Here is a 52,610-nt window from a genome sequence, read left to right on the forward strand (position 1 = left end):
CCCGCTCGCCGCCCGACAGACCACCCCGTCCACCACCAGGTCCCGGTCGTGATCGGTGAACCCCATCACCGCCCCGTCGGCCCGCTCCAGCCGCCAGACATGACACAGCGTCGTCGCCCCGCTCTCGATGCGGACGGCCATTTCTTCCGGTATGTTTCGCATGGTTCAGACCCGAACCTCGATCAGAGGCACGGCCGCCATCCGCCCGGCCTCAAAGCTCTCCAACGTCGTCTCGATCCTGTCCGAGTCGAACCGCACCGGCGTGTCGAACTGGAAGCCCGCCGTCACCACCACGCCCGCCCCGGGCGCGTTGGCCATCGTCACCACCCCCGTCCCCGCATCGACCATGAAATCCGCGACCTCGACGCCCCCGACCGCTGCGCGCACCGACCCCGCGACCGGCTTGGCGATCGGCCGCTCCACATCGCCGTATCGCTTCACCAGATCGAACGCCGTCCGCGTCCCGTCCCCGACGCCCAGCACCTGATCCCCGGCCGAAACCGTCCCCCCCGGCGCACATGACTTGAAATCCGCGAAGTCCTTGAACCGGAACCCGTACAGCCGCCCTCGCCGCGCCTCGAAGAAGGCGACCAGCTCGGCCATGTCGTCCAGAGACCTCAGGTTCGCCCCGATCAGATACCGTCTGCGCCCCAGCGACCACGGCGTCGAACGCCGCTCGAACCCCGACGCCAGTGTCGTGATCTCCGTCCTCCGCTCCACCCCGCCGGTCGAGCCGAACGCCAGCCGCGCGGGCAGGCGCACCTCATGAAAAGCCATTGCCGTCTCCATTGTGGCCGCCTCCGTCTTCGGCCAAGGTTCGACGACGGCGCACCTGCCGCGTCCCTGGACCGAGACATGAGAAGCGATGTTCTGAGCTTGGATCCCGCGACGGCGATGCGAACGCCCCATGCGCGGTGAGATTCTTCAGTACGATCCCGAAACCGGCGCCGGCCTGGTCAGCGGCGACGACCTCGCCCGCTATGATTTTTCATCCCGGTCGCAGGATCTGGCGGTCGGGCGTCGCGTCGATTTCGTCGTCGCACCCGACGGCGCAGCGACGGACCTGATCGTTCTTCAGGACGCCCGCCACCAGCCCGTCGTCATCGCGCCCGAGCCGGACCTGGGCCTGTGGGGCTATTTCCGGCGTTGCGTGACGACGAAATACGTCGATGGAAACGGGCGCGCCCGGCGCAAGGAATACTGGTCTTTCGCCCTGTTCCACGCCCTGATCCTGTTCCTGCTTTTTACACCCATCCTCGTTCTCGTGATCATCGATGCGGAGACGGGACGAGACATGCAGGCGTTCGGCATGACCGGCATCGCGCTGGCGGGCCTCGTCATGGCGGGGCTGATCCTCCCCGGCGTCACCGTTCTGATTCGCCGCTTCCACGATGTCGGCCTCAGCGGCTGGCTCGTGCTGATCGGCTGCATCCCCTACGTCGGCGGGCTGTTCCTCTTTGTCGTCAGCCTTTTGCCCTCGCAACCGGCCGTGAACATCTACGGCGCGCCGCCCACAGGCACGGGCCAAATCGCAATTTGAGAGAAATTCTCAGGAACCGTTCGCCAAGCTTGACCTTTCAGTCTTGTCCGGCGCACGTCGTCCGGCGAAGTTCGCAAACTGCCGCTCGGCGGCGACAACCCAGGAGACCTCCGTGCGCGGTGAAATTCTCAGCTACGACGCTACCATCGGCGCCGGTCTGATCAGCGGCGACGACGGCGCCCGTTACGACTTCACCTCGGCCGCGCTTCAGTCGCCGGCCGTGCCCACGTCCGGCGTTCGCGTCGACTTCGTGCCCGAGGGCGGCGTCGCCACCCAGATCCTGATCCTCGCCGGCGCGGCGACCACCACCGGCGTCGCTGGCGGTTACGCCACTTCGGCCGCCTCCGCCGCTGTCGGCGCGCCCGGCTCGGGCTTCGACTTCAAGTCCGCCATGCTGTCGTTCGACGGCCGCCTGCGCCGCTCGCATTTCTGGATCGGCTTCCTGATCATCTTCGGCGCCAATCTCGTGCTGAACTTCATTCCCTTTATCGGCGCGGTGATCTCGCTGGCCTTGATCTGGTCGAACCTGGCCATCTCGGTGAAGCGCCTGCACGACATGGGCAAGACCGGCTGGCTGGTCGCCATCCCCTACGGCGTGTCCTTCGCCCTGGGCATCGTCGCCGTCGTCATGATGGTCGCCGGCATCGCCGCCAGCGGCATGGACGAGAGCTATTACGAGAACAATCCGATGGCCGCCCTGTCCATGATGGGTCCGGCGATCGGCATCTTCGGCATCATCATGCTCGTCAACCTGGCCTTCCTGCTGTGGGTTGGCATCACGGACAGCCAGAAGGGCGAGAACCGCTTCGGCCCAAACCCCAAGGGCGAATAGGCCTCATCGCCTGAACGACTTCCGCGCCGCCCCGTCCTCGACGGGGCGGCGTTTCTACATCCGCCGCGCGCCCAGACTGACGGCCCGCGCCAGCATCTGGGCGATCTGCGCCTCGGATCGCAACAGGGCCGGCGCGCCCCCGTCCACCGCCACATTGATGGTGACCCCCCCGCCGGAAACCGGCCCGATCTCGCCGCCCGTCGCGGGTCGAAACACCTCCGGCCCGCGCTCTCCGACCAGATAGGCGCCCCCGCCCAGCACCGGCCCGCCGTCCGCCCGCGCCCCGCCGAACCCGGACATCGCCGCCTGGATCGCGCCGCTCAAGCCGCCCTGCGATCCCGCCGCTGCATTCACCGCGTTCAGCACCGCCCGCGCCAGTTCGGCCAGCGACACCTCCCCGTCCGCCGCCGCCCGCGCCAGCGACCGCGTCAGGCTGTCGCCCGCGCGCCCGAACGCCTCTTCGATGGCGTTGGCCGCATCCTCTGCAGGTCCCTTTAGCGCCTCCAGCGCCGCCCCGACCTCCGCTGCTCTCAACGCGACCTGGTCGATCCCGTCCCGCCCGAACTCATCCGCCATCCGGCCAACCCTCCATCAATCGCGCCAGTCCCTCGCGCCCCAGGGGGGCCGTTCCGCGCGGCGCCTGCGTCAGCATCCGCCACTCCTTCAGCGACAGCCGCCAGAACGCCTCCGGCGCCAAGCCCATCGCGGCCGCCAGCCTCAACATCTCGCCCCACGGCGTCACGCCGCAGCCGCCGCAAACGCCCGCGCCACCGCGACAGCCGCCTCGCGCGGATCGACGCCGGCCACATCCGCCGCCTCACCACCGCCGCGCAACACCGCCGCCAGCACCACCATCAGATCCCTCGCCGACAGCGTCTTCATCCGCTCAGCCACGGCCGCCAGTCCATCGACGCCCAGCCCCGTCTCGATCTCCGCCAGCGCCCCCAGCGTCAGACATACCCGACGCCGCTCGCCGCCCAGCATCACAGCCGCCTCGCCCCGCGCCCCGTTCATATCGCGCTGAACCCGATGACTCCCGCGCTGGCCAGACTCAGCGCGAATGTCGCCTCGCCCTCGTGCTCCCCGGCGTATTCCAGCGCCGCCACCAGGAACGGCCCCTCCAGCACGCCGAAGTCCGGCACGATCAGCCGCCACCGCTTCGCCGCCTGATCGAAGAAGGCCTCGCGCACCAGCGCATCCGACGCCGCGTCTCGGAAAATGCCCTGCCCCGACACCGCCGCCGACTTCACGCCCGCGCCCGCCAGCAGCTCGCGCCACCGCCCGGCGCTGTCGCCGTCCGTCGCATCCACCGTCTTCGCGTTCAGCGAGATGGTACGCGCCCTCAACCCCGCCACCGTCGTGAACACGCCCGGCGCACCCTCGATCTTCAGCAGCATGTCCTTGCCCGCCTGTGCGGTCATCAGCCTTCTCCCACTTCCTCGGTTACCGCCCTCAGCCGCACCACCGCATAGGTCCGCCGCCCGTCACCCGCCCGAAATACATCCGCGAACGTCGCCCTCAACGTCGCCGTCCGCACCCCGTCGGCCTCCAGCACCGCCTCGTGCAGACACGCCCGCACCGCCGCCGCCACCGCCTTTGCCTCCTCCGATCCCGCAAACCGCGACACAGCCGTCAGGGTCAGCCTCTGCTCGACCCCGCCCCCGTCCGCCGCCACTGGCCGGCTCTCACACCGCCCGATCACCAGGTGCGGAAACGCTGCCTCATCAGGCGCCTGATCCCAGACACGTCCGCCCAGCAGCGCCTCAACCGCCGCATCGCCCTTCAACGCCGCCACCACGGCCTTCTGCAGCGCGCTCTCGTGATCCCTCATCGCACCCGCTCCAGGTCCAGCTTGACCCGCCCCGGCCGCGATTCCTCCATCCCCGCGATCCGCCAGTCCGCCCCGCCGAACCGCAGCACCCGCCCGACCGCCAGCCGAGGATCCGCCCGCGCCTCCGCGCCCATCGTCTCGACCGCCCGCCTCTGATCGCCCTCGTCGCGTTCGGTACGCCTGCGCGCCCCGCACTTCAGCCAGGCCGACCCGACCGCCTCGAACGTCACGCTGCGCCCGCCATACGGCGTCTCGGCCTCCACCGGCTGAAACAGCCCCGCGAGAACTCTCACAACCGCACCACGCGATAGGGCGCCACCCAGCCCTCGACCGGCTCAACCGCCACCGGCTCCCCCCGCTCATAGGCCCGCAGCACCAGCATCAGGATCGCCAGCCGCAACGGCGCCGGCGAGGTGGACGTCAGGCCCAGCCCCACATCCCCCTCGACCTTCGCCTGGGCCGCCTCGATCAAGGTCTGGATCAACCCATCCTCGGCCTCATGCTCGACCCTCAGAAACAGCTTCGCCTCCGCCACCGTCACCGGCTGCGCCATGGCAATCTCCATTGTCAGATTCAGTATTCTCCCTCCCCGCTCCGGGGAGGGTGGTCGAGCCGCAGGCGAGACCGGGTGGGAAGGGCCAGGCAATCCAAGTCCGGTCGCCCTGCCGCCCCCACCCGGCCGCTACGCGGCCTGCCCTCCCCCGCAGGGGGAGGGAGAAACGAGCGCCATCACATCAGCTCGCGGCGAACTTCATCACCTTGATCGCATCGAAGTTCTGCACCCCGCCGCCGACCCGCTTGGTCGTGTAGAACAGCACATAGGGCTTGGCCGAATACGGATCGCGCAACACCCGCACCCCTGCCCGATCCACGATCAGATAGCCCCGCTGAAAGTCCCCGAACGCGATCGACAGGCTGTTGGCCGCCATATCCGGCATCGTCTCGATCTCGGTGACCGGATAGCCCAGCAGCGACGCCGTCTCGCCCAGCCGCGTCGCCGGCTGCCAGATGTAGTTGCCGTCCGCGTCCTTGAACTTGCGCACGGCCGACACCGTCTTGCGGTTCATCACGAACCGCCCGTTCGGCCGGTACTGTGCCTTGGGCGCATAGACCAGGTCGATCAGTCGATCCGCCGGACTGGTCGTCGCAAAACCGCCCGCCGCCCCCGACGCGACATAACCGATCTGACCCCAGGCCTGGCCCGCGTCCGCCACGGTCGGATAGGTCAAAAAGCCCTTGGGCTTGTTCACCCCGTCGCCGCCCACGAAAGCCTGGGTCTCCTGCGCCGCAAAGGCGTCCTCGACCTCTGCCGCCAGCCATTCGTCCAGATCGACCATGGCGTCGTCCAGCAACGCCTGCGTCGCCGCCGGATTGGCGTAGAGATCGGCCGACGGGAACTCCAGCAACGCCAGGGTCGCCGGGTCCGTCTCCGGCCGCGCCGCCGTCTCCGCCACCCAGCCGCAAGCCACGCCCGCCGTCGACACCGGCTTTCTGAACACGCCGGCCGCCACCGTGCGCACCGTGGCGATTTCGCGCATCGGCGAGGCCGCCATCAGACGTCGCTCGATGGCCCGCTCGGTCTCGTACGGCACGACATAGCCGCCCGAGGTCGCGCCGCCCGACAGGCCGGCCTTGACCTCCAGACCGCCCGACTGACCCGTCTTCAGATAGCCGTCCCACGCCGCCTTCGCCTCGGGCGCCCCCGAGACTGAGTTGCCCGGCTCGGCGGGCTCGCCCCCAATCACCGGACGCCTGTTCTGGCTCATCACCCGATCCAGCCGCGCCTGCGCCGCCGCCACCGCCTGGTCGATGCGCGCCACCTTCTCCTCCAACAGCACATCGGCCGCCGCCTTCTTCTCGATCTCGTTCAGCCGGACGTCGTTCGCCCCTTTGAACGCCTCGAACGCCGCCATCATCTCATACACGACAGCGCGCGCCTCGGGAGCGCCCGAAGCCTGTTTGGTCTCTTTCATGATATCTCCGGTTGAAGAACCGCCCGTTGCGGTTAGGGTCGGCGAATGAGTGCTCCAGCAAAGCTCCCACGCACCCGATTGGGTCGCCTCGCTCCCTTCTCCACTTGGAAGGACGGGGCATTCTGGTTGATGATCTTGGGACTCGGGGGGGCGTCGATCAGCGAAAAGATGGGATGGATTGACGACGGTGGGCGGTCGCTGCTTTTCTTCTCGGCGTTGGCCATTGCGTGCCTGATTTGGGTTCTCTCACCCTATCTGCCGGAGTTGACCGTACCGCCAAGGCTTGCGCCCCTCGACCGCCTTCAAGTTCACAACGACGCCTGATGTCCCACCTCACGCCGCTCGAAAGCGCCGTCATGGACGCCATGGTCTGGCAGATGGGCGACAGCGTCCCCGATCTGGCGGCCCAGGCGGCGTCCAGCTCGCCGGGCCTGCGTCGCAACACAGGCGCCGGCCTCTATTCCCGAATCGTCGTCGATGCGGACCGCATCGCGGCCAACCCGGACGCCACCGGCCTGTTCGGCACGGTCCATGTCATGGTCGGCGATCTGCCCGATCCCATCGGTTTCCAGATCGAGCTGCGCCAGGGCCGGCTGATGGCCCTGCATGGCCAGAGCTATGGCCAGGACACCCGCGCCATCGACTTCTCCAGCACACCCTTCGGCGAGGTCTTCACCGTCGACGCCCGCGGCCAATCCATCCTCTACCGTCCCGCATGGCGCGCCCCCGATCCCGTTGTCCCCAGGCCGAGACCCGCCGCCCGGCAGACCGCCCAAATCCAAACCCCGGCCCAGACCAAGGCCGTCGTGGGAGCGGGGTCTGCAGGCCTGGCGCCGCCGACGCCGCCCCCGACAGGCCTGCAGACCCCGCTCCCACGACCGCCGCCACGCCCAGCCTGACCGAAATCCTCGCCAGCATTTCCAACCCCACCGCCTCTCGCGCAGGCAAGCTGGCCCTGGTCTATCTCGGCGCCTATGCGCTGGCGGTGGTGTTCGTCCTGTTCGCCGAACTCGTCCTGCATCTCGGCTGGGTCTTCGCCGCCATCGTCGCCGGCTGGGCGCTGCGCTACATCCACAGCGCCAAGGGCCGCGCCAGGATGGCCGACCTCGCCGACCGCCTGGACCGCAACGGCGCCTTCGAGGCCCTCAAGCCAAACTGAACCGCGCGCCCGGCAGCATCGGAAACGTCACCAGCGACACCTCCCACAGCTCGACCGCGCTCAGCACCCTCAGTCGCCCCTGACGCCGCGCCCGCGCCGTGCGGTATCCGATCGACAGTCCGTCCATCGCTCCCGCCCGGCTCAGCGCTCCGGCGAACCGCGCCTCGGCCGACCAGTCCTCGATCCGTCCCCGGACAAGCAACCCCCGCGCATCCTCCACGATCTGCTCCCAGACCCCGACCGGCGCCCGCGCATCATGCTGGTTCAGCATCCGCACCCCCTCGGCGCCCGTCTTCGCCAGACTGTCCGCAAACGCCCCCGCCTGCACCACATCCCCGTTCAGATCCGCCACGCCCCACAGGGAGGCGTAGCCTTGGATGAGTAGCGCACCGGACCTCTCCCTCCCCCTGCGGGGGAGGGTGGTCGAGCCGTCAGGCGAGACCGGGTGGGGGCGACCAGGCGACGCTCCACCGATCTGTTTCGTTTCCAGCAATGCGGCCTTGCCGGGCCGCCCCCACCCGGTCGCGGAGTTCATCCTTGGGCCGGCCATAGGCCGGACCCGGGGGCGACCACCCTCCCCGGATCGGGGAGGGAGAAAACTGCGCGCGCCACTCACGATCCGCCCTCCAACCGCCGCTCGATCCGCTCCACGGCCGCCGCCGTCGCCTCGCCCTGGACCTCCAGCCTCGCCAGCCGTTCGGCGACCAGCCTCTGTTCCCCGACCCGCTGCTCCAGCGTGGCGATCCGCGCCGCCGCCCCGCCGGCCCAGACCAGGCCGCCGATGGTTTGCACGACCACAGCGACCAGCAACGCCGTCGGCACGCGTCGGATTTGATGTACGGTCATCCCTCCAACCCCGCCATCCGCCTGCGCTCCTCGTCCGTCAGGAAGCTCACCGCTTCCAGCCGCGCCCACAGGGCGTCCCGCTCGGGCTGCAGCGCCGATACCGCATCCAGATCCGCCCGCACCTCGCAACCGACGAACCGCTCGCCCAGCCAGCACGTCATCGCCCCCGCCGCCTTCCTGACCAGCGGGATCACCGTCTGTCGCCAGAAGGCCACGTTGGCCTCGCGATAGTTGGCGTAGGTCGCGTCGCCGGGGATGCCCAGCAGCTGCGGCGGAACCCCGAACGCCAGGGCGATCTCGCGCGCCGCCGCATGTTTGCCGGCGGTGAAATCCATCTCCGCCGGCGTCAGGCTCAGCGGCTTCCAGTCCATCCCGCCCTCCAGCAGAATCGGCCGTCCGGCGTTCGTCGCCCCGGCGTAGACGTTCGAAAGTTGGTCCTTCAGCGCCTCGAACTGCCCGTCCGTCAGCCGCTCGCCGTTCCTCGCCCCATAGACCAGCGCCCCCGACGGCCGCGCCGCATTGTCCAGCAGCGCCTTGTTCCAAGCCCCGGCCGCATTGTGCGCATCCACCCCCTGCGCCGCCGCCTCCATCGGCGACAGCCCGTACCAGTCGTCCAGCGGATGCCACAGCTTCAGGTGCATCACCGGCGCCCAGCCGTCCGCCGCCCGCCCGATCCGAACCGAGCGTCCGTCCACGGAATAGTCCCACGCCTCGGGCCAGCCCGACCGGCCGGGGACCACCTTCACCCGGTCCGACCGCAGCGCCCACAGCTCGTCCGGCGCCCCGTCCCCGTCCGCATCGCCGGTCGCCTCGACATAGGCGTTGCCCGACACCTGCAACGCCCCATAGACCGCCTCCATCAACTCGGCCCCCGACTGTTCGGGATTGGGCCGCCGGATCAGTTTGGCCAGCGGATGCGCCTCGTCGCGCACCCCGTCCACGAACACCGCGAACGGCGCCGCAGCCGCCGCCTCGGCGATCATGCGGATGCAGCGATAGGCCACCGCATTCTTCTGATACCCCTCACGCGCCAGGCTGGCGTAGTCGTTGGGCGTCCACCGCGGCCGCCCCACGCCCGACAGGGCGATCACTCCGCCCGCCCGGCTCTCCTTCGCCTCAGGCGCACCCCCGCGCCCCGCCTGGCCGAACGGCCACCGGATCGAAACCATCGTGTCAGTTTCCTTATTTTCATCATCCTCGGGCTTGTCCCGAGGATCCAGACTCCCGGTCTTCGCCGGTCAGGCTCGGTGTTTCTGGATCCTAGGCACGAGGCCTAGGATGACGGCGTTGAAAGCAACGTTCGTCGTTCTGGCGGCGTCATCAGCCGCAACACCGGCCGCTCGACCCACAGATGTACGACCACCCCCGCCGCCAGACTGGCGAGCACCGTCAGCACCACCACCACATCCCCAGGCGCCACGACCATCCCGCTCTCGAACAACCGCCCCAGCGCCCGGATCACCAGCACATGGACCAGATAGATCGAATAGGACGCATCCCCCATGAAGGCCGCCGCCCGCTCCAGCCGCCCCGGCGCAACATCCACCCGCTCCATCCTTGCCACGCCGAACACCAGCAAGGCGCTGGGCGCCCCCCAGATCAGCACCCGCCGCAACCCGTTCCACGGATCGTTCAACGCCCTCACATCGTCGATCCCGCCATAGCCGACGACCAGGCTCACCCCGAACCCGACAAGCGCCAGCCCGACCGCCCATACGCCCAACCGACGCGGCGCTAACCGCCACACCGACGCGATCCCCACGCCCAGCAGAAACTCCAGAATGATCGGCGCGCCCCAGAACCTCAGCACCGGCGCCGCAACGACCAACCCGGCCGCCACCATCGCCGCATAGGCCCCGACCAGCCCCCAGCCGACGCGCCGTCCGCCGGCCATCGCCAATCCGAACCCGGCGTAGAACAGCATCTCGAAACACAGGGTCCACCCCGGCCCCAGCGCCGGAAACGTCATCTCCAGTCCGCTGAACGGCCAGAACAGAAACGTCGCCGTCGCCACGTCCGGGCTCAGCGTCCCGCCCCGCGCCATCCCGATCAGGATCGGCAGCGACAGCAGCCAATAGATCGGCGCCACCCTGCGAAACCGTCGCCACAGGAACGCCCCAGCCGCACCGACGCCCGCCTGCCCCCGCGTCGTCGTGGCGATGATGAAGCCGCTGATGACGAAGAACACATCGACGCCTACGGCGCCGAAATTCTCCAGCGTCCCGCCGACCAGCGCCGTCTCCAGCCCCAGCCGCGTCCCCGCCAGATCCAGCGCATGGGCGACGACTACCGCCGTCGCCGCCGCGAACCGCAGCGCCTGCACCCCGTAGAACCGCTCCCCCATCCGCCACGGTTAACATCGCGCGCGTAGAACAAACAACCTCAGATCATCACCCGCGCCCGCACGGCCTCGGCGATCCTGGCCTGACCCGCCGCATTGGGATGGACGGCGTCGAACATCAGCCCGCTGGCGAAACCTCCGCCGAACAGAGCCGCACCGTCGATGGGCGCCGCCAGCCCCCGCGTCGCCGCCACTTCGAAAACCGCATCCCGGATCGCGCTCTGGGCGGCATAGCCCGCCTTGCCCTGCGCCGGATCGGACGGACATCCGGTCATCAGCAACACGTCCCCCGTCGTCAGGCACCGATCCACCAGCAGCCCCAGCCCGGCCTTGTAGGTCGCAACCGCCGTCCCCGCATTCCAGTCGTTGATCGTCAGGCACACGACCGACAGATCGGGCGCCGCCGCCGGGATCGACCCATAGGCCCGGTACGGCTGGTCCGTCGTGATCCAGTCCGCCACCTTCGCCCCGCCCCATCCGGCATTGATCACCCGCGCCCGCCGCACGTCCGACCGCCACGCGACCCCGCCGGCGATGAACACCGCCCCGCCCGAGGCCCAGCGCACCGTCACCGGCCCGCTCGTCTCGGGAAAGGCGACGGTCGTCACCTCCATCGACGCCGGCTTGGTCGTGTTCACGCTCGCGCGCACCACCCCGTCCGTCTCGACCGTCATCACTCCCAGCGCCGTATTGGTCACGGCCCACAGGTCGAACCGATCCACCGGCCCGTCGGGCTGAAAGCTCCAGACGCCGCCGGACGCCGCCGCGCCAGAGAACAGCTTGCCGCCCATCCCCGTCAGCGTGTTGACGCCCCACCCGGCCATCAGCCGCCTCAGCGCCGGGATCGGCCGGGGCGTCGTCGTCACCGCCAGCAGCGGCTCGTCCCCCAGCCGCAACCCGAACCTCAGGTTCGACAGCACCATCTCCGGCTTGCGCCAGGCGCAGAACTCGTCCGCCCAGGCCGCGTGGAACTGCGGCCCCCTCAGACTGTCGGGATCCTCGGCCGAAAACGCATAGGCCGCCGATTGATTTTTCCACACCAGCCGACGCCGTCCCGCCTCCCAGCGCGGCCGGTCGCCCGGTTCCGCCGACGCCTTGATCCCCGACGCCCCCTCCACCATCACTTCGCGCACATCGTGCAGAGCGGGGCCGACTAGGGCCAGGGTGATGCCGGGCAGCTCGCGCGCCATGATGTCGATCCAGACCGACCCGGCGAAAGTCTTGCCCGACCCTCGCCCGCCTAGCAGCAGCCAGGTTTTCAGATCATCGTCAGTCGGCGAAGCCTGATGCTTGGCCACCTGACAGTGATTGCGATGCAGCCTTAGCCCGCGCTCTTTCAGCAGCCTCGGCGTTCTTCTCTTCCAGAATCCGATCAAGCCGCGCGTGCTCGACGACCAGCTCCTGTCGGATTCGCTCGTCCTCTGCGGGGTCGTAGGTTCGTCCACCCATCTCGTCCTCTTCGTTGTCGCTCAGGCACAACAGCCGCATCGCCTCGACCGCCTTGGCCGATCGCGCGATCACGCCGATCTGGCGCGCGACCTTTTCGGCTGCGGCCGCGTCCTCGATCTCTGTCTTGCAAACCTTTTGCGCGGCCTCTTCCATCTTGGCCTTCAGCATCAGGAACAGGGGCTCCATCCACCCGGCGCAGGACGCAGCCGTTGCGCCAGCGCCGCCGCAGCCGCCCTCTCCGTCATCCCGATTTCCCGTCATGCCCAAACCATAGCGCAGCAGCGTCCTCAGGCCGGAAGATCGCCCACACAATTCGCCAACGATTTGTTTTCTAAAGACTTCGACCAGCGTCATTGCGCTGGCTAGCGGGGGCTACCCTAGCAGCCTCAGCCCCGTTCCAGCATCCATTCGGGCGCCTCGAAGTCCAGCGCATCCTCCGGCTGGGCCAGCGACAGCTCTGAAATCGTCTGCCCCCGCACCGACACCCCGGCCGTATGCACCGTCTCGCGACTGCCCGAGATCAGATGATGCCACCCCGCCAGCGGTCGCCCCTCGTGCAGCCGGCGATAGGCGCACGACAGGGGCATCCACCCCAGCGCCTCGATGTTTCCAGGCGTCAGCTTGATGCAGTCCGGCACCTGCGCCTTGCGGTTCGCATAGTCCGAGCACGAACAGGCCTGGGAATCGAACAGCTTGCAGTGAACCCGCGTCGGAACGACATCGCCTGTATCCTCGTCCTCGAACCGGATCACGCAGCACAGCCCGCACCCATCGCACAGCCCCTCCCACTCGGAAGGCGACATCTCGGCCAGGGTCTTGGTTTCCCAGTAGGACTGCATGGCGCGCCTCATACGCGCCGCCTCGCCGCTTGTCACAGCCTCAATGCCCCACCGTCTTGGAGAACAGATTGATCACCACCACCCCGCCGACGATCATCGCAAGCCCCGCGATGGCCGGCAGGTCCAGCCGCTGGCGGAACGCCACCGTCCCGATCACCGAGATCAGCACGACGCCCAGCCCGCTCCAGATCGCATAGGCGATCCCCACCGGCATCTGTTTCAGCGCGATCGACAACAGATAGAAGGCCAGGCCGTAGCAGACCGCCATCCCCGCCGTGGGCCAGGCCCTGGTGAACTGCTGCGAGGCCTGCAGCAGGGTCGTCCCCGCCACCTCCAGCGCGATGGCGCCCAGCAACGCCATCCAGGTCACCGGGCTCATGCGTCGTTCGCCGTGATCGGATGGCCGGGCGTCAGCAGCGACAACATCGCCTGCCGCTGTTCAGGCGACACCCGGTGCGTCCCGAAAATGTCCGACATCCACAAACCGTCAGCGATCAGCATCAGCATCAGGGCGTCGTCCGCCCCGACAGGATCGCTGGGATCGTCCGCCTTCACCTTGTCGATCCAGCCGTTCCAGCGCTGCGACAGCGCAGGATCGATGGCGCAGGCGGCCATCACCACCCGGCCGATACTGACGTCCTGCGGCGTGAACGGCTCGTTGACGGTGGCCCTCAGATAGGCCCGCGCATTGCGGCCATACGGCTCGGGATCGCGCGCCGCCTCGGCCAGAATGCTCTGCACGTGCATCTCGCCCAGATGGTCGATCATCCCCTCCAGCAGGGCGATCTTGGTCGGGAAATGGTGCAGCAGGGCGCCCTTGCTGACCGTCGTCCGCGCCGCCACCGCATCCAGCGTAAAGCCCGACGCGCCCAGATCAGCAGCGACTTCCAGCGCCTTCTCGATGATTTCGGCGCGGGTGTCGTCGGGTGCGCGGCGGCGTGTGATCGTATCCATGACCGCTACATACCAACCGGACGGTAACTGTCAATCGACAGGACTGATCAGGCCCCGCGCGGCGCCCGCCGTCGGCTCCAGGCCACCCAGGCGATGCCGACGACCGACACGAACACGCCGCCGAAGAACGCCCCCAGCGCCGAAAGGACGACAGCGAACATTCCTGTCATGAAGCCCTGCCCCACCGCGATCACGGTCTGCGGTCCGGCGCCGCCCTCGTAATCCGCCGACACCCTGTAGGTCCCGGCCCGGTCGATGCGGAACACCTGGATCGACTGCCCCTGTCGTCCACCGAAGGTATAGGTCGAACTCCCGCTCGGCGTACGCGTCGCCACCGGCGTTCCGTCCGCCGCCTGGACCTTGACCGCCAGACCGGGCACCTCATCCACGGCATAGACCCGCCCATCGACGACGCTGCGGACCTCCAGAAACACGGTGTGGTTTCCCGGCGTCAGCGCCAGCTCGCGCGCGCCCGGCACGACGATCTGCTCTAGCCCGTCGTCAAGCGCCGGCAGTTTCGTCGCCAGCAGCACGACCATGGTCACGATCCCGCAGATCGCCGGCAGCACAGCCAGCAGATAGAATATCCGCCCCGGCTTGCGCTCCGTCCTGCGCTCTGGCGCGCCCCCGCGCCCGTTCGACGTCATATCCATCCCTGGCATCCCCGACTTCAAACCCTGCACGAACTACACCGTGTCGCCGGGAAACCGTCAACGCCGATGGCGGTTCGGCCTCCCCTCCTCTATATGGCCGCCCATGGCAGCCAGACCCCCCCTCGTCGCACTCAAGGACGTCCGTCTTCAGGACGGCCAGCGCCCCCTCTTCGACGGCGTCGACCTCGCGGTCGAACCGCGCAGCCGCGCCGCCCTCGTCGGCCGCAACGGCGCCGGCAAGTCCACCCTGATGAAGGTCGTCATGGGGATGATCGAGCCCGACAGCGGCGACCGTTCGGTCCAGTCCGCCGTCCGCTTCGCCTATGTGCCGCAGGAACCCGTCATCACCGGCGAGACCCTGCTGGACTATGCCTCCTCCGGCGAGGCCGAGAGCTGGACCGCCGAGAGCTGGCTGGCCACCTTCGGCCTGAATCCCGAGAAATCCACGCAGGGCCTGTCCGGCGGCGAGACCCGCCGCGCCGCCCTGGCCAAGGCCTTCGCCGAAGAGCCCGACCTGCTGCTGCTGGACGAGCCGACCAACCACCTCGACATCCTGGCCATCGAACTGCTGGAGAATGAGCTCATCCAGGCCCGGTTCGCCCTGCTGGTCGTCAGCCACGACCGCGCCTTCCTGAACCGCGTCACCAACACCGTCCACTGGCTGGAAGGCCGCCGCGTCCGCACCCTGAGCAAGGGCTTCGTCGAGTTCGACGAATGGTCGTCCAAAGTCATGGAGGAGGAGGCCGAATCCCTGCGTCGCCTGACCAAGACCATCGAGCGCGAGACCGCCACCTTCTACTCCTCCATCACCGCCCGCCGCAGCCGCAACGAGGGCCGCGCCCGCTCGCTGAACGCCCTTCGCGCCGAACGCGCCGAGAAGATGAAGGACGCGCCGCGCGAGCTTTATCTGGGCGTCGATTCCGGCGGCACGTCGGGCAAGCTGGTCGCCGAGATCAAGGGCGTGTCCAAGGGTTTCAACGGCCGCACCCTGTTCAAGGACCTGACCACCCGCATCATCCGCGGCGACCGCCTGGGCATCGTCGGTCCCAACGGCGCGGGCAAGACCACCCTGGTCAAGACCCTGCTGGGCGAACTGCCGCCGGACGAGGGCACGGTCCGCATGGGCTCCAACCTGGAATCCGTCTATCTGGATCAGTCGCGCGAGGGGCTGAAGTCGGACATGACCCTGTGGGACGCCCTGACGCCGGGCGGCGGGGACTCCATCCTGGTGCGCGGCGTGTCCAAACACGTCGCCGCCTACGCCAAGGACTTCCTGTTCTCCGAGGCCCAGCTGCGCCAGCCGATCTCGACCCTGTCGGGCGGCGAGCGCAACCGCCTGCTTCTGGCCCGCGCCCTGGCGAAACCGGCCAACCTGCTGATCCTCGACGAACCGACCAACGACCTGGACATGGACACGTTGGACAAGCTGGAAGAGCTGCTGGAGGGTTACGACGGCACCCTGATCCTGGTCTCCCACGACCGCGACTTCATCGACCGTCTGTCCACCTCGACCTTGGCGCTGAACGGGCGCGGCGACATCGTCGAGACCCCCGGCGGCTGGACCGACTTCATCCGCCAGAACCCCGGCTTCCTCCAGCCCGGCTCCAACCCCCGCCCCCAGGACAAGGCCGCCGCCCAGCGCGCCGCCGAGGCCGCGCCGGCCGCCGTCGCCCCCAAGAAGGTCGGCAAGCTGACCTTCAAGGACGCGCATCGCCTTAAGGAGCTGGAAGCCCTCATCGACACGCTTCCGGCGACCATCGCCAAACACGATGCGACCCTGGCCGACCCCGGCCTCTACGCCCGCGACCCCAAGACCTTCGACGCCACGATGAAGGCCGCCGACAAGGCCCGCGCCGACCTGGAAAGCGCCGAACTGGAATGGCTGGAGCTCGAAGAGAAGAAGGCGGCGCTGGCGGGGTGATCCCATGCAAGCGCTCGCCGTCTGGACCTATGCCGCCGAGACGTCAGACGCGGTTCTGGTCCTGCCCGACGGTTGCCGCGACCTGATCGTACATCGTCCCCGGACAGGGGCCGCGATCCTGTCGGTCTCGGCGCTGGATCACGGCCCGCGCCATGCCGTCATCGAGGCCGGATCACACCTCCAGGGCCTGCGGCTTCCGCCCGGCGCCGTCATCGACGCGCCCGTTCTTCAAGCGCTTTGGCGCGAGGATGACCTTCTCGAAGATCTGACCTCGGCCCTTGGCGAAGCCGTCTCGCTGTCGCCGGATGTCACAGAGGCCCTGGGCCTGATCGGCGACCGACTGGCGACAGCCGACGACACCGCGCGCGCCCTGGGCGTCAGCCTTCGCAGCCTGCAACGCCTGTTGATTCAGACGGGCGCGCCGTTCGTCTATTGGCGCGGTCTGGCCCGCGCCCGACGATGCGCCCGGCTGATGATCGCGCAAGCCGACCGGCCTTTGGCGGATGTCGCCCTGACCTCGGGTTATGCCGATCAGGCCCATATGACCCGCGAGGCGCGGCGATGGCTGGGCGTCACGCCCGCCGGTCTACGCTGCGATCACCGCCGCGCCGCCATCGCCGCCCAGATCGGCTATTTCTAGTCGCCGCCTCTGACCGGCGTGCAAATCTCGACCAGATAACCGTTCAGGTCCGTGACATAGGCCAGGGTCTGACCCCATGGCTGATCGACCGGCGCCGTGACCAAGGCCGCTCCCGCCGCCACGGCGCGATCCACCGCCGTCGGCACGTCGTCGGTCTCGAACGCCAGTTCGAACACCGGCCGGGCCGGATCCGGCGCCCCGACCGTCTTGCCAAGGCTGGCCATCAGGGTCGTAGCGGAAAAGGCCAGCACCGTGTCGCCCGTCTCCATCTCGGCGTAATCGCCCGACGGATGCGTCATGCGCGGCTTGAGCCCAAAGGCGCGTTCGTGAAAATCGACCGCCTCCGCGACATTGGGGACATAGAGGATGACATATTTCAGTTTCATGCTGGTCTCCAAAGACGGAATGTCTGGCCCCACTAGCCGCCCGCACCCGCGCACTTATTGAACAAAAACGACACCGACGATGCGTCTTCCTTCCTGCACCGGCGTTTCCGATATTCGGCCCGCATCCGTTCGAAAGACCCCGTCCGCCTCATGACCCTGCGCACCCACCTCGTCGAGTTCGCCCCGCCCCAGCAGGCGGCGGTGCGGCGGATCAACGCCGTTCTGGCCCGTGCGCCGCGCCTGCGCACCGACGGCTGGCGGATCGATGCAGGTCAGCGGCTGTCGCTGTGGCTGGACGCCGCCGCCGGGCGGGTCACGGTCCCGCGCCTCAGAAAGCGCGGCGTGACGGTCGAGATCATCCAGACCGACGGCGACCATCCCGTCCCCTTGCGCATCCTGCATCCCGTCGGCACGCCCCGCGCCGTCATTCTGGACATCCATGGGGGCGGCTGGGTGCTGGGCAGCGCCGGGCTGAACGACCGGCTGAACGCCCACCTGGCGCACCACGGCTTCTGCGTCGTCTCGGTCGATTACCGACTGCTGTCAGAGCGTCGCCAGATCTATATCGACGCCGCCATCGCCGACTGTCTGGCCGCCGCCTACTGGACCGTGACCAACGTCGATCGACTGGGCGCCTCTACCCTGTTCCTGACGGGCGAATCCGCCGGCGGGCATCTGGCCGCCCTGACGGCGGTGGCGTTGCGCGACCAGGGGCTGATCGACCTGGTGAAGGGCTGCGTCTTCACCTACGGCGTCTTTGATTTGTCGGGCACCGAGAGCGTGCGTTCGGCCGGGCCTGAGACCCTGCTGTTCAACGGCCCGACCATGCGCGCCGACCTGGCCCGGTTGGCCCCCGACCGCGACGAGGCGGGCCTGCGCCAGCCCGATGTCTCGCCCCTGTACGCCGACCTGACAGGCCTGCCGCCCGCCCTGTTCATCGCCGGCGAGGACGACCCCCTGTTCGAGGACAGTCTGCTGATGGCCACCCGCTGGGGCGAGGCCTCGGACGCCGACCTGATCCGCGTGCCCCAGACCCCGCACGGCTTCCTGCACTTCGGCGGCCCGGCCGCCCGGGGCGCGCGCGCCGCCATCCGCCGCTGGATGGACGCGAAACTCTAGCTCTCGATCAGTTCGCGGATCCGGCTGCCCAGGGCCTCCATGCCGAAGGGCTTGGTCATGACGTGCATTCCGGGGTCCAGGTGGCCATTGCCGACCACCGCATTCTCGGCATAGCCGGTGATGAACAACACCTTCAGGTCCGGCCGCTCCAGCCGCGCGGCGTCCGCCATCTGACGCCCGTTCATGCCGCCGGGCAGGCCCACGTCGGTGACCAGCAGGTCGATCCGCGCCTCGGAGTTCAGCAGCTTCAGCCCCGCCGCTCCGTCCGAGGCCTCGATGCACTGATAGCCCAGCTCGTGCAGGATTTCGGCGACCAGCATCCGCACCGTCGGCTCGTCGTCCACGACCATGACCGTCTCGCCGTCCTGGGCGCGCGGGGCCTGTTCGACCTCGGGAACGACCTCCCCCTCCTCGATCACGCCGTGGTGGCGCGGCAGATACAAACAGATCATCGCCCCCTGCCCTGGCTCGGAATAGATCCGCACCTGGCCGCCCGATTGGCGCACGAAGCCATAGATCATCGACAGGCCCAGCCCCGTCCCCTCGCCCAGCGGCTTGGTGGTGAAGAAGGGTTCGAACGCCCGCGCCGCCACCTCGGGCGCCATGCCGGAGCCCGTGTCGCTGACGCAGATCGAGACATACTGACCGGGGTCCAGATCCTGGGCCTTGGCCGTGCGCGCGTCGATCCAGCGGTTGCCGGTTTCGATGGTCAGCCGCCCGCCGCCTGGCATGGCGTCGCGCGCGTTGATGCACAGGTTCAGCACGGCGTTTTCCAGCTGGTGCGCATCGATCAGGACGGGCCACAGGCCGGTGCTGGCGACCACCTCCAGATGGACCCCCGGCCCGGTCGTGCGGCGGATCAGGTCTTCCATCCCACGGATCAGGCGGTTGGGATCGGTCGGCTTGGGATCCAGGGTCTGACGCCGCGAGAAGGCCAGCAGCCGGTGCGTCAGGGCCGCCGCCCGCTTGGCCGCGCCCTGGGCCGCGACGGTGAACCGCTCCACGTCGTTGTGCCGACCCTGGGCGATGCGGTTGGAGATGATCTCAAGGCTGCCGCTGATCCCGGCCAGCAGGTTGTTGAAGTCGTGGGCGATGCCGCCGGTCAGCTGACCCACCGCCTCCATCTTCTGGCTCTGGCGCAGCGCCTCCTCGGTCTGCATCAGCGCGCTGGTGCGCTCGGCGACCTGGTCCTCCAGCGTCTCGTTGAACCGGGCCAGTTCGGCCGACTGGCTGCGTAGTTCCTCGATATCGATGTTGGAGCCGACCCAGCGCGTGATCCGGCCATCCTCGTCGTGGACCGGTTCGGCCCGCACCATGAAGGTGCGATAGACCCCGTCGTGGCGACGCACGCGAAACTCGGTCTGATAGACCTGACCGCTCGCCAGCGATCGGGACCAGGTCTCGCTCACCCTCTCCATGTCGTCGGGATGCACGTGCTGGATCCAGCCCTCGGCCCCGTCCAGATCGCCGTCCTTCTGGCCGGTGTAGGCATAGACCTGAGGGTTGAACCAATACATCGACCCGTCCGCCCAGCTGGCCCAGATCTGGTTCGGCGTGGCCTGGGCGAAGACCCGGAACTGGGCCTCGCTCTCGCGCAGGGCGGCCTCGCTGCGGGCGCGTTCGGTCGCCATCCGCACCCGTTCGGCCACGTCGCGCATCAGCCTCAGGTCGCTGTCGCTGTAATGGCGCGCCGTCGCGTGATTGACGAACACCATGGCCACGACCCGACCCTGTTCCATCAGCGGCATATTGACGAAGGATCCGGCGCTGATGCCCTTCAAGGCCTCAGCGGTGTCGGCCGTGCGAGGATCCCTGGTGACGTCGTCGATCGCCACCGTCTCGCCGCGCCTGATGTCCTCGATGTAGGAGCCGTAGTCACGGAAGGACAGCACCCCGGCGAGGCTGCTCACGCCCGGCTGGTTGAAGTCGCGCGGGATGGTGATGGTCTCGGCGATCGTGTCCACCGTGCCGTATCCGGCGCGGCTGACGCCCATGGCCCGCGCCAATACCTCGGCGGAGGCCTGGGCGATTTCTTCGGCGTCGGTCAGGTCGCGAATGGCGTCGTTTAGCTCCAGCAGGGCGTTCTGGCGCGCCTCGCTCTGTTTGCGCTCGGTGATGTTGTTGAACAGCACCGCGACCTGATAGGCGCCCGGCTGGCCGATGCGCAGCGCCTGGACATCGTACCAGCGGCCAAAAATGTCGGCGGGGTTTTCAAACCGCGCCGGCTGTCCCGTGCGCGCCACGCCGCCGTACAGATCGAACCAGTGCTGCTCCAGCCCCGGCGCGATCTCGCTGACCCATTTGCCGTAAGGGTCGACCAGGCCGGTCATCTCCTCGAACGCCTGGTTGCCCTCGACGATCTTGTAATCGACCGGCCGATCCGTCTCGTCGAACCTCATCTCGATGACGCAGAAACCTGTCGCCATGGCCGCGAACAGGGCGCCGTATCGCGCCTCGCTGACCGCCAGCGCCTTGGCCGCCTGATGCCGTTCGGTGACATCCACGCCCTGGACGAAGATGCCCCAGACCTGGCCTGCGGCGTCCCTCAGCGGCTGGAAGACGAAGTCGACGTAGCGGTCGATCACCGCCCCGCCCGGCTCGGCCTGAACGGCATACAGGGCGCTGTCGGCCCGGTGCGCCTCGCCAGAGCGATAGACGCGGTCCAGCAGGTCCACATAGCCTTGGTCCGCCGCGTCCGACAGCGCCTCGGCTACCGTGCGACCCGCGACCTCGCGGTGGCCGATCACCTTCTGATAGTTCGGATTGGTCAGCGCGAACCGGTGTTCAGGCCCGACCAGCAACGCCATGAACCCCGGCGCGTGGGCGAACATCTGGGTCAGCTGGTCGCGATCGATGCCGAGAGGTTTAGCGTCTTCTGAGACGGTGATGGACAAGCAGTTCCCCCAAAGACTTTCGTCTGCCGATCACAGAACCCAAAGCACGGCGACCGGTTGCAATCGATCCGTCCGGCGCCGGACACAGCCGTCTATCGCCGCGTTTCTGTGGACAAGGCAAGGCCCTGATCCGCAACCGCGAATTTGATCCGTCCACCGATGTTCACAGGCTTGTCCACCGCCGCCGGGCCAGTCGTGCACACCGGGGCGAGATCGGGCGCTTGCCTCATAGCCGGTTTCATCGGAACGTCAACAGGCCAAGGGACACGGCGGCGCGGAAATCCAGGGGAGACCCCGGACATCAAGCGAACCGGCCCGGCTCTCCGACCCGGCGCGATCGGGCGATCTTCGGATCGTAACGTGCGGCAGGCGGGATCAAGGCTCCAGTCCTCGACGGTCTTCGGATCGACAAGGAACGAGAGAACCGGATCGGGATCGAGGGACGACGCGGTCGCAATACCGTGGGACGCCCAAGACCAGGAGCGCGACGAGGTACAGCCGACCGCCCTCGCAGGTTCGCCCGCGACGGCGCTGACGCCAAGGCCCTGACCCAGACGGCCAAGTCCAACCCGGACTTGGCGAGGGGACGAAGAGCACGGGTCCGCCCGCACGCTTCGTCCCCTCGCTCAATTCCGGCGTAGATTTCACGAAATCCCGCTAGACAGCCCCCGCTCCAGACTGCACCCATGAGATGCAGACGGAGACACCCATGCGCGCGATCATGTTCGGCCTCGGCCTTGCCCTGACGACGACACCCGCCCTGGCGTCCGTCGCCGACCAGGCGATCGAACCGCTGCGGACGTCTCCGGTCCGCACAGGCTACAGACCGGGCGACACGCCCCCCGAACAATCGCGGCTTCAGATTCCCACGCACGACGTCACCTGCGGCGGAGCCGCGATAAGGCCGGCATACGCCGACGACCTTCGTATAGAGACGGTCCGTTTCGGCTCTGAAAAGCCTGACGTCACCCTGTCGTTCTCGATCACCGAGGACGGCCGCACACGCGACATCCGCCCTTCATCGGCGCGCATGCACCCCGCCTCCGACGAGATCGTCATTTCATCGACGCCTCCGACCGATCAGGAACAGGCCGCCCTCGCCGCGTGGCGCTTCTCAGGCGGGCCTCGCAGCGACTGCCGCCTGACGATCCGCTAAACCGCCAAGCCCATCGTCGAAGCCACCAAGGCCGACCTGCTGCGTTATTTCGCCGTCACGCGCACGCGAGGCCCGATCCGCGACGCCGTCGCCTCGCGGCTGGCCGGCCCAGACGCCAACTGCGGCGGCGATCGTCGGGGCGGTCGCTCGCCCCGCACCGTCAGCTACCCCGACTACAAGATCGGGCAACGTCCGCCGCCCGGCGGCCGGGCCTGGACCGTCGTGCGCTGGGGCGTGGACGCCGAGGGCCGCGCCGTCGATGTCGAGACCCTGGGGTCGTCCGGCGATACGGTCTTCGACGCCGAGACGCGCCGCGCTGTCTCTGAAACTGTCGTTCAGGGCGGAGCGCCGTTGCGCGGATGCGTCGCGAACTTCTACCGAATAGGCGAACGCCTGCCTGCGCCGGACCTGCCCGAGCGCGAGGACGACCCGCTTCAGAACTGTCCGGCCGAAGTTCGAACGCGTTTCCAGGCGCGCGGCGCCCCGGAATCCTTCCCCGCCGCCTTCCGCGAGCGTGGCATCGAGGGCTGGGCCCTGGTGCGGTTCGACCTCGCCACCTGGGGCCAGGTCGGCAATGTCGAGGTCATCGACACCCAACCCGCCGCCGCCTTCGGCGACAGCGGCCGTCGCACGGTCCAGGCGGGCCGCGCCGAACCGTCCAACAGTCACGGCGTCCGCTGCGTGGTGCCGGTCCGTTACGTCCTGCCGACAAATCCCGTGGATGGCGAACCGATCCGAAGCGACAGGGCGGACGACATCGTCACCGACTGACGCCGCGCCTTCCCAACGCCCCTATCCCCCCGTAAGTCAGGCGCATGACCTTGATGGGGAATCGCCTGCTGACCCGCCGCCGCGCCTTGATCGCGGGCGGTGCGGCCGTGGCGGCGGGCGCTGTGGGGCTTCGGGCCTGCGGGCGGGTCGAGGCGCCGGTGGACGAACAGGGTCGCGTGCGCCTGCGTTTCGCCACCGACTGGCGCGCGCAGGCCGAACAGGGCGGCTTCTATCAGGCCCTGGCCAGCGGGGCCTATGAGAAGCGCGGGCTGAACGTCCAGATCGTCCAGGGCGGTCCCGGCGTGAACGTCCCGCACCTGCTGGCCTCAGGCGCGGTCGAACTGGGCATGGGCTCCAACAGCTTCATCCCCTTGAACCTGGTCGCGGCCGGCGCCCCGGTGAAGGCCGTCGCCGCCTTCTTCCAGAAGGACCCTCAGGTCCTGATGGCCCATCCCGACGACGCGCTGGAGACCATCGCCGACCTGACCGGCCGACCCTTCCTGTTGTCCGATACGGCCGTCAGCACCTTCTGGGTCTGGCTGAAGGCCCGCTACGGCTTCACCGACGAGCAGCTGCGCCCCTACGCCTACGACCCCGCCGCCTTCATCGCCAACGCGCGCGCGGTGCAGCAGGGCTATCTGACCAGCGATCCCTACGCCATCGAACAGGCGGCCGATTTCGATCCCCGGGTCTTCCTGATGGCGGACGAGGGCTATCCCTCCTATGCGGCCATGGTCCTGGCGCCCAACGCCTTCGCCCGCGACAACGCCGCCGCCCTGCGCAGCTTCATCGCCGCCTCGGCCGAGGGCTGGCGCGACTATATCCGGGGCGACGCCTCGGCCGCCGACGCCCTGATCCGCAAGGACAACCCCGACATGACGCAAGCGGTGCTGGACCAGGCCCGCGAGAAGCTGCGTGACAACGCCATCGTTGATGGGGGCGACGCGGCCCTCTATGGCCTGGGGGCCCTGACCGAAGAGCGCTGGCAGGCCTTCTTCGACGTGACTTCCAAGGCCGGCGTCTATGAGGCGGGGCTGAACTGGCGCGACGCCTTCACCGACAACTATCTGCCCGGTCGCGGCTGACACGCCTTTGGTGTCGGAACCTGCCGTGGCGTTAGCGCGGGATTAAGTGGTCGAACCCTAGTGTGCGGGCTGCAATTCCTCACCGGAGAGCCGCCTTGCGCCGCGCCCTCGTTCTCTCGACCGTTCTGACCGCCGCCTGCGCGCTCGCCAGCCTTGGGGCCAGCGCCGCCGTCGCCCAGCAGGCGTCGACCAATCCCTCCGGCCTGCGCTACCTGTCGTGGCCCGGCAAGCCGCCGGTCGCCGCACGGCCCGCCCCGACGCCTGCCGTCACCTCGGCCGAGGCGCCGCAGCCGACCGTCGTCGCCGCCAACCGCACGATCCCCGGCGCCATTCCCCTGGCCCGCCTGGCGCCCGCGCCCCAATCCTCCGCCGAGACACCCCGTCGCGGCCTGACGCCCGCCAGCACCTGGATGAGCCAGCCCGCGCCCGTGCAGGCCGCCCCGGTCCACAGCGCGCCTCAGCCCCAAGCCACCGCGCCGCAAGTTCCTACGCCAGTCCAGCAGCAGCCTCAGCCTGAGGTCGCCGCCACTCCGGCCCCACAACAGGCCGCCCAGCCCGAACCTCAGCCTCAACCGGCGCCCGAACCCGCGGCCCAAACCGCCGTTGCCGACCCGATGGCCCCGCGCCGCGACGCCCCCATCTATCGCCTGCAACGCCCCCAGGCCGGCGTTCCCGTTGACGCCGCCGCCGTCGCCGCCAACCAGCAGACGGCCCAGATCGCCCCGACCGGCGACAACAGCGCCCGCTACTATTCGGTCCACCGCCAGGCCGGCCGTCACCCCGACGCCATCCCCGCTCCGCAACAGACCTATCTGGACGCCCTGCCGGTCGAGATGACCCAGACGCCGCGCTCGAACGACCTGGCCCAGCCGGACGGTCCGCCGGCCCTGATCCGCAATTCGAACGGCTCGCTGCGCGCCGTGCCCCAGACCGAAGCCGACAACCTGCCATGAGCGATCAAGCCGTGATCGAGCCCCCCCTGATCGAGCCCGCCGTGATCCCCGGCTCGCGCCTGCCGCAGCTGATCGCCCTGGCGGCCGAGGATTCCAGCGAAAAGCGCCGCCTGCTGCTGCGCGAACTGACCGACCACTTCTTCGGCGTTCCCGACCACAACGCCAACGAGACCGACCTCTATGGCTCGGTCCTGGCCAAGCTGTCCGACGAGATGGAGGTCGCGGTTCGCGCTGAACTGGCCGCCCGTTTCGCCGAGGCTCCCAACGCCCCCCACAGCCTGATCCGCCGCTTCGCCGACGACGAGCTGGAGGTCGCCGAACAGGTGCTGCGCGCCTCCAGCGTCCTGACCGACGAAGACCTGATCCAGGTCGTGCGCAAGCGCGGCCAGGGTCATCTGCGCGCCGTCTCGGGCCGCGCCGTGGTGTCCGAAGCTGTGTCCGACATCATCGTGGAGCGCGGCGACGACGACACCCTGGACGCCCTGCTGCGCAACGACGGCGCCCGCCTGTCACGCGCGGCGTCCGAGACCGCCGTCGAACGCGCCAAGGCCAATCCCGCCCTGCACGCCGCCACGGTCGAACGCCAGAGCCTGCCCGCCGACCTGCTGAACGAGATGTATTTCGTCGTCGAGGCCCGCCTGCGTCACCAGATCCTGGAACAGAACGCCCGCATGGACCCCGACCTGCTGGAAGCGGCCTTGGCCGCCGGCCGCACGCGGGTCGCCACCGACGACGGCGCCCTGCCCGCCGACTATGCCGAGAACCTGGCCTATGTGGACGAGCTGAAGGCCGCCGGCCAGCTGACGCCCCAGGTCCTGATCCGCTTCCTGCGCTCGAACGGCCGCACGCCCTTCCTGATCGCCCTGTCCAAACTGGCCGACATCGACTTCCACACCGCGCGCGGCATCGTCGAGCGCAAGGATCTGGACGCCCTGTCGGTGGTCTGCAAGGCCGCCGACATGGACCGCGCTGTCTACCTGACCTACGCCGTCGCCGTGCTGGGATCGGAAGACAATCCGATGGGCAAGGCCGCCGCCTACGGCCGCATGTACGGCGAACTGACCCGCGACGCCGCCCTTCGCACCCTGCGCTTCTGGCGCATGCGGCGGACAGCACAGGCGGCGTAAAGCAGCACAAAGCTCTCCCTCCCCGTTCCGGGGAGGGTGGTCGCGAAGCGACCGGGTGGGGGTGGCCCGGCAGGGACGCACTGGCTTAATCCAATACAGATCCGGGGCCTCGCCCAGCCACCTGCCCGCAGGGAGAGGGAGTAGCCGCCCGCCTACTCTAAGGTAGCGCCGCTCAAAGCTTTCCAAAGATTCACGTGCAAACCTGTGGTCAACCCCCGAACATCCTGCCGGTGAATTTCGGGAGGACGACTATGAGAAAACGGTACGCTGTCGGACCGGCCCTATTGGCGTCATTGCTTGTATGCGGCGCACCCATCGCACAGACGGCGGCGACGATCACCAGCCATGACGTGATTGGCGACTGGTCGCTTAGGATGACGCCAGCCGAGGGTGATGGCCGCACCATAACCTTCAAGTCCCAAAACGGCGGCCAACTCGTCCAACCACTCTCGATCACAGCGCGATCAGGCGATCGGCTGAACTGCACGGTGGATGCTCAACCGGCCCAGTGCAGGATAAGAAACGGCAGGCTCGTTGTCGCGACAGGCGCGAACGGTATGCGGATGACCTTCACCCTAACGGATCGGACGCGTCAGGGCTTCGCCGGCGCGATCGATCTGAGGCTCCGTCTGCTGCCCATCGGCAAGCCTATCGGCACAGTCGATATGGTGCGTCGCTAGCAGCATCCAGCGCCCTTGCGCCCATCGAACGCCGCCCGCGCGGTCTCTATGCGATCTATGGTGTTCCCGGCCAATCTCCGGACGCCGCAGCGCAGACGAACAGCTATGAGGCGTGCGGGCGACGGCGCACCGATCTGACTTCAAGTGAGAGCCGTAAGGCTCTGCCTAGCCCTCCCCACCCGGCTTCGGCTGCGCCTCAGCCACCCTCCCCAGCAGGGGGAGGGAGAAGATTGTGCCCCCAAAGCAAAAACGCCCACCTCCTTTCGGAAGCGGGCGTCCTTTTACCGGAAATCTCCGGCCTTATTTCTTGGCGCGAGCCGTCGTGGCGGCGCGGGCGGGCTTGCGGCCGCCCTGGCCCAGGCCCATCGACTTGGCCAGTTCCGAACGCGCCTTGGCGTAGTTCGGGGCGACCATCGGATAGTCTTTCGGCAGACCCCATTTGGCGCGGTAGTCTTCGGGGCTCATGTCGTATTTGGTGCGCAGGTGGCGCTTCAACGACTTGAACTTGCGGCCGTCTTCCAGGCAGATCAGGAAGTCCGGCGCGATCGACTTGCGGATCGGCACAGCCGGTTCCTTGGGCTCGGGTTCGGCCTCGACCGGACCATTGGAAACACCCGACAGGGCGGCGTGAATATTGGCGATAAGCGCCGGCAGAGCCTCTGCCGAGACGGAGTTGTTGCCGACATAGGCCGACACGATGTCCGCAGTCATCTCTAGCAGTTCGGGCTTATCTTCCATTATCGACATCGCTTTCATGATCCATGTGCGCTCGACTGATTCTCCAGTCGAGACATCCCTATATCCTCATAGGGTTGTTTCCACTTGAAAGCAAACACGCGCCCAAGCGGTGCAATGCGCACGTTACTGAAAAGACATGTAGTGGTTAAGATCAACGCCCGAAGTCTTCGGCCAGCACCATCATCGCCGCGCGTTCAGGCGCCGAATATTCATCGACCATATCATCCTCGCCGTCGCGTATGGCGCGCAGCAAGGACGGCGTCAGGGCCGAGGATAGAGACCAGTTCCAGTAACGCAGAACCGTCTGCGCCCGGTCCACCGCCAGCATCTCATAGGTGATCTGCACCCGTTCCCAGTCGGGATGGACATGGCCGTCCGCCAGGGTCTCCGGCCGACGCATCGACCGCCACAGATTGGTCAGGTCCACACGCGACATCCCCGTCGCCTTGCACAGGATCGCCAGCGGCTCGCCCCCAGGATCGCCCAGCAGCTTGGCCCCCGTCAGCGGCTTGACCCCGGCCAGGAAGGCGATCTCCGACGCCGTCTCGCGCGTCAGCCCGTCGCGCGCGGCGACCATGACGGCCTGTTCCAGACTGTCGAACGGGCTCTTTTCGATGGCGGCGCGGTTGCGCTGGCGCCGCTCGATGAACTGCAACGCCTTGCGCGCCACTGGGTCAGCCCACCCCTCCTCGGCGGCCATGGGAAAGACGTCCTCGGACGCCTCCTGCATGACTTCGCGCGATACGGCGAACCGCTGCAGGATGGTGCGACGATCCTCGGCCGCGCACCACCAGAACATGACATAGGCGCCCGACGGCCTCAGCTCTGGCCGTTTCAGCAACAGGCCGCACAGGTTCGGCGACGGACGGCTCAGGCCGACCACCGCCTCGATCCCCACCTGGGACAGGCGCGCGGTCCTGTTGCGCAGCACCGCCTCGATCACCTCCATCTCGCCGAAGGTGAACAGGGTCTCGGTCACGATCTCGGACAGGCCGCGCCGCGCCGCGATCAGCAGCCGGTGCTCGAAACTGGCGTCGCGCGCACAGCCGACGATGTCCGCGTCGCTGAGGGAGGCGCACTGTTCAATCAGCAGACCCGCGATCTCGGCCTCGTCGCGCAGCAGCAGGCGCGCCACGCTGTTGGGCAGTTCGGCCAGGGGCGCCAGGCGCGAGGCGACCCGCCGGCGCTCCTCGCGCGACGCCAGACGCAGCATCTCGACCAGCAGGTCGCCGGTGACGGACCGCTCGAAGGCGTTGATCCGGCTGGCGGGAAGGGACACGACATCGGCCAGCCGCTTCAGCAGCGCACGGCGTGCGCGCAGCGGCGTTTGCGGCGTCGCCTCTTCCCCCATCATGGCTGACAGTTCGCCCATTCGCCCACTCTAGGCGCCAGCGGTTAACCGGGCGTGAGCCTTCAGCTCTTGTTGACCACCACCACGATGGCCAAGATCACGAAGGCCACGACAGCAAGCACACGCGCGATCCACGGCGCGGCGACGAAGACGCCCAGCACAGTGAAGCCGCTCTTGACCGCCTCCGGCCGCGTCAGCGCCTGTTTGAACGTGCCGCCAGCTCCGCCGCCCCCATCACCTGCAATCGGATGACCGCAGTTGGGACAGGCCACGGCCGCCTCGGACACCTGGCGCGCGCAGGCGGGGCAAGGGATCAGGGCCATGTTCAGCCTCCCGGTTTCGGGGTGATACGGATTTCGACGCGGCGGTTCTTCTGACGCCCGTCTGGATCGTCCGAGCCGTCGGGCCTGGTGTTGGCGGCCACCGGCTGTCGCTCCCCGAACCCTTGCGCGCCCAGGGTACGCCCGGCCTCGCGTTGCAGCCGCGCCGCCACCGCCCGCGCACGCCTCAGCGACAGGCCTTCGTTATAGGCGTCGTCGCCCTTGGCGTCGGTATGGCCGCCAATGCTGACCTGAGCGTCGGGATAGCTTTTCAGCAGTTCGGCCGCCCGCGTCAGGGCCGGCTCCGCATCGGCCCGGATCGTCGCCTTGTCGAAATCGAACAGCACGTCGGCCGGCAGGTCGATCACGATCACCCCGTCGCTGCGCCGCGCATTCAGCTCGGTCAGCAGGCTGCGCGTCGTCTCGACCCGTTCGGGCGCCACCTCGGACGAGACGAAGACGCTCTCCAGTTCGCTGTCCGGCCCCGCCTTGGCGAAGCTGGACTGGGGCGCGGTCATGTCCTTCTCGAAGGTCGAGATCGTGCCGATGGCGCTGCCGCTCATCAGCCGCACCGTCATGGCCGAGACCACGCTCGGCGTCAGGCCGGCGGCCAACAGCGCCGCCGCCATGGCGGGCGCGTGCCGTCGCATCATCCGGCCGCTCCGGTCGGGTTCTGGGCCGTCGGATTCTGGGCCGCCTGGGCCGTCAGCGGAATGGTCATGCGCAGGAACGGGCCGATGATGCTGTCCGAGGTCGAGCCTTCGTTGAACACCACCGAGATCTGGTTCACTCTGGACGGCACGGCGCCCATGAAGACCAGGCGGCCGTTCATCGTGTCGCCCTTGACGATATTCATGTTGGGATTGCCCTCGGGCGGCTTCAGGCGAAGCTTCTGGCCGTTGGGCAGTTCGATATAGGTGGCGTTTGTCGCCATCTGGACGTTGTTCGTCATGTCGCTGGCGAACGAGATGCTGACATCCAGAATGGTGGCGTCCTCGGCAAGATCGACGTTCTTGACCCGCACCGTGGCCCCCACGTCCGTCACGCCCTGCACATCCACCGGCACGTTGCGGATCTGGCGCACCTGGGCGGTGACCGGGGAGTGACCTGCGGCGGCGGCCTGCTGCTCCGGCGACATCGACGGATCGACCGCTTGTTTGTCGTCGTTGTTCGAACAGGCGGCGAGCGCCAGGGCCGAGGCCCCGCAAACGGCGATCAGGCGAAGGGCGGCGACAGTCATGAAACGCTCCGGCGTTGTTGATCCATCGCGCGTCTGTCCGCATCCCAAGCGGAGCCGCACGCGCGTCCGATATCGAACACGCGGGCGGCCGAAAGGCTCCGCTTGGAGCTTGATCGTTTTTTGATTGAACCGCGCAGCGGTGCGGTCAAAAAACGTGAATCACGCTCCGCTTAAAGCCCTTCGAACAATGCCGTCGACAGATAGCGTTCGGCGAAGGACGGGATGATGACCACGATGGTCTTGCCCGCATTCTCGTCCAGCGCCGCCAGGCGGAAGGCGGCGGTCAGGGCCGCGCCCGAGCTTATGCCGACGGGGATGCCTTCGACGCGGGCGGCCTTGCGCGCCATGTCGAAACTGTCGTCGTTCGACACCTGTTCGACCCCATCGACCACCGACGGATCATAGATGGCCGGCGTGAAACCGGCGCCGATGCCCTGGATCTTGTGCGGGCCGGGCGCGCCGCCCGACAGCACAGGCGAGGCCTCCGGCTCGACCGCGATCATCTTCACGGAAGGCTTCTTCGCCTTGAGCGCCTGGCCGACGCCCGAGATGGTGCCGCCGGTGCCGACGCCGGCGATGACGATGTCCACCGCCCCGTCGGTGTCGTTCCAGATTTCCTCGGCCGTCGTCACCCGGTGGATGGCCGGGTTGGCCAGGTTCTCGAACTGCGACGGGCTGACTGAGTTCGGCGTGGTTTCCAGCAGTTCCTGCGCCCGCGCGATCGCGCCCTTCATCCCTTTCTCGGCCGGGGTCAGCTCAAGCCGGGCGCCCAGCAGGGCCAGCATCTTGCGCCGTTCGATGGACATGCTCTCGGGCATGACCAGGATCAGTTTCAGCCCCTTGGCCGCCGCCACGAAGGCCAAGGCGATGCCGGTGTTGCCGCTGGTCGGCTCGACCAGAACGGTGTCGGCGTTGATCTTGCCCGCCTCCTGCAGCGCCTCGACCATGGCCACGCCGATCCGGTCCTTGACCGAGGCGATAGGGTTGAAGAACTCCAGCTTGGCCAGCACCGTCGCCTTGGCCCCATATTCGGCCGACAGGCGCGGCAGGCGCACGATGGGGGTGTCGCCGATGGTGTCGACGATCGAGTCATAGACCTTGCCCCGGCCCTTCTTCAGGTGGCGGGACGCGTCGTAGCTGAAGTCGGTCATGAGGAAGGTCTCCGTGAATCTGTGGCCCGCAACAGATAAGGCCTCGCCGCACCGCGCAAGGGGGCGAACGCGATCATTTCTGCGCGACCCTTTCAGAGCGGCTATGTAGGCCTATATGTCGCGGTCGCGCGAACCGAGATTTTCTCCCTTGCCCCACACTCGCCCGCCTTCCGACAACGGCCTGACGCCTGAGATCGCCGAACTGGTCGCGGAAGTGCATGCCGACACGGCCGCCGAGACCCAGATCCAGATGGACGATCCGACCGCGCCCAAGGTCGAAGAGGCCACGGTGCCCGAGACCCGCTCCACCGCCGACGAGTTGCGCTATCGCCTCAAGCAGCAGTCGCTGCTGGCGCGGTTCGGCGAGGTGGCCCTGCGCGAACGGGACCGTCAGGCCCTGCTCGACGCCGCCTGCGAGATCTGTTCGGACGGGCTGGAGACGCCGCTGTCCAAGGTGCTGATCCACAACGAGACCCGTGACCGACTGGTCCTGATCGCCGGTGTCGGCTGGACCGGCGAGGTCGAGGGCCGCGCCTCGCTGGGCGTCGAGCTGGATTCGCCGGCAGGCTACGCCTTCCAGACCGGCAAGCCCCTGATCTCCAACCATCTGGACATCGAGGACCGGTTTCGTACGCCCAAACTGCTAGCCGACCACGGGGTGCGACGCGCCATCAACGTGTTGATCCGGCCCGAACTGGACGGCGAACCCTGGGGCGTGCTCGAGGTCGACAGCCCCGACGAAGGCCAGTTCGACGCCCGCGACGCCCTGTTCCTGGACGCCTTCGCCGCCGTCGTCGGCGCCGCCATCGCCCGTCAGCAGACCGAGCAGCGCCTCCTCGCCGCAATCGAACACCAGGCCCTGCTGACGCGCGAGGTCAGCCACCGCGTCAAGAACAGCCTGTCCCTGGTCTCCAGCCTGCTGTCGATGCAGGCGCGCGGCGCCGCGTCCGACGACGTGCGCGCCGCCCTGGCCACGGCCGGGTCGCGCATCCAGGCCATCAGCCAGGTCCACGACCAGCTGTGGCGCGGCGCCGACGTCCAGACCGTGATCCTGTCCGACTTCCTGTGCCAGCTATGCGCGGCCATCGACACCGGCAGCGACCACCACGTCGTCACCTGCGAGGCCTCGGACGCGCCGCTGGGCGCCGACATCGCCATCCCTCTGGGCCTGATCGTCAACGAACTGGTCACCAACGCCATCAAATACGCCTATGGCCCGGACGGCGGCGGCATCGCCGTGACCGGCCGGATCTCGGACGGGCGCCTGACCGTGACGGTGGCGGACCAGGGCAAGGGCTTCGACCTGATCGCCGCCCGCAGCGACCGCAGTCTGGGCATGCGCGTGATCGACAGCCTGGTGCGCCAGATCGGCGGGACCATCGAGAACCGCAGTCAGGACGCCGGCCAGGGCGCCGTCCTGGTGGTCGAGGCCTCTGCGACCTAAGGCCGGTCCTAGAACTCTTCCCAGCCGTCGGCGTCCGCCGTCAGCGCCAGGGCGGCGCCCCCGCGACCGACCGTCTTCATCATCGTGACCGTGCGCGGCGCAGCCGTGGCGGCGGCGCGGCGCGGCGCGTGTCGTTGCCCCTGATGTTGAGGCGCTCCGACCTGGAAGCGCGCGACCGCCGCGTTCAGGCTGTCGGCCTCCTGCGACAGAGAATGGCTGGCGGCGGTGGATTGCTCGACCATGGCGGCGTTCTGTTGGGTCATCTGGTCCATCTGGTTGACCGCCGTATTGACCTGCTGAAGGCCCGTCGCCTGTTCGGCGGCCGACCCCGAGATGTCGGTCACCAGGGTTTCGATCTGGGCGACGTGGGCCGTGATCCGCTCCAGGCTGGCGCCGGTCTCGCCGACCAGACGCACGCCCGACCCGACCTGGCTCGCGGATTGGGTGATCAGGGACTTGATCTCCTTGGCGGCCTGGGCCGATCGCTCGGCCAGGGCCCGAACCTCGGAGGCGACGACGGCGAAGCCGCGACCGCTGTCGCCCGCCCGCGCGGCTTCGACCCCGGCGTTCAGGGCCAGGAGGTTGGTCTGGAAGGCGATCTCGTCGATCACGCCGATGATCTGGCCGATCTCGTTGGACGAACGTTCGATTTCGCCCATCGCCGTGATGGCGTCGCGGACCACCGCGCCGCTCTTGTCGGCGTCGCCCCGTGCAGCCTGAACGGCGCCGGCGGCCTGAACCGCGCCCGCAGCGGTCGCCCGCACGGTGGCGGTGATCTGGTCCAGGGCGGCGGCGGTCTCTTCCAGAGACGCGGCCTGTTGTTCGGTGCGGCGCGACAGGTCGTCGGCGGCTTGGGCGATCTCGCCAGCGCCGGCGTTGATGGCCCCTGCGTTGAAGGCAATCGAGCCGATGGCCTCCTGCAAACCGTCCAGGGCGGCGTTGAAGTTGGCGCGCAGGCGTTCGTAGGCCGCCGGGAAGGGCTGAACCAGGCGGAAGGTCAGGTCGGCGCCGGCCAGGGCGTCCAGCCCCTGCCCCAGTCCATCGACCACTTCCGCCTGTTCGCGGGCGGCGGCCTGACGCGACTGATCGCCGGCGATGCGGTCCTCGTCCTCCTTCAGACGTTGCTGCTCGGCCTGGGCCGCCTGGGCCTGGGCGCGCGTGACGATCAGGGCCTGGATATCGACCACGGCCCGCGCGATGTCGCCGACCTCGTCCTTGCGGCGCGCCTCGCTCAACTGCACCTCGGTCTTGCCCTGGGCCATCGCCCGCAGGTCTCCGGTCAGCCGCCGGATCGGCGCGACCACGCCCCGCACCCCGCCCAGGATCAGGCCGATGCTGATCAGCAGGCTGATGATCATGGCCGCGATCATCACCATCCGTCCGTTGTTCGCTTCGGTCTCGGCGGCGTCGTGATTGCGCACCGCAGCGGCCTCGATCTTGTCGGCGGCGGCGCTCATCGCCGTTTCCAGCGCGGTGAACTGGGTCTGGAAGGACGGCAACTCTTGCTGCGCCGCCGCGTGATCGCTCGCGGCCACGTCGACCGTATGAGCGGCCGCCGCGATATAGGTCTTCAACGGCGCCTCGACCGCCTTCAGAACCGCCTGAATGTCAGGGTCGGTCGCCAGGGCGGTATTGTCCGCGATGGACTTCTCGAAAATCTCGCGATGTTCGGCCAGATCGGCCCGGACATCGTCGATCGACACGCCGTTGACGGGGTCGGACGCCAGGAGCGCGCCGTACACATCCGCCCGCAAGGCGTCGTGCATCATGTCGGCCTGCATGTGATTGCGCAGAATGTCGGACGACACCGAGGCCCGATCCAGCGCGCCGCCCAGCTGGGTGTTCATCATCAGGCCGACCCCGGCCGTGCCGACGGACAGGACCAGCACACCGATACCGGTCGCGGTCACCTTCTTGCCGATCGTCCAGCCCATGGTCGTCCACTCCCCGTGCGACATTGTGAAACACCGATACCGGAACCTGGTTAACGGTTTGTCAGCGTGTGGCGTTGGCGGCGTAAGCGCGATCTTCACCTTCTGGAATTACATCGGTCTGCAACACAGAACGGATGTATGGCCATGCAGAACGCTACGCCCTCGATCATGAAGCCTCTTTTTGCAGCGGTCGCCGTCGGCGCCGTCTGCCTCGCCGGACCGGCCGCCGCGCGCGTCGCCGACCCGACCTGGAGCGTGTCGGCGGAATATACGGCCGACGTGTCCGGCGTGGTCTCGCGCGCGGGGCGGTATCTGGACAATCTGTCTGTCGAGCTGGACGGCGACCTGGAACAGGCCGTCGGCTGGCGTGGCGCACGGCTGCATCTGTCGGGCCTCTACAACGGCGGCGGTGAACCCAACGCCCTGGCCGGCACCCTGCAGGGCGTCGACAATATTGAGGTGGGGCAACAAGGCGCGCGCCTGTTCGAGGCGTGGATCGAACAGGACCTGGGCGGATCGGCCTCGCTGCTGGCGGGCCTGTATGATCTCAACAGCGAATTCTACGCCACCGAGGCGTCCGGCCTGCTGATCGCGCCGCCGTTCGGCATCGGCTCGGAACTGGCCTCGACCGGTCCAAACGGCCCGGCCATCTTCCCGTCGTCGTCGCTGGCGGCGCGGCTTCGCGTAGGCGACAGCGATGCGCTGTATGGCCAGGTCGCGGTCGTCAACGCCGACGCCCGGACCCTGGGCGATCATGGCGGGGTGGACACCACCCTGGACCAGGGCGTGCTGGGCATCGCCGAGGCGGGCATGGGTGGACCCGTCCGCTACGCCCTGGGCGTCTGGCGCTATGATCAGCGTCAGGACGACATCCGCGACCTGACGCCCGACGGCGATCCCGCTCACAGCCTGGCCCAAGGCGCCTATGCGCTCGCCGAGGGCCGCATCTACGGCGCCGCCGCGCCGGACGGTCCCCAGATCGACGCCTTCGCGCGCCTGGGCCTGTCGGACGGCGATACGACCGACTTCCAGGGCGGCTGGCAGGCCGGCCTCCTGATGCGCCAGATCTTCGCCTCTCGGCCCGAGGGCCAACTGTCCTTCGGACTGCACCAAGGCTGGCTGTCGAACAAGGCGCGCGCCAATCTGACCGACACCGGCGTCAATCCCGACCGCCACGAGGAGGGAATGGAGCTGACCTATGCCGACACCATCGGCCGGTTCGGCGTCCAGCCCGATATCCAGCTGATCCGCAACCCCGGCGGCCTGCGCGACGCCGACAATGTGGTCGTGGTGTCGCTGCGCGTCACCGTGCCCCTGTTCTGAGGCCTCAACCCTCCAGCACCGCCCGTCCCGGATCGAAGCCGACGACCTCGCGGATGACGATCATGCTCTTGAAGCCGCGCACGCCCTTTTCGGGGATCAATTCGCGGATGCCGAAGACCTCATAGTCCTGCATCGAGCGGACGGCGACGGTCAGCAGATAGTCGGTCTCGCCCGTCACGTCCCAGGCGCCCTGGACCTCGGGGCTGGCCTTCATGGCGCGCTGAAAGGCGTCCATCACCCCGCGATCCTGGGTGTTCATCTCGACCTGGACATGCAGGACGATGCGCGGCTCGACGCGGGCCGGATCGATGACGGCGACATCGGCGGCGATGACGCCTTCCGCCCGCAGACGACGCAGGCGACGCAGCACGGCCGATTCCGAAAGCCCCACCGCCTCGGCCGTCACCCGCGCGGGCTCCAGATTGTTGCGCCGGACCCGCGCCAGCAGTCGATGGTCGAAATCGTCGAGAGTGACGAAATTCGTCATTGAGCAGCCTTTCGTGACGATTTCAGGCGCATTCAAGCGGAAAATCGCCGGGAAGCGCAAGCGGGATTCGGCTACTTATCGGCCATGACTTCCTTGGCCCTGAAACAGCACCTGACCTCGCCCCTGGCGATGCGCCTGATCCCTTATCTGGCGCTGTTTGCGGGTATGGTGACGTTGGCGAGCGGCACATCGTTCGCCAAGACCCTGTTCCCGATGATCGGTGCGGAGGGAACCTCGGCCTACCGCGTCGGGATTTCGGCCGTGCTGCTGGTGGCGGTGTTCCGGCCCTGGCGGTTCCGGCTGACCCGTGCCGACCTGGGGGCCATCGCCTTGTATGGCGTGGTGCTGGGGGCGATGAACCTCAGCTTCTACATGTCGCTGCGCACCATTCCGCTGGGCCTGGCCATCGCCATCGAGTTCATGGGGCCGCTGACCCTGGCCCTGATCCATTCGAGGAAGCCCATCCATTTCGTCTGCATCGGCTTCGCCGTGCTGGGCCTGGGCCTGCTGTTGCCGCTGAAAGCGGGGGCCGGGGCGCTGGACCCCGTCGGCATGGCCCTGGCCGCCTTCGCCGGCCTGTGCTGGGCGCTGTATATCGTCTTCGGCAAGCGGCTGTCGCACATTCATGCGGGCCAGTCGGTGGCGCTGGGCATGACGGTCGCGGCGTTCGTCGTCGTGCCGTTCGGCGTGGCCCATGCCGGCGCGGCGCTGTTGAACCCGGCCATCATCCTGGCCGGCGTGGCGGTGGCGATTTTCTCCAGCGCCCTGCCTTATTCGCTGGAGATGGTGGCCCTGCGCAGCATCCCCAAACGCACCTTCGGCGTGGTGCTCAGCGCCGAGCCGGCCGTCGGCGCCCTGGCCGGCCTGTTGATCCTGCACGAACACCTGACCGGCCAGCAATGGCTCGCCATCGCCGCCATCGTCGCCGCCTCGGTCGGCGCCATCGCGACGACGCGGGAACCGAAGGTAGGGCCGGAGCCGGTTTAATCACTCCCACTCCCCGTCATCCTAGGGCTTGTCCCTAGGATCCAGAATCCCGGTATTCCACGGTCATGCACTCTGCGGACGCACCGGGAGTCTGGATCCTCGCCACAAGGGCGAGGATGACGGGAATGAAGGGGGGCGAAGGGCGCGCTCTCAGAACTCTTCCCAATCCTGGGTCGGCGCCGAGGTCGAGCCCCCGCCGGCATAGGCGCGGATGCGGGCGCGTTCTCGGGCCAGGGGGACGGGACCGGAACCCGACAGGTCGTGGACCCGCGTTTGAACCGGCGCCTCGCCCGTGTCGAACCGTTCGACCAGCTGGGCCAGTTGCTCGGTCTCGGTCTTCAGGCTCATGGCGGCGGCCGTCGTTTCCTCGACCATGGCCGCGTTCTGCTGCGTGACCTGATCCATCTGGTTGACGGCGCTGTTGACCTGGCTCAGCCCCGTGGCCTGCTCCTGAGCCGAGGCCGCGATTTCGGAGATCAGGGCGTCCATCTCGGCGACCTTGACCGCGATGGCCGACAGGGCCGACCCCGTCTCGTTGACCAGTTGCACCCCTTGCGCCACCTCGTGGCCCGAGGTGGTGATCAGGGTCTTGATCTGTTTCGCGGCCTCCGCCGACCGCTGGGCCAGGGCGCGCACTTCGGACGCGACCACCGCAAAGCCCCGCCCCGCCTCGCCCGCCCGCGCCGCCTCGACCCCAGCGTTCAGGGCCAGCAGATTGGTCTGGAAGGCGATCTCGTCGATGACGCCGATGATGTCGCTGATCTGGGTCGAGCTGCGCTTGATGCCGTCCATGGCGGCGATGGCCTGGCGCACCACCTCGCCCGAGCGGTCGGCCTCGGCCCGCGCGCCCACAGCGGCCGAAGAGGCCTGTTTGGCCCCGTCGGCGCTGCGTTTCACCGTCGCGGTGATCTGGTCCAGGGCCGCCGCCGTCTCTTCCAGACTGGCGGCCTGCTGTTCGGTGCGGCGCGACAGGTCGTCCGACGCGCTTGAGATTTCGCCCACCCCGCCCCTCAGGCCCGACACGGCCCGCAGCGCCTGGCCCAGGGTCTGGCGCAGGCTTTCGACGGCGGCGTTATAGTCGTCGCGAACCCGGATATGCGCGCCCTGCACCGGCGCATCGATCCGCGCGGTCAGGTCGCCGGCCGACAGCCGCGCCAGGGCGCCGGCCAGGGCCTCGACCAGCAGGTTCTGCGCCTGCTCCGCCTCGATCCGCTGCGTCTCTCGGCGGGCGGCCTCCTGTTCCTCGGCCGTGATGTCGATGGCCAGCTTGATGACTTTCGTGGGCCGTCCGTCGGGACCGAAGACCGGATTGTAGGAGGCCTGCAGCCAGACCTCTCGCCCGCCCTTGGCCAGCCGCCGGAACTTGCGCGCCAGGAACTGCCCGGCGTTCAACTCGCGCCAGAAGGCGGCGTAGTCAGGCGAAGCAGCCTCGACCGGGTCCATGAACTGGCGGTGATGGGCGCCCCGGATCTCTTCCAGACTGTACCCCATCGTGGTCAGCAGGTTCTGGTTGGCGTCGATGATCGTGCCGTCCAGGTTGAACTCGATCACCGCCTGGGATCGGCCGATGGCGGCCATCTTGCCGTCCAGGTCGATCAGGCGATCCTGCATCTGCGCGCGCGCCCGACGCTGTGTTGCGAACATGGTCCCACCCCTTCGCGATCAGCGAGTCCCCGCCCGCCTCAGTTGCATGATTAGCAGCCTAATTAGTTTCAAAAGTCTTTCTCGCAAGAGTTGCAAACCGTACGCAACTCGCGCAACGGCCAAGGTTGAATCGGCGCCCAACTTCACCGCTCGTTAACCACGATGGCGCATCTCTGAACCCCTGTTTTTGGGGTCTGTTTTTGCGCAATCTCGTCGCCGCCGTCGAAGCGATCGATCCGCTGGTCGTGACCGGCAAGGTCGCGGGCGTGTCGGGCCTGCTGATTGAGTCGCGCGGCGGCCTGTCGCGCCTCGCCGTCGGCGCCCGCGCCGAGATCAGCCGACGCGGCCATTCCCCCCTGCCGGCCGAGGTGGTCGGTTTCCGCGATTCCAAGGCCCTGCTGATGCCGTTCGGCCCGGTCGAGGGCGTGGCCCCCGGCGCCGACATCCGCATTATCGACCAGGCCGCCAGCGTGCGCCCGACCACCGCCTGGCTGGGCCGCATCATCGACGCCTTCGGCCAGCCGATCGACGGCAAGGGACCGCTGCCGCAAGGCCCCGCCCCCTATCCCTTGCGCCCCTATCCCTTGCGCGCCCCGCCCCCGCCCGCCCATTCGCGCGGCCGGGTGGGCGAGCGTCTGGACCTGGGCGTGCGGGCCATGGACGTCTTCACCACCACCTGCCGAGGCCAGCGCCTGGGCATCTTCGCCGGTTCGGGCGTGGGCAAGTCGGTGCTGCTGTCGATGCTGGCCAAACAGGCGACCTGCGACGCCGTGGTCGTCGGCCTGATCGGCGAACGGGGCCGCGAAGTGCGCGAGTTCGTGGAAGAGACCCTGGGCGAAGAGGGGCTGAAACGCGCCGTCGTCGTGGTCGCCACCTCGGACGAGCCGGCCCTGAAACGCCGCCAGTCGGCCTATATGACCATGGCCATCGCCGAATATCTGCGCGACCAGGACCTGGAGGTGCTGTGCCTGATGGACAGCGTCACCCGCTTCGCCATGGCCCAGCGCGAGATCGGTCTCGCCGCCGGCGAACCGCCGACCACCAAGGGCTATACCCCCACCGTCTTCACCGAACTGCCCAAGCTGCTGGAGCGGGCCGGGCCGGGTCCGGTGCGGCCCGACGGCACGACGGCGGCGCCCATCACCGCCCTGTTCACCGTGCTGGTGGACGGCGGCGACCATGACGAACCGATCGCCGACGCCGTGCGCGGTATTCTGGACGGGCACATCGTCATGGACCGCAAGATCGCCGAGCGCGGACGCTTCCCCGCCATCGACGTGCTGAAGTCCGTCAGCCGCACCATGCCCGCCTGCCAGACCCCGCCCGAGCGCGAGCTGAACAAGCGCGCCCGCCAGTGCCTGTCAGCCTATGCGAACATGGAAGAGCTGATCAAGATCGGCGCCTATCGCACCGGCGCCGACCCCATCGTGGACCGCGCCATCGCCCTGAACCCCGCGCTGGAAGATTTCCTGGGACAGGACAAGGACGATCACACGCGTCTTTCCGATTCCTTTACCCGGCTAGAGGACATCCTCAATCAAGGCATGATCAGAGAGTGACGACGAAATGACCGCTTGGGCCCAATCCCTGATCCGCATCTCCAACTACGAGGTCGAGACGCTGCAGAAGCGCCTGGCCGAGATCACCGAACGCCGCGCCAACGCCGAGATCCGCATCGCCGTCCTTGACGCCGAGGCCGAGGGCGAACGCAACCGCGCCCGCATGGACGCCGAGGCCGGCATGATGCTGGGCGCCTATCTGAACGGCTGGAAGTCCCGCAAGGCCGCCGCCGAGGGCGACCTGACCGTGCTGGACGCCGAGGAAGCCGGCGCCCGCGATGCCCTGACAGGCGCCTTCGAAGAGCTGAAGAAGTTCGAACACGTCGCCGAGACCACCCGCCTCAGCCAGCTGGTCGCCATCGCCAAGCGCGAAACCGCCGCCTTTGACGAACTGGGCCTGCGGAAACGTGCGGTCTGACAACCGACAGACTTCTCCCTCCCCCTGCGGGGGAGGGTGGTCGCGAAGCGACCGGGTGGGGGCGGCCAGGCAGGGTCGCAACTGCCTGATGCAAGACAAGTCCGTGGGATTTCGCCCTGCCCTCCCCACCCGGCTTCGGCTGCGCCTCAGCCACCCTCCCCGGAGCGGGGAGGGAGACATCTGATGTTCAGCCGCCGCACCGTCCTCGCCGCCCCCATCGCCCTCGCCGCCTGCGACCGCTTCGCCTCGGCCGAGCCGACGCCGCCCAACGTCCCGCCGCTGAAATCCATCTCGCCCGGCCCCTTCGGCACGGCGATCAAGGCGACGCAGATCGACGACCCCGCCTGGGTCGCCCTCGCCCGCGCCAACGTCTCCCAACTCACGCCCGAGTGGGAGATGAAGATGGAATACATCCTGGCCAATGGCCTGAACCATCCGAACTTCGACCGCGCCGACCGCATCGCCGCCTTCGCCCAGGCCCAGGGCATGGCGATGCACGGCCACACCCTGATCTGGTACGCGCAAGGCAAGGAGGCGTTCGCCGGTCTGGACGACGCCGCCTTCGACCGCGCCTTCGACGGCTATATCGCAACGGTCGCCGGTCGCTATCGCGGCAAGGTCCGCAGCTGGGACGTGGTCAACGAACCGATCCTGGACGACGGTTCGGCCCTGCGCGACTGCCACTGGAGCGCTCGCTACGGCCAGGACGGCTATATCCTGCGCGCCTTCGAAAAGGCCCGGATCGCCGATCCCGAGGCCATCCTGTTCCTGAATGAATACAATCAGGAAAGCGTGCCGGCAAAGGGCGCGCAGTTCCTGAAACTGGTCGAGCGCCTGCTGAAGGCCGGCTGCCCGCTACGGGGTCTGGGCCTGCAATCCCACCTGTGGATCGACATCCCCGAAGGCGTCATCGTCGCCTATATGCGCGAGGTGGCCCAGTTCGGCCTGCCGATCCATGTGTCCGAGCTGGACTGCACCCTGCGCACCGAAAACCGGCTGGATCTGCGCAAGGCAGCCGACCGCATCGCCGCCCAGGGCGCGCGCGTCACCGAACTGGCCTCGGCCTTCGCGGCCCTGCCAAAACCCCAGCAGTTCGCCTTCACCGCCTGGGGCCTGCGCGACACCGACAGCTGGTATCGCCAGGGCGACAAGGACGACGGCAAGGACAAGCCCCTGCCCTTCGACAGCTTCGGCCGCCCCAATCCGATGGCGGCGGCCATCGCGGCCGGCTTCAAGACCCCCGCCTGAATACAGGCCTCTGAATACGGAAACGCCCGGCCGTCTTGCGACAGCCGGGCGTTTCTTTGCGAACCGGAGGGGGTGTTCGGCTTACTTCTTGGGCTTGGCGGTCACGGTCGCCGGAGCCTGGACCGAAGTCCGAGCCTGGGCTTGATGACCACGACGATGCGCACGCGGCGCACGGGCCGACGGCGCGGGCGTCGTGACCGAGGCGGTCGCGGCGGGACGCGCGGTCATGGCGGTCGAGGGCGCCGGGGTCGTGCCGGCGAAGGCTGCGCCGCTGGTCAGGGCGGCGATGGCGACGGCGGAAACGGCTGCGGCGGTGCGGAGGGTTTTCATGTCGATGTCTTTCGTTTGAGGTTCAAATGTTCAGAGCGGTCGGGGTCCTGCCGGCCGGGGGAAACCGGCAGGGACGTCATAGGCGTCGGGCCTACTTCTTCTTGGCGGGGGTCATCGCCCGGTGATGACGGGCGTGGCTGACCTGGCGGTGCGAATGCGCACGGGCGGAGGCGGCGGGGCGGGCGTGAGAACCCGACGACGGGGCCGAAGGCGTGCCGGCGAACGCGGCGCCGCTGGTCAGGATCACCAGGGCGGCGGCGCCGAAAGCGGCGGTGGAACGCAAGGACTTCATGGCGGGTCTTTCTGTGTTTTCAGCGTCCGGCCTCGTGTCGGACAGTCACTGTTTCGGCCCGCCATCCGGCCGGTTCGGGGCCGGTCGGTGTCGCCGCGTGTCGGGCGCGAACAGATTTGTGTCCGACTGTATCCGCCGCGCTTTGGCCATGAGACGGGACGACAGGTCGCGCTTCCCACCGCTCGCCGAACGCCAATGTCCCAGACCTCCGCCGCCCCTGTCCTTCTGGTCGTCGACGACGACCGCGACATCCGCAACCTGCTGTCCGAGCATCTGGAGCAGCACGGGTTTCGCACGGTGAAGGCCGCCGACGGCCGGGCCATGAAGGCGGCGCTGGAGGCCGGGCCTATCGATCTGGTGGTGCTGGACCTGAATCTGCCGGACGAGGACGGTCTGTCCCTGTGTCGCGGCATCCGCGCCGTCTCGCGCACGCCGGTCATCATCCTGACGGCGCGCGGCGATCCCATCGACCGGATCGTGGGGCTGGAGATGGGCGCCGACGACTATATGGCCAAGCCGTTCGAGCCGCGCGAACTGGTGGCGCGCATCCGCACCGTGCTGCGTCGCACGGGAGGCGAGGCGACGGCGATGGAGGGCCGTCACGCCGACTTCTCGAACTGGTCGCTGGATATCGCCGCGCGGGCCCTGACCGCGCCGGACGGGCGGCTGGCCCCGCTGTCGGGCGCCGATTTCGACCTGCTGCACGCCCTGGTCAGGAACGGCGGCAAGCCCCTGTCGCGCGAGCGGATCCGCGCCCTGTCCACCGTCGCCGACGCCGACGACCGCGCCATTGATCTGAGGGTCAGCCGCCTGCGCCAAAAACTGGGCGACGACGCCAAAGCCCCGGCTCTGATCCGCACAGTGCGCAGCCTGGGCTATATGCTGGTGGGGCCCGTCACATGGCGCGCTTAGGGGCGCGCCTGACGCACGGCCGGGCCGAGGCCGAGACCACGCGGCTGTTCCTGCTGCTGCTCGTCGGCGCCCTCCTGGCGGCCGGGGTGACCTTCGCCGCCCTGGGCCTCAATCATCGCCATCGCCTGTCCCAGGCCCATGACTTCACCACCGCCGAGCGGATCGTGGACTTGGCCGGATCCAGCGACGATCCCGCCGCCAGCCTGACCGACGGTCTGCCGGACGCTGCGGGCCAGAGGCTGGGCGCGCCCGACCCGTCCCTGACCCATGCGGTCGCCGAGGCCCTGAAGCGGCGTGGCGTCGATGGGGTCTCGGTCAAGGCCTATGAGGCGTCCAGCCGCGCCTGCGGGGCGGCGGGCGATCACCTGCGCTGTCGCATCCTGGTGCTCAGCCCCGAAAACGGCGCCCCCACGCCGGTCGCCATCAGCCTGCCGCCCGCCCCGCGCCCCTGGTCGCTCAGCCGCGAGGCCGCCGCCCTGCTGTTCGCCGGTCTGGCCGCCGTTCTGCTGACCGGCTGGATGGCGTCGCGTCTGGCCGCCGGGCCGCTGAACCGCCTGTCCCAAGGCGCCGTCGCCCTCAGCCACGACCTGGACCGCCCGCCCCTGGTCGAGGAGGGCGCGCGCGAGGTGCGCCAGGCCGCCGCCGCCCTGAACGCCATGCAGACCCGGCTAAAGACCATGATCGAGGACCGCACCCGCGTCCTGGCCGCCGTCGCCCACGACCTGCAGACGCCCCTGACCCGGATGCGGCTGCGCGTCGAGAAGATCGAGGACGAGCGCCTGCGCGCCCAGTTCGTCGCCGACCTGGCGGGGATGCAGCATCTGGTCCGCGAGGGGCTGGACCTGGCCCGCATGGAGACCACGGCCGAGGCCGTGACGCCGGTCGATCTGGACGCTTTGCTGTCCGCCATCTGCGAGGACGCCGCCGAGGCGGGCCAGCCCGTCGCCTTCACTCAGGGCTGCAACGCCGTCGTCCCCACCCGGCCCCAGGCCCTGCGTCGCTGCCTGACCAATCTGATCGACAACGCCGTGCGCCACGGAGGCGACGCGGCCGTCAGCGCCATCCAGCACGAGCGGACCATCCGTCTGATCGTGCGCGACCATGGCCCCGGCGTCGCCCCGGAACAGTTGGAGAACCTGTTCGAGCCCTTCTACCGCCTGGACCCCTCGCGCTCACGCGACAGCGGCGGCACGGGCCTGGGCCTGACCATCGCCCGCCGCATGGCCGACCGCGCGGGCGCCCAGCTGACCCTGGCCAATGCGAACGGCGGCGGGCTTGAGGCGACGTTGACGTTCGAGACCTGACAAAAATCCACCGAGCCTGCATCCAGAAAGCCGGCTCGACGCCTCTCCCTGAAAGCGTCACCGTGACGCGCTCCAGGAGACCGCCCTTGCCCCAGTTCCTTCCCGCCCGTCGTCGCAGCGCGGTCCTGTTGGTCGCCTTCAGCGCGCTGGTGTTTGCGGTCGGTCCCGTCGCGGCCCAGGATGTCGCGCGCATGGATCAAGTGGTCCGCGCCTCCAGCGACGCCGACGCCTTTTCCGGCGCCGTCCTGGTCGCGCGCGATGGGCGCATCCTGCTGGATCAGGGCTATGGCCTGGCCAATCGGGAATGGAACATCCCCAACGACGGCGACACCAAATTCCGGCTCGGCTCGCTGACCAAACAGTTCACCGCCGTCGCGATCATGCTGCTGAACCAACAGGGCAAGGTCGATCTGGATGCGCCGATCAAGACCTGGCTGCCCGAGGCGCCGGCCGCCTGGGACGCGGTGACGACGCGCCATCTGCTCAGCCACACGGCCGGCATCCCCAACTTCACCGCCTTCGACGACTATGAGGCGTTGAAGACGCAGCCAGCGACCACGGCCGGGCTGATCGCCCGGTTCAGCGACCGGCCGCTGGACTTCGCGCCAGGCACGCGGTTCGCCTATTCCAACTCGGGCTATGTTCTGCTCAGCGCCATCGTCGAGGCGGCGAGCGGCCAGACCTACGCCGATTTCGTCACCGCCAATCTGTTCGCCCCGCTGGGCATGACCGACAGCGGCTATGACCGCCACGACGCCATCCTGCCCCGCCGCGCCTCCGGCTATGCGCCGGGCGCGTCCGGCGTCGTCAATGCCGACTATGTGGACATGAGCATACCGACCGGCGCCGGCGCCCTGTATTCGACCACCCACGACCTGCTGAAGTGGGAGCAGGGCCTGTTCGGCGGGCGGGTGCTGAACCCCCAGTCGATCACCGCCCTGACCACGCCCGTCCGAAACGGCTACGCCATGGGGCTGATGGTTTCCGAGGCCGACGGCAAAAAGCTGGTCTGGCACAATGGCGCCATCGAGGGCTTCAACACCTATATGGCCTATGATCCGGGCGACCGAACCGCCGTCATCGTCCTGGGCAATCTGAACGGCGAGGCGCCGGACAAGCTGGGCGCCGCCCTGGTCACCCTGGCGCGCGGCGGGACCGTCACCCTGCCCAGCGAACGCCGCGCCGTCGCCCTCTCGCCCGACGTGCTGAAGGCTTATGAGGGCGTCTACAATCTGGCCCCGACCTTCGCCCTGACGATCTCGGTCGTGGACGGCAAGCTGATGGCCCAGGCCACCGGCCAGCCGGCCTTCGCCCTAACGGCCGAGGCCGAGGACGCCTTCTTCCTGACCGCCATCGACGCCCAGATCACCTTCACACGCGACACAGCCGGCGCCGTCGAGGGTCTGGTCTTGCATCAGGGCGGCCGCAATATGCCCGCCAAGCGCCAATGAGGATCGGAGGCGGCGTCGGCGTTCGCGCGCCGCCCCGTCGTCAGTCGATGGCCTCGATCCCCTCGGCCTTCGCCTTCGCCACCATGGCCCGCATGGCAGCCAGCTGTTCGGCCGGATGACATTGCCAGCCCACCACCTCGCCCACGATCCGCAAGGGCTCGCGCGAGCGGTAGGACTGGGTCGGGTTGCCGGGAAATTTCTTGTCGGTCAGATTGGGGTCGTCGATGATCTCGCCGGTCGGGACGACGACATAGATGCGCTCGCGCCCCTCCCCTTGCGCCAGCTCCGCGCCCCAGATCGCGGCCTCCAGCGTCCCTGCCAGATAGACCCACGGGTTCGCCTTGCCGGCCCCGAAGTTGGAGGCGTAGCCGGCGGCGATCAGGTCGCCGGTCTTCAGATCGGCCTTCGTGCCGTGAAAATAGCCGCGTTCCATGGGTCGCCCTTACGAGGTTTCAGGGCCTCGCATGATGCGCAGAAAAACCCGACTGCCCATTCTTGAACGCAAGAATATCGTCGCCAGTTTAGTGCAGAGGCCGAAACGCAAAACGCCCGCCGTCGCCGGCGGGCGTTTCGAATTCAGCGGATCGAAGACCGATCAGGCGGCGACGGTGACGACGCTCTCGGACGGGTCGCGCAGCACATAGCCGCGGCCCCAGACGGTTTCGATGTAGTGTTTGCCGTCGGCGGCGGTGGCCAGCTTCTTGCGCAGCTTGCAGATGAAGACGTCGATGATCTTCAGCTCGGGCTCGTCCATGCCGCCGTACAGGTGGTTCAGGAACATTTCCTTGGTCAGGGTCGTGCCCTTGCGGAGCGAGAGCAGCTCCAGCATCTGGTATTCCTTGCCCGTCAGGTGGACGCGGTGACCGTTCACCTCGACCGTCTTGGCGTCCAGGTTCACGGCGATCTCGCCGGTGTGGATGATCGCCTGGGCGTGACCCTTGGAGCGACGGACCACGGCGTGGGTGCGCGCGATCAGCTCGTCCTTGTGGAAAGGCTTGGTCATGTAGTCGTCGGCGCCGCCGCCGAAGGTCTTGACCTTGGTTTCGATCTCGTGGCTGCCCGACAGGATCATGACCGGGGTGTTGACCTTGCCGACGCGCAGCTGGCGCAGGACTTCCAGGCCGCTCATGTCCGGCAGGTTCAGGTCAAGCAGAATGAGATCGTAGTCATAGATCTTGCCCAGATCGATGCCTTCTTCACCCAGGTCCGTCGTATAGACGTTGAAGCCTTCCGACTTCAGCATCAGTTCGATGCTTTGGGCGGTTGCGTGATCGTCTTCAATCAACAGGACGCGCATACGTGCCCCTCCAGGCAAAAGCTTTGCGGTAACCACCCTGACGAACGTCCGGGTAACCTTGTTCGCAAGTTAAGACGTGAAAACCTTAAGAAGGGTTAACGCCATCCGATTGAGTCGAATCTAGGCTGATTTGCGAATCGCCGTCGAGTGGCCGGAGTCAACGATTCGAAATTTATTAACCATGTTGCGCCGGCCGACGTCGCGCAGCCTGGTCGCCTCTCGCCCTCAATCAGCCGACATCGACCACATCGTCGCCTGCACAACCTCAAGGCGGGCAAGGCGTCACGTCCGGTTTTGACGTGCAGTAGGACTTTATTCCTATCTCAAGGTCGGCGGCCCTCTATGCTGTCGTCATCGATTTCGAGAGCGGGAGGGTTTCGCCATGGAGGACTACAGGGTGCCGGTCAGCGAGGAGGACCGGGTGAAGGCGGGGCTGGCCATCCATCTGGTCGCGGCACGCACGGGCGCGCAGCCGTCGCAGATGATCGGCGGGGGTCGGATGAACCCGCGCACCGCCCGGCCGCGCTGGCTGGCCATGTATCTGTCGCACGTGGCCTTCGGCTGGACGCTGGAGCGGGTCAGCCACGTCTTCGGCGTCAACCGCGCCAGCGTCGGGACCGCCTGCCGCTGGGTCGAGGACGAGCGTGAACGGCGCAATATCGACGACCTGCTGAACGAGCTGGAGACCTGTATCCAGGGCCTGTACCAGACCCCGCGCCTGGACCTGGTCCAATGAGCCGCCTTCTGGAACGCGCGCGCGGCTTGATGACGCGACCCGGCGCCTGGCTGGGCGCCGACGGCCCGGGGAGTGGAGGCGTCTATGCGCTGCGCCTGTCGGCGGATCGCCGCAGCCGTATCAGCCTGACCCTGACCGAGGTCGAGTTCCGCGCCTTGGTCGATCAGCCGGGCCTGCGCGCCCGGCCGGGCGGCGGCTGGACCGCCCGAACGACGGCGGACGAAGCGGCGCCCCCTCCCCCCGGCCGCCCCGGTTTCGTCGCGGGCGAGCGCGACCTGATCCAGGCCGACGGGCGCATCGTTCGCCACCGCGCCAATCTGGGCGAAAGCCCCATCGCCTGGCTGGCGCGGCGCAAGGATGCGTCGGGCCGGCCCTGGCTGACCCCGACCGAGGCCGCCGCCGGCGAGCGTCTGCGTCGCGAGGCCGAACAGGCGATGAAGGGCCCGTCGCTGACCATGCGCTGGGACGCCCTGCCCCACAGCGGATCGGGAACCTCCGCGCGGATGGAGCCGACCGACCGCGCCCTGTCGGCCGCCCGCCGGGTCGAGGGCGCGCTCACCGCCGTCGGCCCGCGCCTGCGCCCCATCCTGACCCGCATCTGCATCCACGGCGACAGTCTCAACTTGGCCGAAACCGGCCTGGGCCTGCGTCGCCGCCAGGGCAAGACGGTGCTGAAACAGGCGCTGCAGGCCTTGGCGGACCATTATGGGATCGGATGATTTGAGACGAAGTGCACAGATTGCACCCAGAAAATCTGCGCTTAACCGTAACGAGGATTTTCGAAACCAAAGGCGCTGTGGCATCGTTCGGGGGTTGTCCCGACACACGGAGATCTCCCCATGTCCCGCCCCCTGGCCTGCGCCCTGTCCACCCTGATGCTGGCGACAGCGCTGCCGGCGGCGGCCCAGACGCCCTCTGCGCTCAGGGACATGGTCGGCGCCCGCGCCGGTCAGGCCGAGGGCGAGCTGAACCGTCGCGGCTATCAGGCCACGGATCGGTCCGAGGTCGTCGGCGACGGCCGCATGACCTATTGGCGCAACGGCAACGACTGCGTGGCCATCGTCACCCGCGACGGCCGCTACGCCTCGATCAACCAGGCGGGCCGCAGCGAGTGCGGCTCGGGCGGATCGGATCGGTCGAACGCGACGGCCATCGCGGCCGGGGTCGCCATCGTCGGCCTAGCCGCCGCCATCGCCGCCCACAACAGCCATCACCGCGACGCCGACGCCGACCACGACCGGGAATATCAGCGCGGCTACGAGGCCGCCCTGCACGGCGCCGACTACGACGCCAACCACGAGACCGAGGGCTATCACGAAGGCTTCCTGGCCGGCGAGGGCGAGGGTCAAAACCGCCGCCATGCCAACAGCGGATGGATGCAGAACGCCCCCTATGCCGCGCGCCAGGCCTGCTCGCGTCGCGCCGACGAGTTCCAGAACCGCCCCTATGGCTCCAGCGTGCCCATCGGCGTGCGCGACCTGGGGCGCGGCGATTTCGAACTGACGATGGCGACGGGATCCTATCGCTCGCGCTGCACCGTCTCGGCCTCCGGCGACGTGCGGTCGATGGACCCGTTCTGAGGCTTCAGATCAGGGCGATCGGGGTCAGGATCGCGAACAGATAGATCATCGCGCGGACCATGGCCCAGACCGCGATGCCGGCGCCCTTGGCCGTGGACACGTTCAGTCGCCGCGCGAACCAGTGCGCCTGGACGAACAGGAACCAGCCAGCGCCGCCGATCATGATTGCGGCCCCCACGACGTTGGGCAGGTCCGGCCTTTGGAAGATGGCCCCGCCCGCCGAAACGGAGGCGGCGCAGACGGCCGCCAGATAGCATTGCGCATAGAAGGGCGCGCGCAGGGTCTCGCGGCTGATCCGCTTCTTCTGATGACGCAGCAGGGTCACGGCGGCGACCAGGGGGATCAGGCTGAAGGCCAGGGAGCGGAACAGGACCAGGTTCTGTTGCGAGGCGAGCAGGGTCCGGGTCACCGTCGAGGTTTCGGGCGGCGGCGGCACGTGCAGGGCCAACGAGATCAGATTGGCCAGGACGATGGTGGCCAGCAGGAACAAGGGCGGGCTCAGCGCGTCGTCGTAACGATGCTCCTCGCTGTCGCCCTGTTCGCGGTCCGAATAGTCCATCGCCGCAAGCGGCCCGCGCACGATCCGCCACAGGGTCAGGGGATAGAAGACCAGCCAGCTGACGGCCTCGAAGAGAAACTCCTCGAAACTGCGCAGGATCTTCAGCAGGTCCATTCCGCGTCCCTCGTCCACACCCCGCGATGGTGGGTCGTCGGGACGCCGGTGGCAAGGCCGTTACGCCAGCGCGGCCTCGCGGATACGCCCGACCATGCTGTTCAAACCATTGGCGCGCTGACGCGTCAGGGCCGACGGCAGGCCCAGCCGGTCCAGCGCCGCGCGGGCGTCGAAGGCCAGGATCTCGGCCGGGGTGCGGCCGGAATACAGTTTCAGCAGCAGGGCGATATTGCCCTTGGACAGGGCGCTGTCGCTGTCGGCGGCGAACCACAGCCGCCCGTCCGCAGGCGTCGTCGCCAACCAGACCTGGGCCGCGCAGCCCGGCACCTTGTTGGCCTCGATCCGCCCGGCGTCGTCCAGCGGCGCCAGCCCCTTGCCCAGTTCGATCACATATTCGATCCGCTGCTCCCAATCGCCCAACAGGTCGAAATCCTCGGCCAGCTCGGCCAGGGTCTGGTCAATCGTCTCGGTCGGAAGGGTGCGCGCGCTCATGGCCGCCAGATAGGCTGCCGGGCCGTTAACGACAACCGGCCGTTTTGTCCCCCGATATTCATGGTGAACGCCGCCATGGGGTTCGCCTTACGGGGGAGCGGCCTCGCTCCGACTCAAGGCGAGGACTAGTCTGGATGCAGACAGAACAACGGCCCGCTGCTTGAAAACCGACGCCAACCCCAGACCTCAGGACGACCGACGCCAATCGACGTCGCGCGACCCGATGCCTGGCGCGCCGCTGGTGGCCCCCCTTGTGGCTTTGTGGCACGCCATATGGGCTGTGGCGATCAGCCTGACGGCCCTGGCGGCCCAGATGCTTGACGGGCTGAAGGACGCGCCTCTGGCGGCTCTCCTGATCATGGCCTTCCCCGGCATCTTCGGCGTGGTGCTGATGGTGCGCGACACTGCGGGCCTGCGGTTCGCGACCATGGCCGGCTGGCTGCTGGCCGCCACCGCCTCGGCGGGGCTGACGGGCGGCGCGACCGGGGCCTTGCCGGGGCTGATCCTGATGCCTCTGGCCGCCGGGATCGCCCTGGATCATGGCAGGATA

62 protein-coding genes (1 of these 62 only partly in view) are annotated in these 52,610 nt (G+C 68.3%); 25 read left to right on the forward strand and 37 right to left on the reverse strand.

Annotation, left to right across the window (positions count from 1 at the left end; genetic code table 11):
* Positions 1-162, reverse strand: a 162-nt coding sequence (locus tag CHRYSEO8AT_RS02670; RefSeq protein ID WP_159845869.1) for a DUF2163 domain-containing protein, incomplete at its 3' end; no start/stop codon positions are given.
* 3 nt (positions 163-165) lie between these two features.
* Positions 166-777, reverse strand: a complete 612-nt coding sequence (locus CHRYSEO8AT_RS02675; RefSeq protein WP_159845872.1) for a DUF2460 domain-containing protein — start codon at positions 775-777, stop codon at positions 166-168.
* Between the two features lie 130 nt (positions 778-907).
* Between CHRYSEO8AT_RS02675 and CHRYSEO8AT_RS02680 the strand changes: the two genes are divergently transcribed.
* A complete protein-coding gene (locus CHRYSEO8AT_RS02680) occupies positions 908-1,540 on the forward strand; it encodes a DUF805 domain-containing protein (protein WP_159845875.1) in 633 nt (210 codons plus the stop codon).
* Positions 1,541-1,652: 112 nt separating this feature from the next.
* Positions 1,653-2,372 carry a DUF805 domain-containing protein gene (locus tag CHRYSEO8AT_RS02685; RefSeq protein ID WP_159845878.1) on the forward strand — a complete coding sequence of 240 codons (720 nt, stop codon included), beginning with the start codon at positions 1,653-1,655 and terminating at the stop codon, positions 2,370-2,372.
* Positions 2,373-2,426: 54 nt separating this feature from the next.
* On the opposite strand, the gene CHRYSEO8AT_RS02690 is transcribed toward CHRYSEO8AT_RS02685, so the two are convergent.
* From CHRYSEO8AT_RS02690 to CHRYSEO8AT_RS02725, 8 genes are all read right to left on the reverse strand, one after another.
* Positions 2,427-2,948, reverse strand: a complete 522-nt coding sequence (locus CHRYSEO8AT_RS02690) for a phage tail tape measure protein (protein ID WP_159845881.1) — start codon at positions 2,946-2,948, stop codon at positions 2,427-2,429.
* Entirely contained in the window at positions 2,938-3,114 is a 177-nt protein-coding gene (locus CHRYSEO8AT_RS02695; protein WP_370514222.1) for a phage tail assembly chaperone, read from the reverse strand. The genes CHRYSEO8AT_RS02690 and CHRYSEO8AT_RS02695 overlap by 11 nt, the downstream gene beginning before the upstream one ends.
* Entirely contained in the window at positions 3,111-3,386 is a 276-nt protein-coding gene (locus CHRYSEO8AT_RS02700; RefSeq protein ID WP_159845884.1) for a GTA-gp10 family protein, read from the reverse strand. Before CHRYSEO8AT_RS02700 ends, CHRYSEO8AT_RS02695 begins: the two co-directional genes overlap by 4 nt.
* A complete protein-coding gene (locus CHRYSEO8AT_RS02705) occupies positions 3,383-3,793 on the reverse strand; it encodes a phage major tail protein, TP901-1 family (RefSeq protein ID WP_159845887.1) in 411 nt (136 codons plus the stop codon). The genes CHRYSEO8AT_RS02700 and CHRYSEO8AT_RS02705 overlap by 4 nt, the downstream gene beginning before the upstream one ends.
* A complete protein-coding gene (locus CHRYSEO8AT_RS02710; RefSeq protein WP_159845890.1) occupies positions 3,793-4,203 on the reverse strand; it encodes a DUF3168 domain-containing protein in 411 nt (136 codons plus the stop codon). Before CHRYSEO8AT_RS02710 ends, CHRYSEO8AT_RS02705 begins: the two co-directional genes overlap by 1 nt.
* Entirely contained in the window at positions 4,200-4,496 is a 297-nt protein-coding gene (locus tag CHRYSEO8AT_RS02715) for a phage head-tail adapter protein (RefSeq protein ID WP_159845893.1), read from the reverse strand. The genes CHRYSEO8AT_RS02710 and CHRYSEO8AT_RS02715 overlap by 4 nt, the downstream gene beginning before the upstream one ends.
* Positions 4,493-4,756: a head-tail connector protein gene (locus CHRYSEO8AT_RS02720; RefSeq protein WP_159845896.1), complete on the reverse strand. Its 264-nt coding sequence runs from the start codon at positions 4,754-4,756 to the stop codon at positions 4,493-4,495. Before CHRYSEO8AT_RS02720 ends, CHRYSEO8AT_RS02715 begins: the two co-directional genes overlap by 4 nt.
* A 181-nt stretch (positions 4,757-4,937) precedes the next feature.
* Positions 4,938-6,176, reverse strand: a complete 1,239-nt coding sequence (locus tag CHRYSEO8AT_RS02725) for a phage major capsid protein (RefSeq protein WP_159845899.1) — start codon at positions 6,174-6,176, stop codon at positions 4,938-4,940.
* Positions 6,177-6,499: 323 nt separating this feature from the next.
* Here CHRYSEO8AT_RS02725 and CHRYSEO8AT_RS02730 point away from each other — a divergent pair, with 323 nt between their 5' ends.
* Positions 6,500-7,075, forward strand: a complete 576-nt coding sequence (locus CHRYSEO8AT_RS02730; RefSeq protein ID WP_159845902.1) for a hypothetical protein — start codon at positions 6,500-6,502, stop codon at positions 7,073-7,075.
* 89 nt (positions 7,076-7,164) lie between these two features.
* Positions 7,165-7,335, forward strand: coding sequence for a hypothetical protein (locus CHRYSEO8AT_RS02735; RefSeq protein WP_236547399.1), 171 nt, complete (start codon positions 7,165-7,167; stop codon positions 7,333-7,335).
* Here CHRYSEO8AT_RS02735 and CHRYSEO8AT_RS02740 read toward each other — a convergent pair.
* The 10 genes from CHRYSEO8AT_RS02740 to CHRYSEO8AT_RS02785 all read right to left on the reverse strand — a co-directional run bounded on the left by CHRYSEO8AT_RS02740 (position 7,322) and on the right by CHRYSEO8AT_RS02785 (position 14,417).
* Entirely contained in the window at positions 7,322-7,870 is a 549-nt protein-coding gene (locus CHRYSEO8AT_RS02740) for an HK97 family phage prohead protease (RefSeq protein WP_159845908.1), read from the reverse strand. The two genes, CHRYSEO8AT_RS02735 and CHRYSEO8AT_RS02740, sit on opposite strands and share 14 nt — an antisense overlap.
* Before the next feature lie 77 nt (positions 7,871-7,947).
* Positions 7,948-8,181, reverse strand: a complete 234-nt coding sequence (locus CHRYSEO8AT_RS02745; protein ID WP_159845911.1) for a hypothetical protein — start codon at positions 8,179-8,181, stop codon at positions 7,948-7,950.
* Positions 8,178-9,350, reverse strand: coding sequence for a phage portal protein (locus CHRYSEO8AT_RS02750; protein WP_159845914.1), 1,173 nt, complete (start codon positions 9,348-9,350; stop codon positions 8,178-8,180). The genes CHRYSEO8AT_RS02745 and CHRYSEO8AT_RS02750 overlap by 4 nt, the downstream gene beginning before the upstream one ends.
* A 104-nt stretch (positions 9,351-9,454) precedes the next feature.
* Positions 9,455-10,525, reverse strand: a complete 1,071-nt coding sequence (locus tag CHRYSEO8AT_RS02755) for an acyltransferase (protein WP_159845917.1) — start codon at positions 10,523-10,525, stop codon at positions 9,455-9,457.
* A gap of 38 nt (positions 10,526-10,563) precedes the next feature.
* Positions 10,564-11,820 (reverse strand): terminase large subunit domain-containing protein, encoded by a 1,257-nt coding sequence (locus tag CHRYSEO8AT_RS02760; protein WP_201304335.1) that lies wholly within the window; start codon positions 11,818-11,820, stop codon positions 10,564-10,566.
* The gene (locus CHRYSEO8AT_RS02765) at positions 11,792-12,325 is read right to left on the reverse strand and encodes a hypothetical protein (protein ID WP_159845923.1); all 534 of its coding nucleotides are present in this window, start codon (positions 12,323-12,325) and stop codon (positions 11,792-11,794) included. The genes CHRYSEO8AT_RS02760 and CHRYSEO8AT_RS02765 overlap by 29 nt, the downstream gene beginning before the upstream one ends.
* Positions 12,326-12,357: 32 nt before the next feature.
* Complete coding sequence (locus CHRYSEO8AT_RS02770) at positions 12,358-12,810, reverse strand: YcgN family cysteine cluster protein (protein WP_159845926.1); 453 nt, start codon at positions 12,808-12,810, stop codon at positions 12,358-12,360.
* A gap of 40 nt (positions 12,811-12,850) precedes the next feature.
* Positions 12,851-13,189 (reverse strand): multidrug efflux SMR transporter, encoded by a 339-nt coding sequence (locus tag CHRYSEO8AT_RS02775; protein WP_159845929.1) that lies wholly within the window; start codon positions 13,187-13,189, stop codon positions 12,851-12,853.
* The gene (locus CHRYSEO8AT_RS02780; protein WP_159845932.1) at positions 13,186-13,764 is read right to left on the reverse strand and encodes a TetR/AcrR family transcriptional regulator; all 579 of its coding nucleotides are present in this window, start codon (positions 13,762-13,764) and stop codon (positions 13,186-13,188) included. The genes CHRYSEO8AT_RS02775 and CHRYSEO8AT_RS02780 overlap by 4 nt, the downstream gene beginning before the upstream one ends.
* Before the next feature lie 47 nt (positions 13,765-13,811).
* Positions 13,812-14,417 (reverse strand): hypothetical protein, encoded by a 606-nt coding sequence (locus tag CHRYSEO8AT_RS02785; protein ID WP_159845935.1) that lies wholly within the window; start codon positions 14,415-14,417, stop codon positions 13,812-13,814.
* Between the two features lie 103 nt (positions 14,418-14,520).
* Between CHRYSEO8AT_RS02785 and CHRYSEO8AT_RS02790 the strand changes: the two genes are divergently transcribed.
* Together CHRYSEO8AT_RS02790 and CHRYSEO8AT_RS02795 are read left to right on the forward strand one after the other, a co-directional pair.
* On the forward strand, positions 14,521-16,338 hold the full coding sequence (locus CHRYSEO8AT_RS02790; protein ID WP_159845938.1) for an ABC-F family ATP-binding cassette domain-containing protein: 1,818 nt from the start codon (positions 14,521-14,523) through the stop codon (positions 16,336-16,338).
* A gap of 4 nt (positions 16,339-16,342) precedes the next feature.
* Positions 16,343-16,978, forward strand: coding sequence for a helix-turn-helix domain-containing protein (locus CHRYSEO8AT_RS02795; RefSeq protein WP_159845941.1), 636 nt, complete (start codon positions 16,343-16,345; stop codon positions 16,976-16,978).
* Here CHRYSEO8AT_RS02795 and CHRYSEO8AT_RS02800 read toward each other — a convergent pair.
* On the reverse strand, positions 16,975-17,364 hold the full coding sequence (locus CHRYSEO8AT_RS02800) for a VOC family protein (RefSeq protein ID WP_159845946.1): 390 nt from the start codon (positions 17,362-17,364) through the stop codon (positions 16,975-16,977). The two genes, CHRYSEO8AT_RS02795 and CHRYSEO8AT_RS02800, sit on opposite strands and share 4 nt — an antisense overlap.
* A gap of 150 nt (positions 17,365-17,514) precedes the next feature.
* Between CHRYSEO8AT_RS02800 and CHRYSEO8AT_RS02805 the strand changes: the two genes are divergently transcribed.
* Positions 17,515-18,483: an alpha/beta hydrolase gene (locus CHRYSEO8AT_RS02805; protein WP_159845949.1), complete on the forward strand. Its 969-nt coding sequence runs from the start codon at positions 17,515-17,517 to the stop codon at positions 18,481-18,483.
* Here CHRYSEO8AT_RS02805 and CHRYSEO8AT_RS02810 read toward each other — a convergent pair.
* Positions 18,480-21,377 carry a PAS domain S-box protein gene (locus tag CHRYSEO8AT_RS02810; protein ID WP_201304336.1) on the reverse strand — a complete coding sequence of 966 codons (2,898 nt, stop codon included), beginning with the start codon at positions 21,375-21,377 and terminating at the stop codon, positions 18,480-18,482. The genes CHRYSEO8AT_RS02805 and CHRYSEO8AT_RS02810 overlap by 4 nt on opposite strands.
* 709 nt (positions 21,378-22,086) lie before the next feature.
* Between CHRYSEO8AT_RS02810 and CHRYSEO8AT_RS02815 the strand changes: the two genes are divergently transcribed.
* The 5 genes from CHRYSEO8AT_RS02815 (at position 22,087) to CHRYSEO8AT_RS02835 (ending at position 26,469) form a co-directional block, all read left to right on the forward strand.
* Positions 22,087-22,533, forward strand: coding sequence for a hypothetical protein (locus tag CHRYSEO8AT_RS02815; protein WP_159845952.1), 447 nt, complete (start codon positions 22,087-22,089; stop codon positions 22,531-22,533).
* A gap of 222 nt (positions 22,534-22,755) precedes the next feature.
* A complete protein-coding gene (locus CHRYSEO8AT_RS02820) occupies positions 22,756-23,304 on the forward strand; it encodes an energy transducer TonB (protein ID WP_159845955.1) in 549 nt (182 codons plus the stop codon).
* Positions 23,305-23,348: 44 nt separating this feature from the next.
* The gene (locus tag CHRYSEO8AT_RS02825; RefSeq protein ID WP_159845958.1) at positions 23,349-24,389 is read left to right on the forward strand and encodes an ABC transporter substrate-binding protein; all 1,041 of its coding nucleotides are present in this window, start codon (positions 23,349-23,351) and stop codon (positions 24,387-24,389) included.
* Positions 24,390-24,484: 95 nt separating this feature from the next.
* Entirely contained in the window at positions 24,485-25,342 is an 858-nt protein-coding gene (locus CHRYSEO8AT_RS02830; protein ID WP_159845961.1) for a hypothetical protein, read from the forward strand.
* A complete protein-coding gene (locus CHRYSEO8AT_RS02835; RefSeq protein ID WP_159845964.1) occupies positions 25,339-26,469 on the forward strand; it encodes a DUF2336 domain-containing protein in 1,131 nt (376 codons plus the stop codon). The genes CHRYSEO8AT_RS02830 and CHRYSEO8AT_RS02835 overlap by 4 nt, the downstream gene beginning before the upstream one ends.
* Positions 26,470-27,449: 980 nt before the next feature.
* Here the strand turns inward: CHRYSEO8AT_RS02835 and CHRYSEO8AT_RS02840 are convergent.
* The 6 genes from CHRYSEO8AT_RS02840 to cysK form a co-directional block, all read right to left on the reverse strand.
* On the reverse strand, positions 27,450-27,887 hold the full coding sequence (locus CHRYSEO8AT_RS02840; RefSeq protein ID WP_159845967.1) for a MucR family transcriptional regulator: 438 nt from the start codon (positions 27,885-27,887) through the stop codon (positions 27,450-27,452).
* Between the two features lie 151 nt (positions 27,888-28,038).
* A complete protein-coding gene (locus CHRYSEO8AT_RS02845) occupies positions 28,039-29,259 on the reverse strand; it encodes a DUF2336 domain-containing protein (protein WP_159845970.1) in 1,221 nt (406 codons plus the stop codon).
* A 41-nt stretch (positions 29,260-29,300) separates the two neighbouring features.
* Positions 29,301-29,561, reverse strand: coding sequence for a hypothetical protein (locus tag CHRYSEO8AT_RS02850; RefSeq protein WP_159845973.1), 261 nt, complete (start codon positions 29,559-29,561; stop codon positions 29,301-29,303).
* A 2-nt stretch (positions 29,562-29,563) separates the two neighbouring features.
* Positions 29,564-30,211 carry an OmpA family protein gene (locus CHRYSEO8AT_RS02855; protein WP_159845976.1) on the reverse strand — a complete coding sequence of 216 codons (648 nt, stop codon included), beginning with the start codon at positions 30,209-30,211 and terminating at the stop codon, positions 29,564-29,566.
* Complete coding sequence (locus CHRYSEO8AT_RS02860) at positions 30,208-30,798, reverse strand: hypothetical protein (RefSeq protein WP_159845979.1); 591 nt, start codon at positions 30,796-30,798, stop codon at positions 30,208-30,210. Before CHRYSEO8AT_RS02860 ends, CHRYSEO8AT_RS02855 begins: the two co-directional genes overlap by 4 nt.
* A gap of 170 nt (positions 30,799-30,968) precedes the next feature.
* Positions 30,969-31,949 (reverse strand): cysteine synthase A, encoded by a 981-nt coding sequence (cysK, locus tag CHRYSEO8AT_RS02865; RefSeq protein WP_159845982.1) that lies wholly within the window; start codon positions 31,947-31,949, stop codon positions 30,969-30,971.
* A gap of 148 nt (positions 31,950-32,097) precedes the next feature.
* On the opposite strand from cysK, the gene CHRYSEO8AT_RS02870 reads away from it, so the two are divergent.
* Entirely contained in the window at positions 32,098-33,393 is a 1,296-nt protein-coding gene (locus CHRYSEO8AT_RS02870; protein ID WP_236547400.1) for a sensor histidine kinase, read from the forward strand.
* Positions 33,394-33,401: 8 nt separating this feature from the next.
* On the opposite strand, the gene CHRYSEO8AT_RS02875 is transcribed toward CHRYSEO8AT_RS02870, so the two are convergent.
* Positions 33,402-35,327 carry a methyl-accepting chemotaxis protein gene (locus tag CHRYSEO8AT_RS02875; RefSeq protein ID WP_159845988.1) on the reverse strand — a complete coding sequence of 642 codons (1,926 nt, stop codon included), beginning with the start codon at positions 35,325-35,327 and terminating at the stop codon, positions 33,402-33,404.
* A gap of 144 nt (positions 35,328-35,471) precedes the next feature.
* Between CHRYSEO8AT_RS02875 and CHRYSEO8AT_RS02880 the strand changes: the two genes are divergently transcribed.
* Positions 35,472-36,650 carry a carbohydrate porin gene (locus tag CHRYSEO8AT_RS02880; RefSeq protein WP_159845991.1) on the forward strand — a complete coding sequence of 393 codons (1,179 nt, stop codon included), beginning with the start codon at positions 35,472-35,474 and terminating at the stop codon, positions 36,648-36,650.
* Positions 36,651-36,654: 4 nt separating this feature from the next.
* Here CHRYSEO8AT_RS02880 and CHRYSEO8AT_RS02885 read toward each other — a convergent pair whose 3' ends face one another.
* On the reverse strand, positions 36,655-37,137 hold the full coding sequence (locus CHRYSEO8AT_RS02885) for an Lrp/AsnC family transcriptional regulator (RefSeq protein ID WP_159845994.1): 483 nt from the start codon (positions 37,135-37,137) through the stop codon (positions 36,655-36,657).
* A gap of 84 nt (positions 37,138-37,221) precedes the next feature.
* On the opposite strand from CHRYSEO8AT_RS02885, the gene CHRYSEO8AT_RS02890 reads away from it, so the two are divergent.
* Positions 37,222-38,124: a DMT family transporter gene (locus tag CHRYSEO8AT_RS02890; RefSeq protein ID WP_159845997.1), complete on the forward strand. Its 903-nt coding sequence runs from the start codon at positions 37,222-37,224 to the stop codon at positions 38,122-38,124.
* Positions 38,125-38,274: 150 nt separating this feature from the next.
* Here the strand turns inward: CHRYSEO8AT_RS02890 and CHRYSEO8AT_RS02895 are convergent, their stop codons facing one another.
* On the reverse strand, positions 38,275-39,768 hold the full coding sequence (locus CHRYSEO8AT_RS02895) for a methyl-accepting chemotaxis protein (RefSeq protein ID WP_236547401.1): 1,494 nt from the start codon (positions 39,766-39,768) through the stop codon (positions 38,275-38,277).
* A gap of 200 nt (positions 39,769-39,968) precedes the next feature.
* On the opposite strand from CHRYSEO8AT_RS02895, the gene fliI reads away from it, so the two are divergent.
* The 3 genes from fliI (at position 39,969) to CHRYSEO8AT_RS02910 (ending at position 42,993) form a co-directional block, all read left to right on the forward strand.
* Positions 39,969-41,327 (forward strand): flagellar protein export ATPase FliI, encoded by a 1,359-nt coding sequence (gene fliI / locus CHRYSEO8AT_RS02900; RefSeq protein WP_159846000.1) that lies wholly within the window; start codon positions 39,969-39,971, stop codon positions 41,325-41,327.
* Positions 41,328-41,334: 7 nt separating this feature from the next.
* Positions 41,335-41,745: a flagellar FliJ family protein gene (locus tag CHRYSEO8AT_RS02905; RefSeq protein WP_159846005.1), complete on the forward strand. Its 411-nt coding sequence runs from the start codon at positions 41,335-41,337 to the stop codon at positions 41,743-41,745.
* A gap of 183 nt (positions 41,746-41,928) precedes the next feature.
* A complete protein-coding gene (locus CHRYSEO8AT_RS02910; RefSeq protein ID WP_201304338.1) occupies positions 41,929-42,993 on the forward strand; it encodes an endo-1,4-beta-xylanase in 1,065 nt (354 codons plus the stop codon).
* 81 nt (positions 42,994-43,074) lie between these two features.
* Here the strand turns inward: CHRYSEO8AT_RS02910 and CHRYSEO8AT_RS02915 are convergent, their stop codons facing one another.
* Together CHRYSEO8AT_RS02915 and CHRYSEO8AT_RS02920 are read right to left on the reverse strand one after the other, a co-directional pair.
* Positions 43,075-43,323 (reverse strand): hypothetical protein, encoded by a 249-nt coding sequence (locus tag CHRYSEO8AT_RS02915; protein ID WP_159846008.1) that lies wholly within the window; start codon positions 43,321-43,323, stop codon positions 43,075-43,077.
* Positions 43,324-43,414: 91 nt separating this feature from the next.
* Positions 43,415-43,615: a hypothetical protein gene (locus CHRYSEO8AT_RS02920; RefSeq protein WP_159846011.1), complete on the reverse strand. Its 201-nt coding sequence runs from the start codon at positions 43,613-43,615 to the stop codon at positions 43,415-43,417.
* 195 nt (positions 43,616-43,810) lie between these two features.
* On the opposite strand from CHRYSEO8AT_RS02920, the gene CHRYSEO8AT_RS02925 reads away from it, so the two are divergent.
* The 3 genes from CHRYSEO8AT_RS02925 (at position 43,811) to CHRYSEO8AT_RS02935 (ending at position 47,282) form a co-directional block, all read left to right on the forward strand.
* Complete coding sequence (locus CHRYSEO8AT_RS02925; RefSeq protein WP_159846014.1) at positions 43,811-44,527, forward strand: response regulator; 717 nt, start codon at positions 43,811-43,813, stop codon at positions 44,525-44,527.
* Entirely contained in the window at positions 44,515-45,831 is a 1,317-nt protein-coding gene (locus CHRYSEO8AT_RS02930; RefSeq protein ID WP_159846018.1) for a cell wall metabolism sensor histidine kinase WalK, read from the forward strand. The genes CHRYSEO8AT_RS02925 and CHRYSEO8AT_RS02930 overlap by 13 nt, the downstream gene beginning before the upstream one ends.
* 86 nt (positions 45,832-45,917) lie before the next feature.
* Complete coding sequence (locus CHRYSEO8AT_RS02935) at positions 45,918-47,282, forward strand: serine hydrolase (RefSeq protein WP_159846021.1); 1,365 nt, start codon at positions 45,918-45,920, stop codon at positions 47,280-47,282.
* A 40-nt stretch (positions 47,283-47,322) separates the two neighbouring features.
* Here the strand turns inward: CHRYSEO8AT_RS02935 and arr are convergent, their stop codons facing one another.
* Together arr and ctrA are read right to left on the reverse strand one after the other, a co-directional pair.
* A complete protein-coding gene (gene arr, locus CHRYSEO8AT_RS02940; protein WP_159846024.1) occupies positions 47,323-47,715 on the reverse strand; it encodes an NAD(+)--rifampin ADP-ribosyltransferase in 393 nt (130 codons plus the stop codon).
* A gap of 162 nt (positions 47,716-47,877) precedes the next feature.
* On the reverse strand, positions 47,878-48,579 hold the full coding sequence (ctrA, locus tag CHRYSEO8AT_RS02945; protein ID WP_135193504.1) for a response regulator transcription factor CtrA: 702 nt from the start codon (positions 48,577-48,579) through the stop codon (positions 47,878-47,880).
* 382 nt (positions 48,580-48,961) lie between these two features.
* Here ctrA and CHRYSEO8AT_RS02950 point away from each other — a divergent pair, with 382 nt between their 5' ends.
* The 3 genes from CHRYSEO8AT_RS02950 to CHRYSEO8AT_RS02960 all read left to right on the forward strand — a co-directional run bounded on the left by CHRYSEO8AT_RS02950 (position 48,962) and on the right by CHRYSEO8AT_RS02960 (position 50,895).
* Complete coding sequence (locus CHRYSEO8AT_RS02950) at positions 48,962-49,315, forward strand: chromosomal replication initiator DnaA (RefSeq protein WP_159846029.1); 354 nt, start codon at positions 48,962-48,964, stop codon at positions 49,313-49,315.
* The gene (locus CHRYSEO8AT_RS02955; RefSeq protein ID WP_159846032.1) at positions 49,312-50,034 is read left to right on the forward strand and encodes a DUF6456 domain-containing protein; all 723 of its coding nucleotides are present in this window, start codon (positions 49,312-49,314) and stop codon (positions 50,032-50,034) included. Before CHRYSEO8AT_RS02950 ends, CHRYSEO8AT_RS02955 begins: the two co-directional genes overlap by 4 nt.
* Before the next feature lie 120 nt (positions 50,035-50,154).
* Positions 50,155-50,895: a hypothetical protein gene (locus tag CHRYSEO8AT_RS02960; protein WP_159846035.1), complete on the forward strand. Its 741-nt coding sequence runs from the start codon at positions 50,155-50,157 to the stop codon at positions 50,893-50,895.
* 4 nt (positions 50,896-50,899) lie between these two features.
* Here the strand turns inward: CHRYSEO8AT_RS02960 and CHRYSEO8AT_RS02965 are convergent, their stop codons facing one another.
* The gene (locus tag CHRYSEO8AT_RS02965) at positions 50,900-51,568 is read right to left on the reverse strand and encodes a hypothetical protein (protein ID WP_159846038.1); all 669 of its coding nucleotides are present in this window, start codon (positions 51,566-51,568) and stop codon (positions 50,900-50,902) included.
* 60 nt (positions 51,569-51,628) lie between these two features.
* Positions 51,629-52,060 carry a SufE family protein gene (locus tag CHRYSEO8AT_RS02970; protein WP_159846041.1) on the reverse strand — a complete coding sequence of 144 codons (432 nt, stop codon included), beginning with the start codon at positions 52,058-52,060 and terminating at the stop codon, positions 51,629-51,631.
* Positions 52,061-52,220: 160 nt separating this feature from the next.
* On the opposite strand from CHRYSEO8AT_RS02970, the gene CHRYSEO8AT_RS02975 reads away from it, so the two are divergent.
* Positions 52,221-52,610: the 5' portion of a HAMP domain-containing sensor histidine kinase gene (locus CHRYSEO8AT_RS02975; protein WP_236547402.1), read on the forward strand. The gene runs 1,326 nt beyond the window's last position; 390 of the gene's 1,716 nt are visible here — the first part of the coding sequence; its start codon is at positions 52,221-52,223; its stop codon lies beyond the right edge, outside the window.

Source organism: Brevundimonas sp. G8 (assembly GCF_902506205.1).
In the GTDB taxonomy this organism is placed as follows: Bacteria; Pseudomonadota; Alphaproteobacteria; order Caulobacterales; family Caulobacteraceae; genus Brevundimonas.

What these genes read in the sequence shown, in the direction of transcription:
- CHRYSEO8AT_RS02675 (WP_159845872.1), bottom strand. Translation starts at nt 777, where the DNA reads ATGGCTTTTCATGAGGTGCGCCTGCCCGCGCGGCTGGCGTTCGGCTCG.
- CHRYSEO8AT_RS02680 (WP_159845875.1), top strand. Translation starts at nt 908, where the DNA reads ATGCGCGGTGAGATTCTTCAGTACGATCCCGAAACCGGCGCCGGCCTG.
- CHRYSEO8AT_RS02690 (WP_159845881.1), bottom strand. Translation starts at nt 2,948, where the DNA reads ATGGCGGATGAGTTCGGGCGGGACGGGATCGACCAGGTCGCGTTGAGA.
- CHRYSEO8AT_RS02700 (WP_159845884.1), bottom strand. Translation starts at nt 3,386, where the DNA reads ATGAACGGGGCGCGGGGCGAGGCGGCTGTGATGCTGGGCGGCGAGCGG.
- CHRYSEO8AT_RS02705 (WP_159845887.1), bottom strand. Translation starts at nt 3,793, where the DNA reads ATGACCGCACAGGCGGGCAAGGACATGCTGCTGAAGATCGAGGGTGCG.
- CHRYSEO8AT_RS02710 (WP_159845890.1), bottom strand. Translation starts at nt 4,203, where the DNA reads ATGAGGGATCACGAGAGCGCGCTGCAGAAGGCCGTGGTGGCGGCGTTG.
- CHRYSEO8AT_RS02720 (WP_159845896.1), bottom strand. Translation starts at nt 4,756, where the DNA reads ATGGCGCAGCCGGTGACGGTGGCGGAGGCGAAGCTGTTTCTGAGGGTC.
- CHRYSEO8AT_RS02725 (WP_159845899.1), bottom strand. Translation starts at nt 6,176, where the DNA reads ATGAAAGAGACCAAACAGGCTTCGGGCGCTCCCGAGGCGCGCGCTGTC.
- CHRYSEO8AT_RS02730 (WP_159845902.1), top strand. Translation starts at nt 6,500, where the DNA reads ATGTCCCACCTCACGCCGCTCGAAAGCGCCGTCATGGACGCCATGGTC.
- CHRYSEO8AT_RS02740 (WP_159845908.1), bottom strand. Translation starts at nt 7,870, where the DNA reads ATGAACTCCGCGACCGGGTGGGGGCGGCCCGGCAAGGCCGCATTGCTG.
- CHRYSEO8AT_RS02745 (WP_159845911.1), bottom strand. Translation starts at nt 8,181, where the DNA reads ATGACCGTACATCAAATCCGACGCGTGCCGACGGCGTTGCTGGTCGCT.
- CHRYSEO8AT_RS02750 (WP_159845914.1), bottom strand. Translation starts at nt 9,350, where the DNA reads ATGGTTTCGATCCGGTGGCCGTTCGGCCAGGCGGGGCGCGGGGGTGCG.
- CHRYSEO8AT_RS02755 (WP_159845917.1), bottom strand. Translation starts at nt 10,525, where the DNA reads ATGGGGGAGCGGTTCTACGGGGTGCAGGCGCTGCGGTTCGCGGCGGCG.
- CHRYSEO8AT_RS02765 (WP_159845923.1), bottom strand. Translation starts at nt 12,325, where the DNA reads ATGACGCTGGTCGAAGTCTTTAGAAAACAAATCGTTGGCGAATTGTGT.
- CHRYSEO8AT_RS02770 (WP_159845926.1), bottom strand. Translation starts at nt 12,810, where the DNA reads ATGCAGTCCTACTGGGAAACCAAGACCCTGGCCGAGATGTCGCCTTCC.
- CHRYSEO8AT_RS02775 (WP_159845929.1), bottom strand. Translation starts at nt 13,189, where the DNA reads ATGAGCCCGGTGACCTGGATGGCGTTGCTGGGCGCCATCGCGCTGGAG.
- CHRYSEO8AT_RS02780 (WP_159845932.1), bottom strand. Translation starts at nt 13,764, where the DNA reads ATGGATACGATCACACGCCGCCGCGCACCCGACGACACCCGCGCCGAA.
- CHRYSEO8AT_RS02785 (WP_159845935.1), bottom strand. Translation starts at nt 14,417, where the DNA reads ATGGATATGACGTCGAACGGGCGCGGGGGCGCGCCAGAGCGCAGGACG.
- CHRYSEO8AT_RS02790 (WP_159845938.1), top strand. Translation starts at nt 14,521, where the DNA reads ATGGCAGCCAGACCCCCCCTCGTCGCACTCAAGGACGTCCGTCTTCAG.
- CHRYSEO8AT_RS02795 (WP_159845941.1), top strand. Translation starts at nt 16,343, where the DNA reads ATGCAAGCGCTCGCCGTCTGGACCTATGCCGCCGAGACGTCAGACGCG.
- CHRYSEO8AT_RS02800 (WP_159845946.1), bottom strand. Translation starts at nt 17,364, where the DNA reads ATGAAACTGAAATATGTCATCCTCTATGTCCCCAATGTCGCGGAGGCG.
- CHRYSEO8AT_RS02805 (WP_159845949.1), top strand. Translation starts at nt 17,515, where the DNA reads ATGACCCTGCGCACCCACCTCGTCGAGTTCGCCCCGCCCCAGCAGGCG.
- CHRYSEO8AT_RS02815 (WP_159845952.1), top strand. Translation starts at nt 22,087, where the DNA reads ATGCGCGCGATCATGTTCGGCCTCGGCCTTGCCCTGACGACGACACCC.
- CHRYSEO8AT_RS02825 (WP_159845958.1), top strand. Translation starts at nt 23,349, where the DNA reads ATGACCTTGATGGGGAATCGCCTGCTGACCCGCCGCCGCGCCTTGATC.
- CHRYSEO8AT_RS02835 (WP_159845964.1), top strand. Translation starts at nt 25,339, where the DNA reads ATGAGCGATCAAGCCGTGATCGAGCCCCCCCTGATCGAGCCCGCCGTG.
- CHRYSEO8AT_RS02840 (WP_159845967.1), bottom strand. Translation starts at nt 27,887, where the DNA reads ATGGAAGATAAGCCCGAACTGCTAGAGATGACTGCGGACATCGTGTCG.
- CHRYSEO8AT_RS02845 (WP_159845970.1), bottom strand. Translation starts at nt 29,259, where the DNA reads ATGGGCGAACTGTCAGCCATGATGGGGGAAGAGGCGACGCCGCAAACG.
- CHRYSEO8AT_RS02850 (WP_159845973.1), bottom strand. Translation starts at nt 29,561, where the DNA reads ATGGCCCTGATCCCTTGCCCCGCCTGCGCGCGCCAGGTGTCCGAGGCG.
- CHRYSEO8AT_RS02855 (WP_159845976.1), bottom strand. Translation starts at nt 30,211, where the DNA reads ATGATGCGACGGCACGCGCCCGCCATGGCGGCGGCGCTGTTGGCCGCC.
- CHRYSEO8AT_RS02860 (WP_159845979.1), bottom strand. Translation starts at nt 30,798, where the DNA reads ATGACTGTCGCCGCCCTTCGCCTGATCGCCGTTTGCGGGGCCTCGGCC.
- cysK (WP_159845982.1), bottom strand. Translation starts at nt 31,949, where the DNA reads ATGACCGACTTCAGCTACGACGCGTCCCGCCACCTGAAGAAGGGCCGG.
- CHRYSEO8AT_RS02875 (WP_159845988.1), bottom strand. Translation starts at nt 35,327, where the DNA reads ATGGGCTGGACGATCGGCAAGAAGGTGACCGCGACCGGTATCGGTGTG.
- CHRYSEO8AT_RS02880 (WP_159845991.1), top strand. Translation starts at nt 35,472, where the DNA reads ATGCAGAACGCTACGCCCTCGATCATGAAGCCTCTTTTTGCAGCGGTC.
- CHRYSEO8AT_RS02885 (WP_159845994.1), bottom strand. Translation starts at nt 37,137, where the DNA reads ATGACGAATTTCGTCACTCTCGACGATTTCGACCATCGACTGCTGGCG.
- CHRYSEO8AT_RS02890 (WP_159845997.1), top strand. Translation starts at nt 37,222, where the DNA reads ATGACTTCCTTGGCCCTGAAACAGCACCTGACCTCGCCCCTGGCGATG.
- CHRYSEO8AT_RS02895 (WP_236547401.1), bottom strand. Translation starts at nt 39,768, where the DNA reads ATGTTCGCAACACAGCGTCGGGCGCGCGCGCAGATGCAGGATCGCCTG.
- CHRYSEO8AT_RS02905 (WP_159846005.1), top strand. Translation starts at nt 41,335, where the DNA reads ATGACCGCTTGGGCCCAATCCCTGATCCGCATCTCCAACTACGAGGTC.
- CHRYSEO8AT_RS02910 (WP_201304338.1), top strand. Translation starts at nt 41,929, where the DNA reads ATGTTCAGCCGCCGCACCGTCCTCGCCGCCCCCATCGCCCTCGCCGCC.
- CHRYSEO8AT_RS02915 (WP_159846008.1), bottom strand. Translation starts at nt 43,323, where the DNA reads ATGAAAACCCTCCGCACCGCCGCAGCCGTTTCCGCCGTCGCCATCGCC.
- CHRYSEO8AT_RS02920 (WP_159846011.1), bottom strand. Translation starts at nt 43,615, where the DNA reads ATGAAGTCCTTGCGTTCCACCGCCGCTTTCGGCGCCGCCGCCCTGGTG.
- CHRYSEO8AT_RS02925 (WP_159846014.1), top strand. Translation starts at nt 43,811, where the DNA reads ATGTCCCAGACCTCCGCCGCCCCTGTCCTTCTGGTCGTCGACGACGAC.
- CHRYSEO8AT_RS02930 (WP_159846018.1), top strand. Translation starts at nt 44,515, where the DNA reads ATGGCGCGCTTAGGGGCGCGCCTGACGCACGGCCGGGCCGAGGCCGAG.
- arr (WP_159846024.1), bottom strand. Translation starts at nt 47,715, where the DNA reads ATGGAACGCGGCTATTTTCACGGCACGAAGGCCGATCTGAAGACCGGC.
- ctrA (WP_135193504.1), bottom strand. Translation starts at nt 48,579, where the DNA reads ATGCGCGTCCTGTTGATTGAAGACGATCACGCAACCGCCCAAAGCATC.
- CHRYSEO8AT_RS02950 (WP_159846029.1), top strand. Translation starts at nt 48,962, where the DNA reads ATGGAGGACTACAGGGTGCCGGTCAGCGAGGAGGACCGGGTGAAGGCG.
- CHRYSEO8AT_RS02955 (WP_159846032.1), top strand. Translation starts at nt 49,312, where the DNA reads ATGAGCCGCCTTCTGGAACGCGCGCGCGGCTTGATGACGCGACCCGGC.
- CHRYSEO8AT_RS02960 (WP_159846035.1), top strand. Translation starts at nt 50,155, where the DNA reads ATGTCCCGCCCCCTGGCCTGCGCCCTGTCCACCCTGATGCTGGCGACA.
- CHRYSEO8AT_RS02965 (WP_159846038.1), bottom strand. Translation starts at nt 51,568, where the DNA reads ATGGACCTGCTGAAGATCCTGCGCAGTTTCGAGGAGTTTCTCTTCGAG.
- CHRYSEO8AT_RS02970 (WP_159846041.1), bottom strand. Translation starts at nt 52,060, where the DNA reads ATGAGCGCGCGCACCCTTCCGACCGAGACGATTGACCAGACCCTGGCC.